Raw genomic sequence first — 57,671 nt, forward strand, 5'->3', positions numbered from 1 at the left:
CTGACTTACTAAAGTGATCACTAAATACAATAATGCAGAGATGCCATACCAAGTAAAAGGTTGGTGCGTAACAGTATTAATTAATTCAGCTTGGCGCATTAAATCTTCTACTCCAATTAAAGAAACAAGTGCAGTATCCTTTAATAAGACGAGCCATTGATTACTTAATCCAGGTAGTGCATGACGCCAAACTTGTGGCATCACAATATGAATAAAAGTATAACCACGACTTAATCCTAAAGCTGCCCCAGACTCCCACTGTCCCAGAGGAATTGCTTGAATTGCACCACGTAGCGATTGAGAAGCATAAGCGGCAAAAATAATAGAAAGTGCAAATACACCACAACTAAAAGCACTAAATTGGATAAATTCACCCGTTATAAATTCAACTACTTCAGTTGAGCCAAAATAAATTAGCAATACAACAAGAATCTCAGGTAAGCCACGTAATAATGTCACTACAATAGAAGTTGGCTTACGAATCAATGTCCATTTACTTGTTTCTAACACAACGAATAGCACAGACAAAATAAGACCAACAATTAATGAACAAAGCGCTAACCCTAAGGTCATTAGGGTTGCGCTATACATCAAAGAAAGATAATCAAAAAACATAATCGATTATTTTGTCATCCATTTATCATAAATTTTTTGGTATTCACCATTTGCTTTAATGACCGCTAATCCTTTATTAAGATCAGCCAATAATTCTTTACTTGCTTTATTTACAGCAATACCAAAACCATTACCAAAATATTTTTGGTTCGTCACTTTATCACCAATAAAGGCAAGATTTTCTTCTTTCTGTAACATATCAACCAATACTGCCGTATCACCAAAAATGACATCAATACGACCATTTTTCAAATCAAGTATTGCATTTTGTAAACTTGCATAAGGTACTGGTTGATATTGTTTTGCTTCAGCAACAATATATTGCTGATAAGTTGTGCCATTTTGCACACCTACTTTTTTTACTTGAGCTAAATCAGTAAACTTATCTTTTACTGTAATAAAGCTCGTTGAACTGTCGTAATAAGGCTCACTAAAACTTACTTGTTTTGCGCGAGCTTCTGTAATATCAATGGCAGAAATTGCAGCATCAAAATGTTTAGAACGTAACCCTGTAATTAAACTATCAAACGCTTGTCCTTTAAAATGACAGGTTGCTTGGATTTCTTTACAAATTGCATTAGCAATATCCACATCAAAACCAATAATTTCTCCCTTCTCATTAGTTAACTCAAATGGTGGATAACTTGGCTCCATTGCAAAAGTAATGTCTTTAGCTGTCGTAGCAAATGCGGTGCTTGCTAAAAGTGCGGTTAAAAGTAATTTTTTCATGTTGTGTCCTTATTTTAGTGTGATAAATATTGTTTAAATTGCTCTGTTTTAGGGTGCTCAAAACAGCTTACATCGCCCATTTCAATAATATGTCCTTGTTCCATATAGACAACTTTCGTTGCTACTTTCTTAGCGACCGACACCTCATGAGTAACAATAACTTGAGTAATGCCCGTCTGCTGTAATTCTTTAATAATATCCACAACTTGTGCTGTAATCTCTGGATCAAGTGCAGCAGTCGGTTCATCAAATAACAACACTTGTGGTTTCATCATCAAAGCTCTAGCAATTGCCACACGTTGTTGTTGTCCTCCAGATAAATGTAATGGAAAACGATCTGCAAATTGTTCCAAACGTAAACGTTTCAATAATTCTAATGCTTGTTTTCTCGCAGATTGATCATCTAACTTCAATACTTTTTTAGGTGCTTCAATTAAATTCTCAATTACGGTCAAATGTGGCCATAAATTATATTGTTGAAACACCATTCCAACATCTTGGCGTAAACGACAAATTTGATTTGGATTAGTCATAGCTACTGATAAATCAAATTTATTCTTTGCAATGACTAATTCTCCTGAAGTAGGCACTTCTAATAAATTCAATGTGCGGATTAATGTACTTTTTCCTGCACCACTTGGACCTAATAATACCACAGTATCCCCTTCCTCTGCTGTAAGGCTAATATCAAACAATGCTTGGGAAGATCCATAAAAAAAGTTTAAATTTTTAACGCTAATTGCCATTACTTAAAAATCTCTATATTTTCAATACTGAAATAATATTAATATTTATTGCATAATTATGCAAATAAAATTTGTATAAAAATTTATCATGAATAAAAAAATCCTCAACCATACTTATGGTTGAGGAACGTTTTATATAAAAAGTAAAAAATTGACCACACTTTTATGTTGTCGAAGCAAAAACTATTTCTCTTTTGCCATCTCAAATTCAATTAACATCATTAAAATATGGATAACTTTAATATGAATTTCTTGGATTCTATCTGCATAACCAAAATGAGGAACTCTAATTTCAACATCAGCCAAGCCCGCCATTTTTCCGCCATCTTTACCTGTTAATGCAATCACTTTCATGCCTTTCTCTTTTGCCGCTTGAATAGCATTTAAAATATTTTTTGAGTTGCCAGATGTAGATAGCCCAAATAATACATCACCTTTTTGACCCACTGCTTCAACATAACGTGAAAAAACATAGTCATAACCAAAATCGTTACTCACACAGCTTAAATGACTCACATCTGAAATAGCAATAGCAGGATAACCGGGGCGGTTTTCTCGATAACGTCCTGTTAGCTCTTCAGCAAAATGCATCGCATCACAATGTGACCCACCATTACCACAAGATAACACTTTTCCACCTTGCTTAAAGCTATCCGAAATTAACAACGCCGCTTGCTGAATTAATTTCATGTTAGTTTCATCATTTATAAACTTATCCAAAACTGCTGCCGCTTCATTTAACTCTGCTTTAATTTGCTCAAAATACATAAGTTCTCCTTTTTAAATTTAATTTTCAAAAATCATTTTATTCTTCTAAAACAACATGACCAATGTAACCTAAATTACGATAACGTTGTGCATAATCAATACCATAACCTACCACAAACTCATCGGGAATAGTAAAGCCAACCCACTCCACAGGAACCTCAACTTCACGACGAGATGGTTTATCAAGTAGAGTACAAATGGTAAGAGAAGCTGGATCGCGTAATTTCAAGATCTCACGTACTTTTTGTAAGGTATAGCCTGTATCAATAATATCTTCAACAATCAAAACATGTTCATCTCGAATATCACCATCTAAATCTTTACTGATTTTTACATCATGGTTAGTTGTCATTCCACTGCCATAGCTTGAAGTTGTCATAAATTCAATTTCAACTGGTAAATTAATTTCACGGACTAAATCCGCCATAAACATAAATGAACCACGTAAAAGTCCAACAACGATCAATTTATCTACTGCTTTTTGTTGGTAATACTGCGTAATTTCACGACCAAGTTCTTGAATACGTGCACGAACTTTCTCTTCTGAGATTAAAATACCAACATGATGTTTTTTCATTTTGTTTTACCTTATATAGGAATTGTAAAAATGCATTCTACAAAAAAAAGGCTGAAGTTTAAACCTTCAGCCCACAAATACCCTAACGAATTTACTTTCTACTCTACCTGTTTGGAGTATGACCCTAACTGAAAACGACCTACTCTATCATTTCCAACCGAATCTCTAACAGATGTGTGTATCTTAGCAAATAATTCACTATTGTCAATAGGAATCATTCTCATTTTTAAAAAATTAATCCCCTGATATTTTCAAACTTTCTACCAAAATTGATCCCGTTTGAATATTAGATCGATGCTCAATATCATCAGAGACAGCAATCAGATTACCTAACATTTCTTTCAATTGCCCTGCAATTGTAATTTCAGCCACAGGATATTGAATCTCACCATTTTCAATCCAAAAACCTGCGGCACCACGTGAATAGTCACCTGTCACTAAATTTACTCCCTGTCCCATTAGTTCAGTGACAAGTAACCCCGTTCCCATTTGACGTAATAAAGCTTGCAGTCCGCCCATTACATTGGGTTTCACTAGCCAATTATGGATACCACCAGCATGTCCTGTGCTTTGCATACCTAGTTTTTTACCACTATAACTGGTTAAAAGATAAGTTTGTAGAATCCCTTTTTCAATAATTTCACGACTCTGAGTACGTACCCCTTCACTATCAAAAGGAGATGAGGCTAATTGCCCAATTAAATGTGGACGCTCACTGATCTGAAACCAATCGGGTAAGACTTGTTTGCCTAAATGATCTAATAAAAAACTGGCTTTACGATATAAACTTCCCCCACTAATTGCAGCAGCTAAATGACTAATTAAACCTGTTGCTACATCATTTATAAAGATAACGGGTACTTGTTGTGTAGCTAACTTCTGAGGTTGTAGGCGTGCTAACACTTTCTGTGCACAATTTTGTCCGACCCAATTAGCACTTTCTAAGTGGTTTATATTACGTGAAATAGTATATTCATAATCACGTTCTAATTGTTCTTCAGCACTAGCAATAACAGAACAAGAGAGGGAATAACGGCTTGATAAATAACTTTGCAACATACCATGGCTGTTACCATATACACGTACGCCACTATGTGAGTTAAATGCCGCACCTTCACTATTAACAATACGCTTATCATATTCTAAAGCGGCTTGTTCTGTTGTTAAAGCTAACTCTACCGCACGATCAACATCCATGTCTGCAGCATGGTATAAGTCTAGATTTGGTGCATCAAATGCCATTAATTCATGCGCAGCTAAACCTGCGCATTCATCAGGTGAAGTATGTTTAGCAATTGCTAATGCAGCCTCTACAGCATTTTTAATTGCATCATGGCTTAAATCAGAAGTAGAAGCATTACCTTTTTGATGCCCTAAATAGACAGAAATACCTAATGCCCCATCATTATTAAATTCAACATTTTCAATCTCTTGTAAGCGTGTTGACACAGATAAACCACTGACTTTAGTCACTGCCACTTCGGCCGTTGCGCCAGCTTTTTGTGCAATTTCGACTGCATAGCTCACAGCCTCCCTCAATTCTTGCTCTTGTTGCTGTAAAAGTGCGGTTGCTTTCTCAGTATTTTTCATATTGATTCCTTCAAACAAATTTATGGCATTTTATCCTATTTTAGATTTTCATGCTAAAATGTTAGCTTATTTTTGTAAGAGAAAGGAAATAAAATGGCAAAGCGCGGTAAAAAGAACATTGATTGGGATAACACGGATTGGGACTCTGAAGAACAAGAAGAAATTATTTGGGTGAGCAAAAGTGAAATTAAGCGTGATGCCGAAGCATTAAAAAAACTAGGCGAAAAGCTAGTCAATTTAAACAAAGCAAAATTAGATAAAATTCCGCTCGAAGAGAAGCTATTAGAAGCAATTGAATTAGCGCAGCGTTTACAAAAAGAAGCAAAGCGTCGCCAACTACAATATATTGGTAAATTGTTGCGTAACATCGACGTTGAGCCTATCCAAGAAGCATTAGACAAACTCGAAAACAAACACAATCAACAGCAAGCAATGTTGCATAAGCTCGAGACATTACGTGATACATTAATTGAAAATGATAATGAGTTTACACAATTTTTAGACCAACACCCTGAAGCAGATCGCCAACATTTACATCATTTAATCCGTTCTGCACAAAAAGAAAGAGCACAAAATAAACCACCCAAAGCATATCGTGAAATTTTTCAATATTTGAAAGAATTAATGTTAGAAGAATAAAAAAATATTCCCAAAAACAAAAAGGCGTTAGTTTTAAAACTAACGCCTTTTTTATTGACACAATAATTATTTAGTTGGCGCCTGCATGAAACGGAAAAATTCACTATCAGGCTTTAAAATCATCATATTTTCTGAATTTGCAAAGCTACTTTCATAAGCTTTCAAACTTCTCAAGAAACTATAAAATTGTGGATCTTGTGAAAAGGCATCAGAAAATACTTTAGCTGCGGTTGCATCACCTGCACCGCGTAACTCCTGTGCAGTTCTATTAGCATTCGCCAAAATGAGCGTCACTTTACGATCAACATCTGCTTGAATAAAAGCAGCTTTCTCACGACCTTGTGAACGATGTTCACGCGCTACTGCATCACGCTCTGCACGCATACGCTGATAAATAGATGATGATACTTCATCTGGCAAGTTAATTTGTTTCACACGCACATCAACCACTTCGATACCTAACTCAGCCGTACTATCCGCTCCTGTATTCAGTGCTTTACGAGCACCTTCCATTAATTCACCACGCGTACCAGAGACAATATCTTTAATGGTACGTGAACCAATTTCAGAACGTAGACGGTCATTGACTTTACGGCGTAATAAATTGGAGGCTTGTGCATAATCACCACCACCCGTTGCGGTATAAAAACGACCAAAATCGCTAATACGCCATTTAACGTAAGAATCAACTAATAAGTCTTTTTTCTCTACCGTTACAAAGCGATCTGCTTGACCGTCAAGAGTACGAATACGTGCATCTAGAATTTTTATGGAATCAATAAATGGAATTTTAAAATGTAAACCAGGGTTATACACAACAACTTTATTATCTGCATCACGGTGTACTTTACTAAAACGAAGCATAATGCCACGAGTTCCTTCTGATACAATGACAATACTAGAATACAAAATTGCCGCAATAATCAGGATAACTGGAGTTAAAAATTTACGCATTAGTTAAATCTCCCTTGGCGAGTATTCTCTTGTCTTGTTGACGGAACTGAATGTGAAGGCATAGCAGGTTGTGTTTCAATACGCATCACAGGACGGTTTTGTTCTAGATTCTCTTGACCTGCTTTTGCTTTCATTGAAGTTTGCCCTTTTAAAATTTGTTCCAGAGGCAACACTGTCAAATTATTACCACTGTTTGCATCAAGCATCACTTTAGGCGTATTTGCCATCACTTTTTCCATCGTTTGAATATACAAGCGCTCACGCAGTAATTCTGGCGCAGCTTTAAACTCAGGTAATAAGCGCTCAAAACGTTCTACTTCCCCCTTTGCATCGAGCACCACACGATCTTTGTAAGCGGTTGCCTCTTCTAAAATACGTTGTGCATCACCACGAGCAATTGGCTCACGCTCACGTGCATAGGCTTCTGCTTCACGAATATAACGTTGCTCATCTTCTTGTGCTTTGATAGCATCATCAAATGCATCTTTTACTTCTTCTGGCGGACGAGCAGATTGGAAGTTAACATCAACAACCTCAAGCCCCATATCATAAGACTCAATAATAGTATTCAAAGTTTTCCAAGTGTTTTCACGTACTACTGAACGACCTGTGGTTAAAATATCATCCATGGACATATGACCAATCACATAGCGTAAAGCACTATCTGTTGCTTGGTTCAAACTATCGTCAGCGTTAGTCACGCTAAATAAATATTTCGCAGGATCATGTACACGGTATTGTACGGTCATTTCGACTTTCACCATGTTTTCATCTTGTGTAAGCATCGCCCCTTGGGTTCTTAATTCTTTCACTTGCTCCACATTAACAGGGATCACACGATCAATAAAGGTTGGTTTCCAGTTTAAACCAGGTTGTACAATGGAATGTAATTCGCCAAAACGCATTACAACACCACGTTCCGCTTCTTTTACTGTATAAAAACCACTTCCACCCCAAACCAGTGCAGCAACAACTGCAGCGACAGGTAATAACTTCCCTAGATTAAGTGAAGGAGACTGACTTGAATTATTACGTTTCCCACCATTACCAGTACCACCCAGTTTTTTCAGAAGATTATTAAACATCTCCTCAATATCTGGTGGCGACTGTTCTTGATTATTTTGTTTGCCACGTGAATTATCGTTCCAATTGGATTGCCCATTCTCATTATCAGGACGATGATTTTCTGGCTTTTTCTGTCCTGGCTTACCCCAAGGATCTTGATCTGAACCGTTCAATGACATTACGTTCTCCATTTGTCAAAAAATTGTTACTTGCTTAAACAAATTTTCACAGTCTAAACAAAATATGTGATTAAGTCTAACGAAACTCGCTAGTATATGGGGATATTTTTTACAATTTAAAGTACAACTAAAAAGTGAATCGTAAAACGGCCTATTCATTTATATATTTGAAAATAGATTCCTGTACGGAAAAGCTTAACAACTCAACCTTAAATCTCATCTTCATGACTTTTATTAACCAAATAATGGTGTGTTTTAGGTAATAATCTTCTCACTAATTGCTGCCCATCCCACATAAAATAACAAAAATCGGTTTGTTGAGTATGATTAACGAAAAAAGCTAAATAAAAAGGCAATTCTTGACTAAAAATTAGCTGACCCGATGGACAATAATCACAACTAATATGGTGTAATATAGGGTCATGATTTACCTCGGATAGTTTCACAATGCCCACTCCTTGTGATTTCAATACCGCCTCACGTAAACACCAACTTAAGTAAAAAGCGGCTTCTTTATCTTGCTGTTGCTGAAACCATACTTGCTCTCGCGGAGGGGAAAAATGTGCTAATAACGCTGCAAAATCCCTTTGTTTGTTTGGATATTCAATATCAATTCCTACCGCACTTTTCCCTTGAGATGTGATCTGTAAAATAACTGCCACCCAATCACCAGAATGACTAATATTGAAATCAATGTCATCAACAGGTAACTGTGGGCGGCCGCTTTCAGTATAGTCAATATACTTTAAAAGTGCGGTTGGTTTTTGCGAAATTTTAAGTAATTTCCATAGTAAAAAATGTGCGACCCAACGACAGCGATGACGTGTTTTTACGCGTTGATTATGGTTTTTTAATGGTTGGCGAAGCTTCTCACTTAACAATTCAGAAGGAATAGTCTCTAGAGGATAGGATTGGTTGATGTTAGCGTAAGCAATAAACGTGCTCATTTAAAATCTCTTTTCCGTCTTCTTTCATTCAGCATCATTTGAACTAGCTTACGAGGTAATAAGTATCCATCACTGAAGACAACATTTCCCCTCTTTGATAAAAAGAGGGGAAATCACTTTTATTTCAATAAATACGCTCTCAATGCAGCAAAATCATTTTCCATTACATCGGATAATAATGGCAATTTTGCATGTTTTGCTAACGCTTCAGGTAAATCTAATTCAAGTTGTAAAATACGTTCTACACTTTCTTTAAATTTTGCAGGATGTGCAGTACAAAGGAACAGTCCTGTTTCTCCAGACTGGAGATCCTGTTTCAATACTCGATATGCTACTGCACCATGTGGCTCACACAAATAACCTTTCTCGTGCATTTGTTGTAAAGTCTGCTCTGTCTCATTATCGTTTACGGCATCAGAATGCAAGTCAGATAATGCCCAACCATTACGTTTAAATAATTCTTCTACGCGAGGCCAATTATTTGGACGACTTACATCCATTGCATTAGACAAAGTTGCTACAGTATCATTTGGTTGCCAATCACCACTACGTAAATAACGCGGTACAGTATCATTCACATTCGTTGAAGCCACAAAACGTTTGATTGGGAGCCCTAATGATTTTGCAATTAATCCTGCTGTTAAATTACCAAAGTTACCACTTGGTACTGAAACCACAACATTATCACGCACTTCTTTTGGCAATTGTGCTAATGCTTCAAAATAGTAACAGACTTGTGCTAACAAACGACTAATATTAATTGAATTAGCTGAATTTAAACCTATCGCCTGACGCAATTCAACATCATCAAAGGCTTGTTTTACTAAAGCTTGGCAATCATCAAAATCACCTTGAATGGCTACAGTACGAATATTGCCACCTAATGTGCAAAATAATTTCTCTTGTAGCGGGCTGATTTTGCCTTGTGGATATAAAATCACTACATCAATATTTTTTAGCCCATAAAATGCATGAGCAACAGCAGCCCCCGTATCCCCCGAAGTGGCCGTTAAAATTGTAATTTTTCCATCACCACGTACTGTTGCTAAGGCTTGTGCCATAAAACGGCCGCCAAAATCTTTAAACGCTAATGTTGGTCCATGAAATAATTCTAAGGCATACACCCCCTCTTCAACTTTCACTACAGGAGCAGGAAAAGTAAACGCATTTTGTACCATGTGTGCCAATTGTTGTTCAGTGATTTCTGTGCCAATTAATGCACCAAGAATTTTTTGACTACGTTCCACTAATGGCAATGCTAATAATGCTTCAATATCATCAAAGTGCGGTATATTCTCGGGAAAAAATAACCCCTGATTTTTGCCAAGACCTTGACGTACAGCTTGTGCAAAGTTTACTTGTTCTTCTGGGTGTTTGATGTTGTATAAATTCATATAACTTTCCGTTTTCTCAATTAACCTAATGCTTAACCTAGTGCTCTTGCACCCTCGTTATCGACTTTACAAATATGCACAAAGCCTTCGTTGTTTTGTAAATAATGATGTTCTAAATAGGTCGATAATTTCATAGCTGTCGTTAAATCAGGCGCAATAGCAAATATTGTTGGTCCAGATCCTGAAATACCTGTTGATAATGCACCTAGATCTCGGGTAGCTTGTTTTACCTCAGCAAAATGCGGTAATAACGCTTCACGATAAGGTTCCGCGATGACATCTTTCATCATTAATGCTGCAAGCTGTGCTTGTTTAGTATGGCAAGCATGCACAAAACTTCCTAAATGGCGCGCTTGTGCGATCACATCTTGACGTGTATAACTCTTTGGTAAGATAGCACGTGCTTCTGCAGTCGACACCTCAATTCCAGGATACGCTAACACCCAATACCAATCATCAAAAAATGGTAGTCTCTGACAAATATTTCCTAAAGACTGCACCATTAACTGCACACCACCTAAATAGCAAGGGGCGACATTATCATAATGAATTGATCCCGAAATACGTCCTTCTAGCTCACCCATCATTTCTAACAGTTCCATCTTAGAGAAAGGCTCATGATGAAATTGGTTTAACGCAACTAATGCTGCCACAATTGAACAAGCACTCGAACCAAGACCAGACCCAATTGGCATATTTTTTTCGAGCGTTAACCGCAATGGGCGAACTGAAGAACCACGCAATTTTAAACGTTCACTGAATAAAACATAAGCTTGGTAGACAATATTTTTTTGTGGTTCTTTGGGCAATTTACGTACAAAATAACCCGCACTTTCTAGCTCAAATCCAGCAGTGATTGCTTCAACTTGCACCACGTCACCTAGTAATGAACCATCAATAGGAGACACCGCCGCACCCAAGGTATCAAATCCCACACTTAAATTTGCACTTGATGCAGGTGCATAAATTCTAAGCATATTTTTTCCCATGTATTTATCCAATTAAGATTGTAGTGTTCTTAAAATATCAGCAAAAATACCCGCCGCTGTGACTGCATTACCCGCACCATAGCCGCGTAAGAGTAATGGCGCTGGTTGATAATAACGTGTATAGAAAGCCAAGGCATTTTCCCCATTTTTTACTTTAAATAATGGGTCATCTGCATCCACTTCTACAATAGAAACTTTACATTTGCCGTTTTCAATTTGCCCAACATAACGTAAGACTTTACCTACTGATTTAGCTTTTTCAACTCGTGCAGCAAATTCACTATCTAATTCAGGTAACATCGCCATAAACTCAGCCGTAGTTTTTCCTTCTGCAAAACCAGCTGGTAAAACACTTTCTACTTCGACATCCGTTAACTCTAGCTGTAACCCCGTTTCACGAGCCAAAATAAGGAGCTTACGTGCCACATCTTGCCCCGATAAATCTTCTCTTGGATCTGGCTCAGTGAAACCTTTCTCCCTGGCAAGTGCCGTCGCTGCGGATAACGAAAGCCCATTTTCTAACTCACCAAAAATAAACGACAATGATCCCGATAAAATACCGTTAAACTTTATTACCTCATCACCTGCCGCTAATAAGTTCTGCAAATTTTCAATCACAGGTAAACCCGCACCGACGTTAGTATCATATAAGAACTTTCGTTGATTACTCCGCGCATTCTCACGTAATGCATTATAATAGGCTAATTCACGAGTATTGGCCTTTTTATTTGGTGTCACAACATGAAATCCCTCGCTTAAAGCTCTGGCATATAACCCCGATACAGATTCTGCCGAAGTACAGTCAACGAAGACAGGATTAACAACATGATGTAACTTAATAAATGAAAGCAATACATCAAAATCAGAGGGCTGAGTTGCATTCTCCAATTCAGCCTGCCAGTTTTCTAAACATAATCCATCCGCTTTCAGCAACATTTTATTTGAATTAGCAATCGCACAAACTCGAACTTCTATATCTTTTTTTGCTAAATACTCTTTTTGATTTTTAATTTGTTCGATTAATTCACTACCAACGCCACCAACACCAACTAAAAAGACATCCACTACTTTCTTATTATTAAATAAGGCTTGATGTGTCACTTTCACTGCTTCAATCGCTTTGTTTAACGAAACAACTGCAGAGATTGAACGCTCAGATGAGCCTTGTGCAATAGCCACAATACTGATATTAGCTTGGGCAAGTGCAGAGAAGAAACGTGCAGCAATCCCTTTCGCTTGTTTCATTCCATCACCTACAACTGAAATAATAGAGAGATCTTTAATCACATCAACTGGCTCAAGCGCATTTGCTTTCAACTCTTGCTCAAATTCTTTTTCCAACGCCAGTTTTGCAACTTCTACTGATTTAGCAGGTACGCAAAAACTGATACTGTATTCAGAAGAAGACTGAGTAATTAAAATAACTGACACACCAGCATTTGACATTGCAGAGAAAACACGTGCAGCCATGCCCACCATCCCTTGCATACCTGGACCAGAAACATTAAACATAGCTACATTATCTAAATTGGTAATCCCTTTGACTTGTAGCTGCTCAGATTTCACATTGCCATCAATGATTGAGCCAGGCGCAGTTGGGTTACCTGTATTTTTAATTAAACAAGGGATATTACTTTGTACTAAAGGACCAATCGTACGCGGATGAATCACTTTTGCACCAAAATAAGACAACTCCATCGCTTCGCGATAAGATAAACTTGGTAATAAACGCGCATCAGGGACTAAACGAGGATCACAAGTAAATACCCCATCTACATCAGTCCAAATCTCACAAGCACTCGCGCCTAAACATGCGGCTAAACAAGCTGCCGAATAATCAGAACCATTACGACCTAATAAAACTAATTCGCCCTTTTCATTACCCGCGGTAAACCCTGCCATTAAAACCACATTTTTGGTTGGAATAGATTTTGCATCTACACGTTTAGTCGATTCTTCAATATCAACGGAAGACTCTAAATAACTGCCATGCGCTAATAATTTCTCCACAGGATTGATGAGAGTAACTTCATAACCGCGTGCTTCAAACCATGCCTTCATCATCGCAATGGATAATTTTTCACCACGACAATCAATCGTAGCTTTCACCGCATCTGAAACAAAGCCTTGTTGACGAATGTCGTCCAAAGCGGCTTTAATCTGTGCAAACTCTTCATCAATGAGGGCTTTCATCCCTACAAGATCAAATTTATTATTTTCTGCGTGTAATCCATGAATAATGCGATAAAAAATCTCTAAGGCTTCATCAAAATGCGTATCGGTAGGTTGGTTTAAACTGGCTTTTTCAGAAAGGGCAACAAGATGGTTGGTAATTTTAGCAGGTGCGGATAAAACTCCTGCGGCTTGTTCTTCAAAATGTGCTTTTTCAATAAGTTGTGCTGCCTGAGAAAAACGTTCTGGATTGGCTAAGGAAGTGCCTCCGAATTTTAATACACGCATAATCAAATCTCCTAGATGTTGTGAATTTTAAAATATTATAAAAATTTGATAAAAAAACCCGCACTTTTTACTGAGTACGGGTTTTGTCGAATTCGATCTTTTTGCTACGCACTAACCCGCACTATTCATCATAATAATAGTGGTGGTCATCATAATCATCGTTACTGAAGTGCGTTTATTCATCATCTTAGTTAAAAATAAAAAAGAATGTGTAAGAAATACCTAAATTTACTGGGGTTGTCAAACGGAAAATGCAAAAATATTATAAATTTTTAAAATCCAACAAGTTCTTGTAATATAGCTAATATTTTTTCATTCAATGACAATCGCAAACGATTTCCGCATAGGATACTCTCTGTATGACAATCCAACAAAATATTACGCAAATTCAAACTCAAATAAATCACTATTTAACCCAAGCTAATCGCCCACAAAGTGCGGTCAAATTATTAGCTGTTTCGAAAACAAAAACTGTCGAAGATATCTATCAAGCCTATCAAGCGGGTCAAACCGCATTTGGCGAGAATTACGTACAAGAAGGTATTGATAAAATCGCTTATTTTCAACAGCAAAATATCGAGTTGGAATGGCATTTTATTGGTCCATTACAATCGAATAAAACACGTTTAGTCGCAGAACACTTTGACTGGATGCAAACACTCGATCGTATAAAAATCGCTGATCGGCTAAACGAACAACGTCCTTATTACAAAGCACCATTAAATGTTTTAATTCAAATTAATATTAGCGATGAAAACAGCAAATCAGGTATTACACCAAACGACATGCTGGTGTTAGCAAAGCACATCCAAAACTTACCGCACTTACGCTTACGAGGTTTAATGGCAATTCCAGCACCAACAGATGATCCTCAACAACAAGAACACGCCTTTAATGCAATGAAAAGCTTATTTATAGCGTTACAACAAGCACTACCAGAGGCTCAAATTGACACTCTTTCGATGGGCATGACCGATGATATGGCTAGTGCAATTAAATGTGGTTCGACAATGGTGCGAATTGGTACCGCTATTTTTGGCGCACGAGAGTACCACAAATAACCTTATTTTGGTTTCATCTCATTCTGATATAAAACAAAAGATAAAATTTGACAGCGTTATAGTGGCTTTTTATTATTCATTTCATTGATAAAACTCTCAAAAATGGACACTATACTTTTGAAAAATCAAACACAACAACTTAAAGATCTGCTCGCACAACGAATCCTCATTCTAGACGGCGCGATGGGGACGATGATCCAAAAATATAAACTCACTGAAGCAGATTTTCGTGGTGAGCGTTTTAAAAATAGCCTAATTGATTTGCGTGGCAATAACGATTTATTAACTCTAACCCAACCGTTGTTGATTAAAGCCATTCACGAGAAATATTTGGCGGCTGGAGCTGATATTATTGAAACCAATACCTTCAGCTCAACCACTATTGCCCAAGCCGATTATGAATTACAATCCATTGCTTATGAACTCAATTTTGCAGGGGCGAAATTGGCTCGTTTGGCAGCAGATAAATACAGTACCCCAGAAAAGCCTCGTTTTGTGGCAGGGATTTTAGGCCCAACCAACCGCACAGCGTCTATTTCACCGAATGTAAACGATCCTGGTTTTCGTAACGTCACCTTTATGGAATTGGTAGATGCCTATGCGGAAGCCACTCGAGGTTTAATTGAAGGCGGTTCGGATCTCATTATGATCGAAACCATTTTCGATACCTTAAACGCTAAAGCGGCTGCCTTTGCTATTGACCAAGTGTTTGAAGAATTGGGCGTAATCTTACCAATTATGATTTCAGGTACCATTACCGATGCCTCTGGGCGAACCCTTTCGGGACAAACCACCGAAGCTTTCTACAATTCTCTCCGCCACGTTAAACCGCTTACCTTTGGCTTGAACTGTGCCTTAGGCCCGAAAGAGCTTCGTCAATATGTAGAAGCTATGTCGAAAATCAGCGAAACCTATGTGTCTGTTCACCCTAACGCAGGCTTGCCAAATGCCTTTGGTGGCTATGATTTAGGGGCGGAAGAAATGGCGACACATTTAAAAGAATGGGCGGAACAAGGTTTTGTGAATATTGTCGGCGGTTGCTGTGGGACAACACCTGAACACATTAAAGCCTTTAGTGAAGCGATGGAAGGCATCAAACCACGTCAGCTCCCAGAAATTAAAACCGCTATGCGTTTATCTGGGCTTGAGCCATTAACCGTTGATGAAGATAGCCTGTTCGTCAATGTGGGAGAACGTAATAACGTAACGGGTTCGGCTAAATTTAAGAAATTAATCAAAGAAGAAAAATTTGCCGAAGCCATTGAAATTGCCATTCAGCAGGTGGAAAACGGCGCACAGGTGATCGATGTCAATATGGACGAAGCCTTACTCGATTCGGAAAAATGTATGGTGCGTTTCCTAAACATTATGGCGACGGAACCTGATGCAGCAAAAGTACCAGTAATGATTGACTCGTCCAAATGGGAAGTGATTGAAGCAGGCTTGCAAGTGGTGCAAGGCAAGGCAATCGTGAACTCGATTTCCTTAAAAGAAGGGGAAGAAAAATTTATTCAACAAGCCAAGCTCGTTCGCCGTTATGGTGCGGCTGTGGTGGTGATGGCGTTTGATGAAGTGGGGCAAGCAGATACAGAAGATCGCAAAGTAGAAATCTGTACCAGAGCCTACCGCATTTTAGTGGATGAAGTGGGCTTTCCGCCTGAAGATATTATTTTTGACCCAAACATTTTCGCTATCGGTACAGGAATTGAAGAACACAACAACTACGGTGTGGATTTCATCAATGCCGTAGGGCGAATTAAACAGAGCCTACCGCACGCCAAAATTTCGGGCGGTGTGTCTAACGTCTCTTTCTCATTCCGAGGCAATAATGTGATGCGTGAAGCAATTCACGCCGTTTTCCTTTATCACGCCATTAAGCAAGGCATGGATATGGGGATCGTCAATGCTGGGCAGTTGGCGATTTATGATGATCTCGATCCTGAAATGCGTAACATCATTGAAGATGCGGTGCTAAACCGTCACCCAGATGCTACCGAGCAGCTTATCGAACTTGCAGAAAAATACCGAAATTCGACCGCTCGTCAGGAAGATAACAGTGTGGCCGAGTGGCGAACTTGGAACGTAGAAGAACGCTTGAAACATGCTTTAGTCAAAGGGATCACCAATCATATTATTGAAGACACCGAAGAAGCTCGCTTGAAATTTAGCTCGCCATTGGAAGTGATCGAAGGGCCGTTAATGGACGGTATGGATGTGGTCGGCGAGCTGTTTGGTGATGGTAAAATGTTCCTACCGCAAGTGGTAAAATCTGCTCGAGTGATGAAGCAATCAGTGGCTTACTTAGAGCCATTTATCAACGCCACCAAACAGAAAGGCTCGTCGGCAGGCAAAGTGGTAATTGCAACGGTGAAAGGCGATGTGCATGACATCGGTAAAAATATTGTCAGCGTGGTGATGCAATGTAACAACTTTGAAGTGATTGACTTAGGCGTGATGGTGCCTGCGGATAAAATTATCGACACCGCCATTCGAGAAAAAGCCGATGTGATTGCTTTAAGTGGTTTGATTACCCCGTCTTTAGATGAAATGGAATATTTCTTAGGCGAAATGACCCGTTTAGGCTTAAATCTGCCGGTGATGATTGGCGGAGCGACCACGTCAAAAGAACATACAGCGATTAAACTCTATCCAAAATATAAGCACGAAGTGGTTTACACCACCAACGCTTCTCGTGCGGTAACCGTTTGTGCTGCCTTGATGAACCCAGACACCAAAGCGGAATTGTGGGAGCGAATGAAAAAGGAATATGAACAAATTCAGCATGCCTTTGCCAACAAAAAAGCCCCACGCAAACAGTTACCGATTGAAGAGGCAAGAGCCAATCGCTTTGATGCCTTTGCGGGCGAATGGGCGAATTATAAAGTGCCGCAACCAAAACAAACGGGTATTATCGAATATAAAAACGTGCCTATTGCCACCTTACGCAAATTTATCGACTGGTCGCCATTCTTTATGTTATGGGGCTTAATGGGTGGTTACCCTGATGCCTTTGATTATCCTGAAGGGGGAGAAGAAGCTCGCCGAGTATGGAATGATGCCCAAAAAGTGTTAGACGAATTAGAGCAAAATGGCAAACTCAACCCAAGTGGTGTAATGGGGATTTTCCCAGCTTGTCGAGCTGGCGATGATATTGAAATTTTTGCAAATTCCGACCGCACTTCGCCAGTGGGCAAAGTCTATAACCTACGCCAACAAACCGAACGGGGCAAAAACAGCAAAAGTCCATATAACCTTTGCTTGAGCGACTTTATCGCCGATAAAGAGAGCGGACAGCAAGACTGGTTCGGTATGTTCGCCGTTTGTGCAGGGATTGAAGAACACAACTTAGTGGAAGGCTACAAAGCCGCAGGGGACGACTACAACGCCATCTTACTGCAAGCGGTCGGCGACCGTTTAGCCGAAGCCATGGCGGAATACCTTCACTTTGAACTTCGCACCAAAGTCTGGGGCTATTCAAACGAAACCATGGATAACGAGCGTTTAATTCGTGAAGAATACATCGGCATCCGCCCCGCCCCCGGCTACCCAAGCTGCCCAGAACACACCGAAAAACAGATCATTTGGGATTTATTGGAAGTAGAACAACGCATCGGTATGAAACTCACCGAAAGCTACGCTATGTGGCCCGCTGCCTCCGTCTGCGGCTGGTACTTCTCCCACCCAGCGAGTAACTATTTTACCTTAGGACGCATTGATGAAGATCAAGCGGTGGATTATGCCAAGCGGAAAGGTTGGGATGAGAAGACGATGTTGAAATGGCTGAGTGTGGCGATGAAGTGATATCATAAATATATTAAATTTTTTTATAAAAATGGAGCTATAATGAACTTTCAAATTATTAAAAATAAAAAGATCCCGATTAATATAAATAACGTAATATTTTTAACCCAAAGTGATTGGGATGATTATGGCTATAAGACTACATTTTTTTTATCTTTTATAGATAAATCAGGGAAAAATCATTCTATTGGAAATATTAAAATTGCTTATAAAGGACAAAACAGTGGTTATACATCTAGTAAATTAAGTAATAATTTTTTCAAAAAACTACCAGACAATTTCTTTTCTTTAGGGCAGGATATTGATTTCTATAGAAATTTGTGGTCTCTAGATAGAAATGTTGGATTATTTGTTCTAGAGGGATTAAACGATATTGCTTATAATATAAGTTTATTTGAAAAATTTAGTTCTGAAAATGTTTTAAATACTTCTCTAATGAGAACAATTAGAGATATTACTTTAAAAGAACAATTTTCAAGAGTTTTTGCAAATAAATCTCCATTAACTGAATATAATTTCTATTTTGTTAGAAAGTCTCAACAAAATGTAGGCAAAATTATATTATCATTTTTAGTCGATCCTGAGAAAAAACCAGCAACAAATATTCATGCTATTATTGGTAGAAATGGCGTTGGCAAAACGACTATATTAAATGGAATGATTAACTCATTCATCACTAAAGATAAAAGTGATAATGGAGATTTCTGTTGTTCGAGCCCTTATCAAATATCTGATAAAGATGAAAAATATCAAAAAATTTCGAATGACTACTTTAGTTATTTGATAGCCGTATCATTTAGCATTTTTGATCCATTCTTATCTGAGAGTAAACCAGATGAAAACTATTACTATATAGGGTTAAAGGATGGAGCTAATAAATTAAAGGATATAGATAAATATTTTCAAAATGATTTTATTGATTCATTTGAAGTGTGTTATTCCTTTGAAGAAAAGAAAGAACGTTGGATTACGGCTATTAAAAATTTAGAGTCGGATGATAACTTTGCTGCCATGAATTTATGTGCTCTAATTGATGAACCATGGAATGAAGATAAAATTATTAGCACTATAAAAAATATGAGTTCTGGACATGCATCTATATTATTAATAATTACTCAATTAGTAGCAAAAGTTGAAGAGAAAACCCTCGTTTTACTTGATGAGCCAGAAAGTCATTTACATCCTCCTTTATTATCAGCTTTTATTAGAGCATTATCTAATTTACTTGATAATAGAAATGGTGTTGCAATTATCGCAACTCATTCTCCTATTGTTTTACAGGAAGTACCTAGCTCTTGTGTATGGAAAATAGAACGTACAGGAAAAGCAACTAATGCTTTTAGACCAGCTATCGAAACGTTTGGAGAAAATGTTGGAATACTAACAAGAGAAGTATTTGGATTAGAGGTTACTAACTCTGGCTTTCATAGATTAATAGCTAGCTCAGTAAATAAAGGAGAAAGCTATGATAGTATTATGCAAAGTTACAACAATCAATTGGGTTCAGAAGGGAAAATATTATTAAAAACATTAATTAGACTTAGAGAATCAAAAGGATAAATAAAATGATAAAATTAAATTTATCTCAAGATTTTCATTATTCTAAAATAATTGATTCTTGTTATGATTCTATGAAATCTACCTCTCCTTTGAAATTGAAAGTTTTAGCAAATAAAGACGCTTTGTTAAGAGTTGCTGATTTTTATGAAAAGTATGCTAAAACAAATAATCTATTTAAGCATAACTTATTTTTTCTAAATAATAACGACTTTATAAAAATAGCAGGCAATACAGCAAAAGACTTATTAACCAACTATGATATGAGAGAGCTTTATGATTATTTTAGAGATAGAAGATGTGGTGGTTTTTATGATGAACTTATAAATAATGCTAAAAACCCTAAAATAAAATGCCCTTACTGTGGGGGGATAGGTATGCCAATGGAATTAGATCATTTTTTACCTAAATCAAAATTAGGGTATTATTCTATACTACCCTACAACCTAATCCCTTCATGCAAGGATTGTAATCAAAGCTATAAATCTACATTCATTCCAGAAAATAAAAATGAACAACTAATCCATCCTTATTTAGATGATAATTGTTTTTTTGAAGAACAATGGTTATTTGCTCAATGCCATTTAGATAATGATAATGTGATACACATAAATTACTATGTTTCACCTCCTAATAATTGGCGGGAAGATAAAAAATCTAAAGTTAAATTCCATTTTGATAAATTTAAGTTAGATAAAAGATTTTCAATTGAAGCTTCTAATAATTTAAGCGAAATAACCAATGAGCTTAAACATCATAAAAAAAAGAATAAGCCTATATCAGAGTTTATTAGCGATAATTTAGATATTAAGTTAGAAACTTATTCTCATAGAAAAAATCATTGGGCATTAGCATTATATCAAGCAATAAAAAACGATATTAATATTCTTTTTAATAACCTTAAAATATAACCTTCATTTATCAATTAAGGATATCATAGTTTTTTCCTGTTAATCCCCGATAGCGTTCGTCTATGGCGAACGCTATCTGTTCTTATTTATACAACCAAAATTCCCACATTTCCCACAGCACTTTTATCCCCAAATTTGCAAATTTTTCTCCAAAATTGACCGCTTACCTTTTATTCCGTCTTTTCTTCTCATCTAAAAGATTAAGCATTTTGCGATCTCTGTCGAAAATCTCATATTTCCATTCGACAAAATCACAACAAGCGGTTAAATTTACTTAAAATTTTGCAACGGTATTTAATGATGACCAAACTTATCCGTAACAGCACCGCTGAATTTTTGATTTTCACTCATCAAACTGGCGATCAAAGTATTGAAGTTCGTTATGAAAATGGCGAAATTTGGCTGACACAAAAACGTATAGCTGAGCTTTTTGAAGTATCATTGCCTACAATTAATGAACATCTAAAACATATTTTTGCTAGTGAAGAACTTAACGAACTTTCAGTTATTCGGAATTTCCGAATAACTGCCTCAGACGGCAAAAATTACAACACTAAACACTATAATTTAGATGCCGTAATTTCTGTTGGCTATCGGGTTAATTCCTTGCGGGCAACACAGTTTCGTCAATGGGCAACGCAGATTTTGCGTGAGTTTTCGATGAAAGGTTATGTGTTAGATCGAGAGCGAATGGAAAATGGAACTTTCTTGGGGGAAGATTACTTTGAACGTTTATTGGAAGAAATACGTGAAATTCGCTTATCGGAACGCCGTTTTTATCAGAAGATTACGGATATTTATGCCACAGCGGTGGATTACAACAAAGATGCTCCCACAACCAAGCAGTTTTTTGCTACTGTGCAAAACAAACTGCATTACACTATTCATCAACATACTGCAGCGGAATTGATTCGGGAACGAGCAGACAGCAATAAGCCGAATATGGGATTGAGCACTTGGGCGAAATCGCCCGATGGAAAAATCTTAAAAAGCGATGTGTCGGTAGCAAAGAACTACTTGAATAATGAAGAGTTAAAAGACTTGGGGGCTATCGTCAATGCGTTTTTAGACCTTGCCGAACGTCGTGCTAGACGACAAATTCCAATGACAATGGAAGATTGGGCAAAACGGTTGGATATTTTCTTAAATGCGGATGATTTACCGATTTTAGACAACAAAGGTAAAATCAGTTTTGATGAAGCAAAACTTTATGCCGAAACGGAGTTTGAAAAATACCGTGTTATTCAAGATCGCAAATTTGAAAGTGATTTTGACCGCTTGTTGAAAAGTCAAAAAGGCGCTTTAGAATCCAATGAATAGTAAAATACAAACACCCCACATCTACCTCGGCACAGGCGGTTATAGCGATACGGATTTAATCGGTACACTTTATCCATTTCGTACAGATAAATCGGATTTTTTGACGATTTATAGCCAGCACTATGATGCCATTGAAATCAATAGCACGTTTCACGCACCAATTGGGGCGAAGGCATTGCAGGGTATGGTGGAAAAGGCAAAAGAGCGGTTGAAATTTTCGGTGAAATTGCATCAGGATTTTAGCCATAAACGCACCGCACTTAAACAACAGGCGGAAGCCTTTTTAAATGCGTTACAGCCGTTGGTAGAACAAGAGTGTTTAGCGAATTTGTTTATCCAGTTTCCCTCGAGTTTTGAACGCACTCAAGCCAATCGTTATTATCTTGCAGAATTGGTGTCTTGGTTTGAGGGCTATCCCTTAGCCATTGAATTTCGCCATGCCAGTTGGCATATCCAATCTGTACTGGATTATTTTCAAGGTAAACAAAATTTGATTTGGTGTAATGTGGATTATCCCCAGAATATCGGCTTGCCCGCTTTTCAATTTTACGCTAATCAACGCACTGCTTATTTACGCCTACATGGTCGTAATCCAAATTGGTGGAAAGCGCAATCAGCGGCAGAACGCCACGACTACCGTTATAGTGAAAGCGAATTACAATATTTAGCCAAGTTACTTCATCAACGCAGAGATGCATTCGACCAACTCTATCTCTATTTCCAAAACACCACCAAAAGCCATTCTTTCTACAATATTGAGAGCTTAAAAGGCTATTTATCCGAATACGGGTTTTCAATCAAAGCTAAACCTGAGTTTTTAATTGGGCAACAGAGTTTGTTTTAGCACTCAATTTTTAATTTATCTATGCCTAAAATTTCTTTTCTTTCCCTATCCACTTCTGCCCTAATCCCAAACCCTTTTGCGAGATTTTGTGGATTTAACACCGCTTGCGTTTCGCCTGCCGCAATGATTTCGCCGTTTTTAAGTAAGATCACTTCATCACAAAAACGATAAGCTAGAGATAAATGATGGATAACCACTACGCATGTTTGTTCAGGAGTGAGAGCTTTGAGCTGTTGCATAATGTCGATTTGATAATAAGGATCGAGCGAAGCAATGGGTTCATCGGCCAGTAAAATGAGGCTGTTTTTAATGCAACAACGAGCCAGTTGAACTCTGGTTTTTTCACCACCTGAAAGCTGTTGGAAAGGTTTGTCGAGCAGATGTTCAACAGAAAACTTTTGTGAAATTGACCGCACTTTTTGCTGCTCATCACTTTTTTTCAGTGGGGACGATAAGCCGAGAGCAATGACATCATAGACAGATAAATCCCAATAAATGGCGGTATTTTGAGCGAGATAGGCGATCTGCTGGCTTTTTTGTGAGGCGGACATTGAGCTTAATTTGCAAGAATTTAGCCAAATTTGACCGCTTGTTTGCTTCGCGGATAAGGGCAAAATCCCCGCGATGGCTTTTAATAGTGTAGATTTTCCCGCGCCATTTGCTCCCATAATGCCAACAAGTTTGCCTTGTGGAATGTGGCAAGTTACATTCTTTAAACCATAGGGTAAGCTCAGATTTTCAACGTTAATCATAAAGCCTCTGCTGTTGCGTGAGCAAAATCCAAATCAACACTGGTGCTCCAATAATGGCGGTAAGCGTGCCGATGTAGATATGCGAGAAAAATGGCAGATATAAAATGCCGAGATCGGCGATTAACAGTAATAACGCACCAATAAGGCTACTGGTGAGATAAAGCTGTGAAGGGCGTTTTTTAAGCAAGATACGAGCAAAGTGCGGTGCAATTAAGCCGATAAATCCGATAGTACCCGTTTGGGGAATGGTTGCCCCCACTAACAACGCTACACCGAAAGTGGTAATAAAAAAGCTACGCTTTAGGTTTATGCCCATTGTGCTAGCCGTTTCTTCGCCGAAGGTGAGTAAATCAACATAACGGCGTTGGCTGTAAATGCAAGCGATGCCGAGCGCCACAATGGGTAAGGAAATCAACAAGGTATCTAATTTTGCCCAGATTAACGAGCCTTGTAACCAACGGTAAAGTTCCGCTAATGCCCAAGGGCTTTGGGCGTTGGAAAGTAGTAAGGCAATCGTCGAACCCAGTAACATATTGACCGCTACCCCACTTAAAATCATCATGGTTGAACCGTAATTTCGGGCGATGAAATAGACGATGAGAAAGCTCAATAATGCACCTAAAATGCCGCCAAATAGCAGTATCGTAAAAGGAGCTGAGAAGTAATAGAGGATAAAAACGCTAGCAGTGGTTGCACCATTGGCACTGCCTAATAATCCGGGGCTTGCCAGCGGATTTTGGAAAATCCCTTGCATCACATTACCAGCCAGAGCAAGGCTTGCTCCTGTGAGTACCGCTAATAAAATACGTGGTAGGCGAATATCCGACAACACTAGCGAACGCATATCAGTCAAAATACCTTCTGCGTTAGCCAGTGCGGTAAATTGACTAAGCTGATAGCCACAGGCAAACGAAATTAAGGCGAGCAATGTTAGCAATAAAATGAGGTTTAGGGTTTTAGGTTGTATCATTTTTTGTCGTTTATTTTATTCAGTTGCTGATAAATTTGTTCCACTCCTAGCCATAGTCCATGATCAAAACAGTAGCTATATTTAAGTGGAATTGTGGCAAGCGGTCGATTTTGGAAGATTTTTTGCAAAATGGGATGATTAACCAGTTCTGCTTGTTCATTGTAACCTTGTTTATCTGTAAGACGGATAAGTACATTGGGCTGACTGAGTAATAATTTTTCCAAGGAAAAATTTTGTTGGGTTAAGCCTGTCTCAAGTGGTAATAGCCCGAGTAAATCAAGTAAAGTGCGGTAGGGTTGAAACTGACTTTCTACAATGCCTGTATCCGATAGCATCAGAGTTTGTGTAAATGGTAGTTTTAACTGAAAATGTTGCAATTTAAGCTGTTTAACTAACTGTTCTGCTTTGCGTTGGTTATCAGTGAGTTTGCCTAGGCGTAAAATTAGCGCAAACAGCTGTTCTGGCGTTTGTGGATCTACGATATTTTCTACTTTTACGCCTAAAGATCGTAATTTTTCCACTAATTGCGGATAAAACTGTTCGTTAATCAACAAGGTTTTATCTAAATAAGGTAATAAATCGATTAATTTTGTTTCAATTTGCGGTTTATCAACATTGACTTTATCTAGCATCATCAGCGAGTTAGCTGAATAATTCGACATTGCAGCAATTTGTTCAGTACGAGCAAGTTCGATCAATAAGCGATCTGCACAAAGATTAAGCGATACAAACTGTGCTGCTTGTGCTGTGCTGATAGTCAATAAAAGTGCGGTAACTATTTTCAGAATTTTGAACATAACAAAAGGGCGTGTTCCCACGCCCGTTCAGGTTAGAATGATCCTTTTAAGCCAACATAAACATTGCGACCATCTTGCCCATAGCCAAGAATATTTTCATATTTTTTATCAAAAACGTTATTTACGTTTACATAAACCGTCACGTTTTTAGCAAACTGATAATTCGCACCTAAATTCACTAAAGTATAAGAAGGTAATTTAGTTGCTTGAGGATAAGTATCCAAACGTTTACCTACATAGGAAATATTAAAATCGCTACTGAGTGCTGGTGTCATTTGATAAGTGAAGCCAGCATTCGCTAAATGTTTCGGACGACGAGGCAATTCAACATTTTGACTGTCTTTTGTTTGGGTGAATGTGTAATTTGCATAAGCTGTCAAAAGCTCCATTAACTTGCCGCTATACACGACCTCTACCCCTTTTACTTTAGTTGTACCATCAAGATTAATTGATGAAGTATAAGTACGGTTATTAGCGATAAAATCTTTCACATTACGCGCAAAATAAGTGATATCTAAACTCTGGCGTTTATCATGACTTTCCATTAATAAGCCAACATCTCCACCCAAACTTTTAGCAGGCTTTAAATTAGGATTACCGCGATAATTACCAAAATAACCATAATAATCAATTAGAGTGGGATTTTGAATAGCACTTCCGAAACTAGCATGGGCACGGAAATTTGGCGATAGGCGGTACGCACCTGCAATGCGCCCAGTAGAGGCATTTTGATAAGGTGTATTATCTGTAAAACGTCCACTTAAGGCTAAGCTATGATCAGTTTCCGTTAACAAACGATATTCCGCGGCAATACTTTTCTCGATTAATGTTTTCTTACCATTCGCGTAATGACTCGAATCATAACTTGAATGTTGATACTCAGCTAAAACGCTGACCGCTTGCGTTACCGCACCTTCACGATCAAAATTGACATCTAATTGATAACTCGCTGCCATTTTTTTCGCATCGTAAGCACTTTTACTTGGCACCGTACCTATTTTGGCATAGGTAGTAGGATCATAAAGATTTTCTGTTGTAAAGGTATCGCTATCCGTTTTCAAGTTACTCAAGATGACTTTTTGCTTAAATAATTCTTGCTCATTTCCAACATAACCACTCAACTTAAATAAAGTTTCACGTGTGCGAGTCTGATCATCGTAAAATGTTTCTGAACGATCATAAGTTTCATCAAAATGCACCGTTTGTGAAGAATGGGATGCGAAAAACTCAATGCCTTTATGATTATCATCATAACCAATACGAAAGGCACCATTATCACGTTGGAATTTATCTTTTTCTACTGCACCACCTGTTGAAAACGCATTACCCGTTTTTGAAGTATAAGAGAATTTGTTCGTACTTAATGCAGAAATCCCTTTAGTATAATGGCTAGCACCATGTAGTGCGTAATACAATCCTTGTTTGTAACCAGAAAGTGTCGCTGAAGCATCAAATGTCCCATGGGACCCCATACCGAGATCAACATCAAGATGGAAAGGTTTTTCTTGATAAAGCCCGCTCTTTGTTGTGATATAAATGACACCCCCCATAGCATCACTGCCCCAAAGAGCCGATTGTTCACCGCGTAAAATTTCAATACGTTCAATATTACTCAAGCTTAAGCCACCGAAATCAAAGCCCAAATTAGAAGCAGGCTTCATTTTTACGCCATCAATAATTACCGCTGTTTGATTTGAATTTGCTCCACGTAGAAACAGGCTGGTCAATGTACCACGTCCACCACTCATCCCTAATGCAACGCTAGGGACCGTTTTTAATACATCACTCACATAAGTTGCATTACGTGCTGAAAATTCTTTCTCTGTTAAAACTGTCACAGACGAAGCTGTTTTATCTTGGCTGACTGGTACAGCATAAGCAGAATAAACATTGATCGGTTGAAGCTCAGTTTGAGCAAAAACGAAACTCGGTAAAGCAAATAAAAGAGAGGCTGTGATAAGATTTTTTTTCATTTTTTCCCTGCATTTTTTAACATCATTGAAAAGTACGTATTTTATACGATAAAAAATTTATGTATATCAATTCTACTCATATACATGAATTTAGGCACAACACTAATTACTTACATTTATTAATGCATAAAAAATTTAGATATGTTTAAGCTCATAGCGACAAACTATCTCGCTTAAATAACAAAAGTACGGTCAATTTCTATAACGTTTTACTCTGGCTGATAACCTGTATCTGCTAAAGTCGGATTTTCCGCACCAGCTTTGGCTAACTGATCGCAAATTTCATTTTCAATATGCCCAGAGTGCCCTTTAACCCATTGCCAATTGATCGTATGAGGCTGGATAGCTTGATCTAATTTTATCCACAAATCTTGGTTTTTTACTGGTTTACCCGTACTTGCCCGCCAATTATTTTTCTTCCAGTTAAAAATCCATTTTGTGATCCCATTTTTCATATACTGACTATCACTGTGTAAAGTCACTATACAAGGTTCTTTTAAGCTGTTTAACGCCTCAATCACAGCCAATAATTCCATCCGATTATTTGTTGTTAAAAAATAGCCTTTTGAAATCTGTTTTTCATGTTGTTTATAACGCAATAATATCCCAATCCCACCTGCGCCAGGATTGCCTAAACAAGAACCATCTGTAAAAATTTCAATTTGTTTTTGCATAATCTTTGTTACAATTCGGAATTAAACCAGAATCATAACTGAAATTAAGCCAAATATATAGATAAGAAAAATGAGTGTATCAATCAATCCAACTCGCCAAATTGTACTGGATACCGAAACTACAGGTATGAACCAGTTTGGCGCACATTACGAAGGTCATTGCATCATCGAAATAGGGGCCGTCGAAATGATTAACCGACGTCTCACAGGTAATAACTTTCACTTATATATCAAGCCAGATCGCCCTGTGGATCCAGAAGCCGTCAAAGTCCATGGGATTACAGATGAAATGTTAGCAGACAAGCCAAGTTTCAATGAAATTGCGCAACAATTCATTGATTACATTCAAGGAGCAGAATTACTGATACATAATGCTCCCTTCGATGTGGGCTTCATGGATTATGAATTTAAAAAGCTCAATTTAAATATCAACACTGACAATATTTGTTTAGTCACAGATACCTTACAAATGGCACGCCAAATGTACCCAGGTAAACGCAATAGCTTAGATGCTCTTTGTGATCGACTCGGTATTGATAACAGTAAACGAACGTTACACGGCGCATTACTGGATGCAGAGATTCTAGCCGATGTTTACTTAACAATGACGGGTGGACAAACCAGTTTATTTGATGAAAACGAGCCTGAAGTGATTATCGCAGCCAAGCAAGAACAGATACAAAGTGCGGTCAATTTTGCACAAAATTTAACATGCTTACAGCCAAATGAAGACGAATTACAAGCACACCTTGATTACATTCAATTATTACATAAAAAAAGTAAAGGAAATTGCTTATGGCAAAAGCGACTCGAAGAACAAAATAACCATTAACAAGATCGTTCATTGATTAATCAGGTGACGATAAATATGCAAAAAAAAGTTGACGAAGCACTTGTTCGTCATTAATATACCCCTCACCTGTGCGGAGTGGTAGTTCAGCTGGTTAGAATACCTGCCTGTCACGCAGGGGGTCGCGGGTTCGAGTCCCGTCCATTCCGCCAATTTTATTCTACTACGGAGCGGTAGTTCAGCTGGTTAGAATACCTGCCTGTCACGCAGGGGGTCGCGGGTTCGAGTCCCGTCCGTTCCGCCAATGAATTCTTAAAGAGAGCCACTTTTTAAAGTGGCTTTTTGTTTTTCAAAATCAATATTTTCCCTTTATCTGACCATTCTTTGTTCGTGTGAAAAATAATTACAAATTCACTTTGCATATTGTGTCCGCATTTCATACAATCTATTCGTTTTTAATTAATTAAAAACATTCACAATTTAATTCAACTTCAGATATCACAAAGGTCTAATTATGAAAATTATTTCTTGGCCTGTGGTTGCAGGTGCTGCACTTGGTATCGTTGCTCCACTTCTAACCTATAATGGCAATCCTGGTAATATGGGCTTTTGCGCAGCTTGTTTCTTACGTGACACTGCTGGTGCTGTTGGCCTACATCAAGCTACTCCACTACAATATATTCGCCCAGAAATCATTGGGTTGATTTTAGGTGCTTTAATCAGCGCATTATTTAGCAAAGAGTTTCGTCCTCGTGGTGGCTCAAGCCCTTTCATTCGCATGATTCTAGGCTTTTTTTCTATGCTTGGTGCATTAACCTTTTTAGGTTGCCCCTGGCGTGCATATCTCCGCTTAGGTGGTGGTGATTTAACAAGCATTGCTGGTATTGCTGGTTTATTCGTTGGTGTATTAGGTGGAATCTTTTTTGCAAAGCGTGATTTTTCTTTAGGAAAAGCAATTGAACAAAATAAATACACGAGCTTTATAGCAATCGCAGTGAGCATAATTTTGCTCGTTTTCTTGATTACTCGATTTAGTTTCGGGGAAGGTTTACCCATTTTCTTCTCAGAAAAAGGCCCTGGTTCACAACATGCAAATATTTGGTTATCACTTGCTTCGGGGGGGCTTATTGGTGTATTAATGCAACGTTCTCGCTTCTGCTCTATCGGCGCGTTCCGTAACTTTATTTTGTTCCGAGATAACTCATTATTAAATGGCGTCATTGCAATTGTTCTGTTTTCGATGATCACCAATGCATTATTAGGTCAATTCAATTTAGGTTTTGAAAAACAACCTATCGCACATAACCAATACTTATGGAATTTCTTGGGAATGTCATTATGTGGATTATGCTTCTCTTTAGGTGGTGGCTGCCCAGGTAAACAATTAGTTCACGTTGGGGAAGGGAATAATGACGCGACATTCTTTATCATCGGAATGTTGCTTGGTGCAGCTACAGCACACAATCTCACTCTAGCAGCATCTGGCGCGGGCATTTCAAATTACACGCCTTATGCACTGCTTGCTGGATTTATTTTCTGTATTTATATTGGTTTTACACGTAAATCAACCATTTAAATACATTCCTTTCAAGATAAAAGTGCGGTTAAAAAATCGCACTTTTTATTATTTGATCGCTTTATTCTCAAGTATTCTAAAATTATTTCCCTATAATCCCATCTGCCCCTACTTGTCCATTTCTCATCTTTCACAGAATCCGCTATAATAGTTTGATTTTTAACTGCGCTATGAATCCATAGGCAGAAATTCTGAATAAGAGGTTTTTATGACAACGCCTGTAGTTGCTCTTGTTGGTCGCCCTAATGTCGGGAAATCAACATTATTTAATCGTTTAACACGTACCCGTGATGCGTTGGTAGCGGATTTCCCAGGCTTAACTCGTGATCGTAAATATGGTCAGGCAAATATTGCTGGTTATGATTTTATTGTTATTGATACTGGCGGTATTGATGGTACAGAAGAAGGTGTGGAAGAAAAAATGGCGGAGCAATCGTTGCTTGCCATTGAAGAAGCCGATGTCGTCTTATTTTTAGTGGATGCACGAGCAGGCTTAACTTCAGCCGATATTGGTATCGCCAACTACTTACGCCAACGCCAACATAAAATCACGGTTGTCGTCGCGAATAAAACCGATGGTATTGATGCGGATTCCCATTGTGCTGAATTTTATCAATTAGGTTTAGGCGAAGTAGAACAAATTGCAGCTTCGCAAGGACGCGGTGTTTCTGCTTTGATGGAACAAGTGCTTGCCCCCATTGCAGAAAGAATGAATACAGAATTGGACGAGCAAAGTGCGGTAGAAAATTCAGAAGTTTCTCAAGATGATGAACAAGACGAATGGGATCAAGATTTTGACTTTTCTAACGAAGAAGATACCGCACTTTTAGATGATGCCCTTGCGGAAGAAGTCGAAGCACAAGATAAAAATATTAAGATTGCTATCGTTGGACGCCCAAATGTAGGTAAATCTACTCTAACCAATCGTATTTTAGGCGAAGATCGTGTTGTTGTTTATGATTTGCCTGGCACAACTAGAGATAGTATTTATATTCCGATGGAACGTGATGGGCAACAATATACGATTATTGATACGGCAGGCGTACGTAAGCGTGGTAAAGTGCATTTAGCAGTAGAGAAATTTTCGGTCATCAAAACCTTACAAGCTATCCAAGATGCCAATGTTGTATTATTAACAATTGATGCCCGTGAAGGCGTTTCAGATCAAGATCTTTCGTTACTGGGCTTTATTCTAAATGCGGGTCGCTCGTTAGTTATTGTGGTCAATAAATGGGATGGCTTAAATCAAGATATTAAAGATCAAGTGAAATCTGAACTTGATCGTCGTTTAGACTTTATTGATTTTGCGCGTGTTCATTTCATCTCAGCACTACATGGTAGTGGCGTTGGTAACTTATTTGATTCAATTAAAGAGGCTTACGCTTGTGCAACACAAAAAATGACTACTTCAATGTTGACCCGTATTTTGCAAATGGCAACGGACGAACATCAACCACCAATGATGAGCGGCCGTCGTATTAAATTAAAATATGCGCATCCAGGTGGTTATAATCCACCAATTATTGTCGTTCATGGTAACCAAATGGATAAATTACCTGATTCTTATAAACGTTATTTATCAAACTATTATCGTCGCAGCTTAAAAATTATTGGTTCGCCAATTCGTTTATTATTCCAAGAAGGTAATAACCCATTTGCAGGTAAACGTAATAAGCTCACGCCAAATCAATTACGTAAACGTAAGCGTTTAATGAAATTTATTAAGAAATCAAAACGCTAATAAAGGACCTCGTAGTGCGTGTTGACATTGTTAGTGCGCACTACTTCCGTTACACAAGGGACAAAACTTATGGCAAATAAAAAAACACTTCTCATTTTTCCTCTTTTAACGCAGTGTCTTTTTTCATTATTTTTGCCATTCTTTAATGCATTTGATGCAACCAATTTAGGTTATGTCTTCCTTCTCACAACAATACCTGCTTTTTTATTTTCTCTTGTTTGTATCCGTTATCAATACCACCAACGTAACCTTGTTCAAATTGCCTTTTTTTCTGGTGTCATTAGTTTCTTTTATACTTTAATAACACTTTCTTTTTTGATTGCCTATGATCCGTTACAAGAAACGCAAGTCTTTTCGTTATGGGAACAAAGTTTAGCAATATTGTTCTACGCAGCAATGTTTGCTTTACCAAGTATGATGTATGCCATGATTGTGATACGTTTATTTTTAAAGAAAGCCCCTTAAGCACATGACAAAATCTATTTTTGTTTAACATGATCTTTTATGTCTTTAACTCAATTAGGAGAACGTTATGAAAAAATCACTTAAGCTTTTCTTGGTTACAACACTCTCTGCTGTAATCGCCAATTCTGCGATCAGTGCAACTGAAGTACAAACGTTACAACCTCAGTTAGACTATCAGCAACTTCTTACTCAACGCCAAGTTGTCGATGAGCTTTTAGAACAAGCGGTAAAAATCCAAAACTCTCCTGCTCGAGTGTCTAACGCAGGTTTTACCGCAAAATTACCAAGTAATATGGAGCGTATTGCGGATTTATTATTGCAAGCTTATGAATTAGAGCCTTATCGAGTAGATTTCTTATTTGGTGCGGCTAATTCAAATATTTACAATGGTAATGTTGACAAGGCCATTGAATTATATGAGAAAGTTTTAACAGTTGCGCCAGAAGATGTTAAAGCACATATTTATTTAACTGCTTGGAATCGCTTTAAAGGCAAGCAAGAGAAATACACCAGTTATGCAAATAAACTTAAACAACTAGCACCTGAAAAATATGCGTTATTAGAAAAAGTATTTAAAACCATTGATAAAGTTGCTTCTGCACCAATCACCGATCATTTAAAAGAGAAACTACCTGACAACTCTGCGATTATTACTTTAGGTTATGCACTCGAATTAGATGGTAGTATGAATAAAATTCTAGTTGAGCGCCTTGAAAAAACACTAGAAATTGCCAATCAAAATCCTCATGCGTTAATTATTGTGACTGGTGGAGTGCCAAAAAATAACCAAACAGAAGGCAAATTAATGAAGCAATGGCTGATTGAGAAAGGAGTTAATGCAAACCGAATTTATGCTGATGACTATGCGAGATCAACGGTCGAAAACGCCTTATTCTCTCGCTATGCTTTGGCCAAACACAACATTAAACAAGCGGTGTTAATCAGTTCAGGTAGCCATGTGCGTCGTGGGCAAGCACTATTTGAAATTGCCTTGTGGGAATCTGGCCCTCAACAGCTCACAATGACAACTGTTGCTTCATTAGATAAACCATTGGAAGAACTACAAAAAATCTCAACTAAAGATTTGCTTGGGATTTATCGCGATAGTTTAAAAGTGATGGGACTGCCTATGTTTAACAGTGGGCCTTTACAAGACTAAGCTGAACTAACTTAAACTTAGTTAAAATGAAAAAACCGTTTTAAACTTACTTAAAACGGTTTTCTTTTTTATCAAATCTATTGTACGACTAATAAGCGTATACAACCTTTATCTGCTAACATTAAGTTGGAAGAGCCAAAAATAAATGGATGATTATTTGAAGACACATTATCGAATTTAACTAAGAGTTGTACTTTACCTGCAATCCAAATACTGTCTTTCCATGCGATTTCATTTAATTCCAATGGCTTATCATCAAGTTTTTCTAATACAAACTTAGCCCCTTGAATACGAAACCCCATTGGTTGAGTTGCGGTTAAAATCCAACGTTCTGTGCTGCCTAATTTAGCAGTAGTGACACGCCTTGGATCAAAGTATTTATCATTTATTGTGCCAGTAGTCACATCGAAGTGAAAATGACGTTCTTGAACAATTTGAGCAGATAAATGTGTCACAGCATCAGTATTAAACTGAGTGACAGTTTGCTGAGAAAATACAGAAGCCAGTCCTTCAGGGCGTAATTCTAATACCGTATTTTCAATCAATTCATCATCACTGGCAAAAAGTGCGGTAAATTTATGCATAAAATGCCGTTTTTCACCCGCAATGAGACTCACATTATCGCCCTCATTTAAATCAATTAAAATCTCAATACGTTCACTTGGTGCCAACAAAATGGATTTGAGTTGTTTAGCTTGTGGTAAGAAACCTTGGTCTTGTGCAATTAAATGCAGATCACGCTCATCATCACAGCGTAATTCGTAGCTTCGTGAAAGCGAAGCATTCACTAAACGCAAACGAACCCAACCTCGAGGCACAGTTAAATAAGGTGCTTCTTGTCCATTTACAAATAAGCGATTACCTAAAAAGCTATGATCATTTTGTTGAAATAACTGTAATCCATTACTATTCAATCGCATATCTTGCAAAATCAGAGGGATATCATTTACGCCGTATTTTTGCGGTAACGGAGACTGACGACTTTTGTTATCTTCAATGATCCACATCCCAACTAACCCACGATAAGTTTGGTAAGCTGAATTCGCTAAAGTGACTGAATGATACCAACAGGTTGCCGCAGATTGAGTGACAGGAATTATCGGTGACCATGTTTCTTTAGGCTGTAAAACACGCCCAACTCCACCAAGTAACTCACCTGACGCTTGTATACCTTGAATATTGAGTGCAACTGCTTGTGACAAATTGTTACGGTAATTGACTTTCGCAAAATCACCTTGACGAATTTTAACTGTCGGTCCTAAGTATTGACCATTAAATCCCCAAACCTCAACATTTTTACCAGACTCTAAGGCATGGTCAACAGCTTGCATTGTCAAAAAAATCGGTCGTCCACGCCGAGTTTCCATTAAAGGGGGGATAAATAAAGGTTGGCGAGTCGCTGCCCAAAGCGAGAGCGGCAAAGTAGAAAGTGCGGTCGCAATAAAACTTTTTTTGAAAAACTGACGGCGAGAAAGTGCTGGCATAATAAATTAGCTCTGTTGGGCAATTTCTGCATCAAGCTCAGTAATGCGTTTTGCCATTAACTCATGACAGTATGCGGCTAACTCACGCACATTATCTTTATCATAACCAGAAATATCAATGGGTGCTAACATTTCACAAATCACTTTACCATTGTCCCAACGGTTTAAGTCGATTTTATTATGTGTCGTTGAACAGACAACTGGCACAATAGGTACCCCCGCAGCGATAGCCGCATGAAATGCACCAGTTTTAAACGGTAACAAGCCACGCCCACGACTACGTGTTCCTTCAGGAAACATCCACACAGATAAATTATCATCATTAATGCGGCGAGCCACTTCATTCATGGTACCATGTGCTTTCGTTCGATTTTCACGTTCAATTAAAATATTGCCCGTTACCCAGTACAATAAACCAAAAAAAGGAACCCAGATTAAACTTTTTTTACCTACGCTGACTGTACGTGGCATCACCATATACGAAATTGTCACCATATCATAATTATTTTGGTGGTTACCAATATAAATACAACGTCCGATTTTTTCTGCATTGTCTGGAAAGCGATGTTCAACTTTTAATCCGAATAATGGGTGAAGACGCCCAAACCAGCGAGCCATAATACCGACATTACTTGGATTTTTAAAACGGATGAAAGAATAAATTGAACCGAAGATACAAATTAAAATACAACAAAAAATGACAACAGTGGCACGAAGTAGTTTTAACATAAGTCTATTCCTTTAAAAATTTGGCTAAGTATAGCGAAATTGCTGGAATATGTGTACAAATCAACATAAAAAATGTGCTACTCTACACAAAAAATCAGGTAGAAAACCAATGAGAAAAACCTATTTTATTGCAGATTTACATCTGAGCGAAAACAGACCGCACTTAACTAAGCTTTTTTGTGATTTTATGCAGAATCAGGCACCATACGCAGAATCCCTTTATATTTTAGGCGATTTATTTGATTTTTGGATTGGTGATGATGAGAGTTCGCCGCTGATCAACAAGGTCAAAGCGCAGATTAAATGCTTAACTCAACAAGGTGTGAAATGTTATTTTCAACATGGCAATCGTGATTTTTTAATTGGTCAACGGTTTGCCCAAGATTGTGGTCTAACGCTTTTACCCACTTACCAACTTATTGATTTATATGGTCAAAAAATCTTACTTTGCCATGGTGATACGCTTTGTATTGATGATATAGCCTATCAACGTTACCGTAAAAAAGTACATCAAAAATGGCTGCAAACGTTATTTTTATGCTTACCATTAACCCTACGCTTAAAAATTGCGGAAAAAATCCGTGCGAAAAGTCAGATGGATAAACGGTATAAAGCAACTGAAATTATGGATGTGAATGCTGATTTTGTCTTAAAGACATTTCAACAATTCAATGTGAATACGATCATTCATGGGCATACACATCGACAAAATATTCACCAAATCCCACCGCACTTTACGCGTATTGTCTTAGGTGACTGGGGAGAAACAGCGTCCATTTTATCTGTAAATGAACAAGGACAAATTCAATTTTTAACAGGAAAGGAATAAAACATGGCAGATCCACACATTCAATCCCCTATGGATATTTGGGATTACATAACAGTTATTTTATATCGCTCAGGCTTCGTTTTAGCAGGTATCATGACACTTATATACCCTTACCACCCACAAGTCGCACATATTGGGCTTTTAATAGCAGCAGTTTGTTGTGCCTCAAGTTTGCATATTTATCTGAAATCTTTTAGGCTAATTTTGCAGATGGCAACTTGGGTCGCGCTGTTATGTCAGCTAATCGGATTTGAACATATCGCCTTAGGTGGTGCCCTGCTTACATTAGGCGGATTATGTTACAAAGAATACTTTTGCTTTCGTATTCTGTTTCTGAATATTCAGCCATTTTTTGTTGCATTATTTTGGTGTATTATCCCACTTAATAATAACTTCGCCATACAAGTGATGTCGGTGATTATTGCTATCCTATTTTTGATTTTAGCCATCAGAAAATGGCAAATGCCTTTATACTTTGATATCGGTGATAAAACAAAATATCAGATTTAGCTGAGCTCTCTTCAGTTAAAAAAGTACCAATTAAAAAGCAGACAATATTGTCTGCTTTTTAGTGATGATATTTCTTATTGAAGCTCTGGAAATAACATTTTAATCACTTGTTGGGTTAAACGACGAGATTTACCTGCATAAGGGAAAATGTGCATCATCATCATTGGATTAAAGTTTGCTTCAATCACCCCCCAAGAAGATAAGTTCTGTTGTGCTGGTTGATTTAAATCAGGAATAATTAAATCTACACCACATACTGCCGCGCCCATTGCTTGTGTAATCCCAACTGCAATCTGTTTATAACTGTCATGCATCTGATCAGTCATATCAATAGAATCGCCTCCTGTACTGATATTTGAATTAGCACGTAGTTGTACTCGTTGCCCCTTCATAGGGATTGCGTCGATTGTTAAACCTTGCTCTTTTAGCTGCAATTGCTCAATTTCGCCTAGTGCAATTTTCTTCAATGGTGTTCGACTGCCATCTCCACGTAATGGATGCTCATTTTTCATTGCGACTAATTCAGCTACGGTATGTTCGCCATCACCAATCACATTCGCAGGCACACGCAATAATACGGCTAATGTTTCATTACCTAACACAAAGAAACGATATTCTGTGCCAACCAAATAGTCTTCGACCATAATTTCTTTATCTTCACGGAAGGCAATTTCGACTGCTTTGGTAAAATCCTCTCGGTTTTGTACCCCTTGCTGGAAAATGGTAATGCCTAGCCCATAATTTGTCGACTTAGGTTTAATCACGACTGCTCGATGCTCAAATAATGCATAGTTCGCAACTGCCTGTTCAACAGATGTAAACTCTCGACTTTGTGGCACATTAAAACCTGCTTTCTGTAGCACTTTTTTTGTCACCACTTTGTTTTCCATAATCAAAGGTGAAATATAACTGTCATGTGAAGTCATGTTGCCATTTTTCACATATTCAATATGTTCACCATGTTTTAAACATAAAAACTGATCATGTTCGTCTAAAATTTCAGTTTGAATACCTTTTTGAATTAAATCAAATAGTAAGGCTTGAGTTGACAATTCCATATTATCAAAAGCAGATAACGCATAAAAACGTTCAAAGGCTTGTGCTTTATATTGTTGTGCGAGTTGTGCACCTAATTGCTGATATCCCCCTGCTTGTTCAATCGCATAGAACAAACGTCCACCAATCGTTTGTGTAGGATCTGCAAACTGACTCAGTTTTTCTTTCACAATGGAATTCAACTCGCTTGGTGCACCAATTTGCTCAAGCATAGCAAGCATTTCTAATAAAAGTAACTCACCTTCCTCAGCATAAGCTGTTTTATCTAATGGATGTTCAAAGGCAACTTCTGCCAAACGTGCTTTCCCTAGTTCGACCGCCTCTTGATCTGCAGTATCCTCCAACCAAATCATTAATAAAGCAAATAAGTGAATAAATTTTGCATCAGCCAAACTAATACCATAAGCTTCAAATGGATTCAGATCAAACAAACGAAATTCAAGATATTGAATGCCATTTTGCAATAATTCTCTCGCTTTTTTGGCACCACGCAAACGGACATTTGAATAAAACTCTTTCTCTGCAATAAGTTTACCATTTGCGACCCAATGCTCTAATGTATCAACATATTGTTGGACACTATCAAAAGATACTTTAATCTCAGGATCATTCACATAACCATAACGACTTGAGCGTAAACTACGCACATATTCACCTGCTTTTAAGGGCGATACACCGCTAAAATAATTCCCCTCGACAGTGGGTGTCGCAGCGAATAGATATAATAAAACCCATTGATAACGTAAAAAGTTTTTCGCCATTTTCAGATACAAATCATTCTGAAAATCAACCGCACTTTGATAAGTATTCTGTAAAGAAAATAACGTTGAAATTAACTCAGGGGAAAGCTGGAAATTGTAATGAATACCGCTGACCATTTGTTTATTTTTGCCATATACTTTGACTAAATATTCGCGATAGGCAACATCTTCAGGGTTATCCAATTGTGCAACTTGAATGTACTGTTCTGCTGGTAGCCCAGCAGGCATACTGAGTGGGAAAATATATTCATCATCAGATAACGAACGTTGCACGACCTCATGGATAGCAGACAACCAACGATACGTATCTTCCAATTTTTTATTTGGTGGGGTAATTAGCTCTAGCTGGCTTTCAGCAAAATCTGTCTGGATATACGGATGATAAGAGCGATTACCAAACAAACTTGGATGTGCAGTTGTTACGATGGAACCATCTGCATACACACGCTGACTCTCTTTTTCTAAACCAAATGAGCCTTGTTGGAATAACAACCCCAATTGATTTTGTTTAATCATTTGCTGAATTTTCATTTGCTTTCTCTATATTAAAAGAACGACGTGTTCTAGATGAATAAAATTAAACAATAAAATGCAAACTACGAAGGCAATTTATTGTATTTTAAAAGCGATTAAACAACAGGTTACACTATTTTAAGTCGTATTCTAAAAAACAGCCTAATTGAATTTACCTCTTAGACAACAAACACAACCTAAAATGACTAATAATGCGCCTCCACCTTGATATAAACTGATTACCTCATCTAGGGTAATATAACCAACGACTGCGGTAGAAAGTGGCACAAGTAGTTGAATAATATTAAAAGTGACTATACCTTGTGTTTTCATAATAAAAAATGACATAAGCATCCCTGTCATCATACCATAGACACCCGCTAAGCTCAGTCCAATTAAGGCACCAAAACTTACATCAGTTAAATTAAAAATCACTTCACTTTGCCATGCCCAAATTAAATAAATAACGCCTGACAAAAACGCAGTAAATGCACTGATGATAATAACATTTAAACCGCCTGCAATATTTTTGACCACTAAATTTTGAATTGATTGAATAAAAATAGCTGTCGTGAGAAATAACGCCCCTAAAATAAAGTCATTCTCAACCGCACTTTGCTTACCATAAAAGACAAAAAGTAAGGAGCCAATAATTAAAATAGCGCTGCCAAATAAGAACTTTACATTAGTCACTTTCTGCCGTTCATCAGGATAAAAAATAGCTACCATTAATACTGATAACGGCATGGCTAATACACCAAAAACACTTCCTGATAAAGCAGAAGTCTGTTTCATTCCATGAATAAAGAAATACATATTCCCTGTCATAAAACAGGCTAATATCAATAATTTCAATAAATATCGATAGTCTTGTAAAACAAGTTTGAGCTCTGCTCTAAATTTTAACATGCAGATTAAAATAAAAACGCTGCCCCCTGACAAAAAGCGGACAGCGTTGTTATTTAGTGTATCGAAGTGAATGCTCATATAGCGCATAATGGGAAAACCAATTCCCATTAATACAATATAACTTAAGCGAACAAACCATTCATTGCTTAAATTGAGCATTCTCATTTTGGCTGTTATCTCGCTAGGACATTCTGTAAAGCTTGATATACTGCTTGTGCTTGAGCACCTGAAAGGGCTTTACCATCTTCGTCCGTCATCACAACTGCACTTTGTTTTCCTAGTGCACTTAACTGCATAAAATAAGTCCCTTTATCTAAACCAGTGCTTGTTTCTGAACTACCAAATGGCCACCACCAACTTTTCGCCCCTACAGGACTGTATCTTAATTCTCGAGAACCACGACCAGCTACTTCATCTTTAATACTAAATTCAAGCTGTGGCAACACTTGACCTAGCTTTGCCCAAGCTTGATTAAAAGGTGCTGCTAACACTAAAGCCTCTCGGCCGTTACTGTCAGTCGCAAAGCTCGATTGAATAGGTGCTAAATTAGTATTACTCAACGATTGTTCTTGTTTTTGATAGGCTGAATTTAATTCGCCGACTAATTGATTTAAACGATCTGAACTATAACGCTGTTTATCTACCATATTAGGAGTAAAAATTACATCATCACGCTTCATTTGTAACACGGAAATAAAGAGTGCACTATAACCACCTGAGCTGACTTGCTCGATTTCATAACGAATTTGTGTTTTGCCAATATCATCACTCCGCCCAGTTGTTGTCCAATCCGTTATAATTTTATTACCATCTAACTTATACTCTACACCTTGCTCTTTTAATAAACGCTGAACTTGTACTAGACTATATACTTGTTGTTTGTCTTCAGGATAGGCAATAAGTGCTCGTTCACCATCAAATTGAGCAATTGAGTTTTGAATAATCGCTAATGGGTTTTCAGGTGGACGGATATCAATGTGTTGTGCTTTTTTTACTTTAATCTGAGGAAGTTGATAAGTGGTATCTTGTTTCGGTAAATTCACACCACCAGTAGCTAAAGGCATAAATGCAGGTAGTGCATCATCTGAATTTTGATAGGTATCATTAGCTTGTTGTTTACTTTCATTGCTTGCAGAACAAGCTGCAAGTGTAGTAATAAGTGCAAAAGGGAATAACCACTTTTTCATAAAATTTTTCCTTCATTTTAATTTTTAAATTACCGCACTTTGACAGTGAAATGATAAAAAAGTTTAGGGTCTTATAATACAGACCCTAAACTAATCGGTGAATTAAATTAATCCCGCTATTTTCAATGCATTTTCAACTTTAGGTTGCAAAGATTCACTTAATGTAGTTAAAGGCAAACGTAAGGTTGGTGTTTCAATCAAGCCTAAACGATATGCAGCCCATTTAACAGGAATAGGATTAGATTCAACAAAAAGATCTGTATGTAACGCCATGAGACGTTGATTAATCACTTCAGCCTCATCAAATTTACCAGCTAATGCTAAATGACACATTTTTGCCATATCAGCTGCAGCAACATTGTTTGTGACAGAGATCACACCTTGTCCACCTAATTTCATTGATTCAAGACCTGTTGCATCATCACCACTTAAGAAAATAAAGTCCTCTCCAGCAAGTTCTTTAATCTTTGCAACACGAGTTAAATCACCTGTTGCCTCTTTGATACCAACAATATTTTTAATTTGTGATAAGCGTCCTACAGTCTCAGGCAATAAATCGCTGCCAGTACGTCCAGGGACGTTATATAGGATTTGAGGTAAATCTGTACATTCTGCAATTGCTTTAAAATGTTGATACATTCCTTCTTGTGTTGGCTTATTGTAATAAGGTACGACAGAAAGGCAGCCCGCGACACCACTATCATTTAAGAGTTTTGTCATTACAATTGCTTCACTTGTCGCGTTCGCGCCTGCACCTGCAATAATCGGAATACGCCCATCGGCAAATTCAACTGTTTTTAAAATTGTTTTGACATTCTCATCAATACTTAATGTAGCCGCCTCACCTGTCGTCCCCACCGAAACAATCGCATCAGTACCCGCATTAATGTGATGCTCGACTAAATTTTTCAGTGCTACAAAGTCAATCTCACCAGAGTTGTCCATGGGTGTCACAATTGCAACAATGCTACCTGAGAATAAATAATTATTTGCTAACATAACGCCTCCTGAGCATATTTATAAATTTGAAACTAGTTTTCATTTTGAATGATATTCATTCTATTGTTTGTTTTGTTGAGTTTGCTTGTAAATTGTAGTTTAAGATCGCTAAAATAGTCTTAATTTGCAAGTCATTTTTGAAATTTTTTATCTAAACTTATTTTTCATAGGGAGATTTTGATGAAAATCTTACAAATTGGAGCTTCTGCACCACAATTCACGCTTTTAAATCAATATAATGAGCCAATTTCTCTAGCACAATTTGCTGGTAAAAAAGTGCTCATTTATTTCTATCCTAAGGCACTTACACCAGGTTGTAATACTCAAGCCTGCGGCTTACGTGATAGTAAGACAGAATTGGAAAAATTAGGTGTAGTCATTTTAGGGATTAGCCCTGACTCACCTGAAAAACTGGCTAAATTTACTGATAAGAAGGCACTTAATTTTCTTTTGCTTGCTGATCAAGATCATCAAGTGGCAGAGCAATTTGGCGTATGGGGAGAAAAGACATTTTTAGGCAAAACGTATCATGGTATTCACCGCATCAGCTTTTTGATCGATGAAAAAGGTAAAATAGAACAAGTTTTTACTCAATTTAAAACCTCAAATCACCACCAAGTTGTATTAGATTATTTGACCAAATAAACTTCTCAAAAACTCACCGCACTTTAACAAAATTGTTGTTTTCCAAAGTTTGAAATATCAATGGAAGTGCGGTCATTTCTCATAAAAGTTTTGTATAATATTTCTCCTCAATTAAAAATGAATTATATTTAGGTGAAACAACATGATGTACTATTGGAAAAAAGCGATTTCACTTTTCTTATTAGTGTGTGCTTTTACTGCACAGGGAACAAGTTGCACAAATTCGAATTTAGATGTTGTAATTTTAGGCTCAGGTGGACCTGAAATCGCACTTTTCAGATCAAGCCAACCACTACAGCCCCGAGCTTCAGCAAGTTATTTACTACGTGAAAATGGTCAAGCAAAGTTTATCATTGATCTGGGTTCAGGCGCATTACAACGTTTTGCGCAAACCAACGCAAAAATAGAGGATTTACAAGCTATTTTAGTCACTCATTTTCATGTTGATCATATTAACGATCTACCTACACTTATTAAATCGTCTTTTTTTTCTGAACGAAAACAAGATCTCCTCATTTACGGTCCAACAGGCAATGAATTTATTCCAGATACAGTGGATTTTCTCAGTCGCCTATTAGGTGAAAAAGGAGCCTATGCTTATCTTGCTGACTTTCTAACTGGTGAGGAAAGCTATCAAATCATACCTACTTCGGTCGATGCCAATAAGCAACAACCAACCATTTTTCATACGACTATTGATGGATTTGATATTAAAGCAGTGGGGACTGAACATGGGCTACTCCCTGCACTTGCATGGCGGATTGAAAAAGCAGGTTGTTCAGTTGTTTTTTCAGGTGATACAAGTAATCTAGGTCGTACTTTAGATCTGATTACAAAAGATGCCGATTTGTTTATTGCACACAATGCGATACCCGAAACAAGTCAAGACAATGTGGCACAAAAACTTCATATGCGTCCATCTGAAATTGCTCGAATCGCACATAATAGTAATATAAAAAATCTCGTACTTAGCCATTTAATGCGACGTACTGAACAGGTCAAAACACAGACAGAACAAGTAATTAAATCTCAATTTCAAGGTAATATCACTTTTGCAAATGATTGTGACATTTATTCAATTAAAACAGGCAATAAAATCGGCGAATGTACCAACTTAAATCTGTAATTAGTTCACTATAGCTTATAACTTTTTTATCTAATTTCTTTTTATTTTTTATATTGAAAATTTTTAGATTATAGTGTTAAATCTGTGCAAATTATAAGGTTATTTTAGATATTGTTTTTATGTGTCAATTATTAGGAATGAATTGTAATACACCCACGGATATTGTTTTTTCTTTTGAGGGGTTTCGTCGTAGAGCAGGCTTAACAGATTGTCATTCTGATGGATTTGGCATCGCATTTTTTGAAGGGAAAGGAGTACGTGTTTTTCGCGATAATAATGCGGCACACTCTTCTCCTATCGCAGATTGCGTTAAACAATATCATATTAAATCACTCAATGTTATTGCCCATATTCGTAAAGCTACACAAGGCGAAGTTAATATTGAAAATACACATCCTTTTATCCGTGAGTTATGGGGACAAAACTGGGTATTTGCACATAATGGTAACTTAACTACAAAATTTGATTTAAACAATTCATTATACCAACCTATTGGTAGTACAGATTCTGAGGCGGCTTTTTGTTACATGGTAAGTGAATTAAAAACTCGTTTTAAAATCAAGCCTACAGAAGATGAGTTATTTGATGCGTTACAACAAATCACACATACTATTTCGACAGGCGGTACGTTCAATTTTATCTTATCTAATGGTGAGTGGATGATTGCACATTGTTCAACAAATCTCCATTACCTGACTCGAAAAGCACCCTTTGGTAAAGCCCAACGTGTTGATGATGATGGGATTATTGATTTCAATGACTATGCTAAAGAAGGCGATCTTGTCACGATTATCACGACTTTCCCACTGACTAAAGACGAAACCTGGACAAAAATGGAATATGGTGGTTTTGTCTTCTTCAAACAAGGGGAAAAAATTGCTGAAATTATTGGTGTCAAAAGGGAAGCTATTGATGATGGCACTTTAGGTTTAGCAAAATGTGCTTAAAATTAAAGGCTGAATAAATGATAAATCACTATTCAACCTCATATTCCATAGAGAAATATACTGTTTAAATTAAATTTTACATTATTTATCTATTATTTTTTAAGCAAACAGCATATAAAAAAACGATCTAAATCATATTTTCTCCATTTAACGCATCTCTCCTTTTGAATTTATTATTCAATCTCTTTACTATATATCACTCTACTCACTAACAAGTCCTTACTGGTTATTTTCCTATTTTCTATGGAGTTGTATATGACAAAGAAGTCTGATGTAAAATGGAACAAATTTAATCTCCTTTGGGCACTCAATTTATTTGGTACAGCAGTTGGCGCGGGAGTCTTATTTCTCCCAATTAATGCTGGTCAAAGTGGCTTTTGGCCCCTTATTATCATAGCACTTATTGTTGGACCTATGACTTACTTTGCGCACTTGGGGCTGACACGTTTCATCCTTTGCTCCTCAAAAAAGGGAAGTAATATAACTGAGGTTGTAGAAGAATATTTTGGTAAATCAGCAGGAAAACTCATCACTTTTCTCTATTTTTTAGCAATTTTCCCAATATTATTAATCTATGGTAACGGTATTACAAATACAGTAGATACTTTTCTTGTTCACCAAATGGCTGTTATGCCGCCTAACCGAGCATTACTTTCTCTTATTCTGATTGCCTCATTAATTGGAGTCATGCTACTGAGCGAGAAAACTATGCTTAAAATTACAGAGTTTCTTGTTTATCCACTTGTATTTATTTTGTTTGCTTTATCAATATATCTTATACCGAAATGGAATATAGCGATGATAACTGAATTACCAACATTGAATCAGTGTCTCAGTACATTATGGATTACATTACCTGTATTAGTGTTTTCTTTTAATCATTCACCAGCAATTTCTTCTTTTACTCAATCTCAACAACGCCAATACAATCATCCTGACACGACAGAAAAACATGCCAGCCATACATTAAAGTTGGCCTCAACACTATTACTTATTTTTGTTATGTTTTTTGTATTTAGCTGTGTATTAAGTTTAACGCCTACTGAACTTAGTCAAGCTAAAAACCAAAATATTAGTATCCTATCTTTTCTCGCAAACAAATTTCATAACCCTTATATTTCCTACTTAGGTCCACTAGTCGCATTTCTTGCTATTACAAGTTCCTTCTTTGGGCATTATTTGGGTGCAAAAGAGGGCTTAATCGGCTTAATACAAAAGATCATGCCGCATAAACATCTAAGCCACAAAAAATTAAATTATCTAACCGCACTTTTCTTCTTTCTCACGCTATGGAGCGTTACCATTCTAAATCCTAGTATATTAGGGTTAATCGAATCTTTTGGTGGTCCTGTAATTGCAACAATCTTATTTATTATGCCGATGTATGCAATACGTAAAATCAATGCTATGCAACGTTATCGAGGTCATTTATCTAATGTATTTATTACAATTCTTGGATTGTTTACTATTTCAGCAATCATTTATAAACTATTTTAAAATTTGTAAATCCGTGTAGAATACACGCCCTCTTTTTTTAATTAATAAAAATATAGTATATTATGATTAGTGTTTTTGATATATTTAAAATTGGCATCGGCCCCTCAAGCTCACATACCGTAGGACCAATGAAAGCTGGTAAGCAATTTATTGATGACTTAATCAATAGAAATCAATTGGAGCAAATTGCTAAAATTCAAGTGGATGTCTATGGTGCATTATCCATGACTGGACATGGGCATAACACAGATATTGCAATCATTATGGGGCTTGCAGGTTATTTACCTCATAATATTGATACTAATTTAATTCCCACTTTTATTTCTACTCTCAAACAAACCGAACTTCTCTCCATCGCTGAAAATCAAAAAGTCGTACAATTTAATATGGATGAAGATTTAATCTTCCACCAAACTTTTCTCCCCTTGCATGAAAATGGCATGCGTATTACTGCATTTTCTCAATACAATACGATGCTATACCAGCAGACCTATTACTCTATTGGGGGAGGTTTTATTGTGAATGAAGAAAGCTTTAATAAACCTAAAAATCATGACTACTCAATTCCGTTCCCCTATCATAATGCCGCTGATATGCTAAAACATTGCGATGATAACGGATTCACTCTCTCTAGTGCGGTGATGAGAAATGAAATTGCTATACATGGTCAAGAAGCGTTATCTCACCATTTACAACAAATTTGGCAAAGCATGAAATCTTGTATTGAACGTGGATTAACAACCGAAGGATTACTACCAGGTCCATTAAAAGTACCACGTAGAGCAGCTGGTTTATATCGTATGCTAAAATCAAATAGTAGTTTATCTAACGATCCAATGGGTGTTATTGACTGGGTTAATATGTATGCTCTAGCAGTGAATGAAGAAAACGCGGCAGGCGGGCAAGTAGTTACTGCTCCAACTAATGGTGCTTGTGGCATTGTCCCTGCGGTCTTGGCTTATTATGAAAAATTTATTGCGGATATTACACCTGAAATTACAGAGCGCTATTTACTAACTTGTGGCTTCATAGGCTCTCTCTATAAAATGAATGCATCTATTTCTGGCGCAGAAGTTGGTTGTCAAGGCGAAGTAGGAGTGGCCTGCTCCATGGCAGCAGCTGGATTAACCGAAATTCTAGGAGGAAGTCCAGAACAGGTATGTATTGCAGCTGAAATCGCTATGGAACATAATCTTGGTTTAACTTGTGATCCAGTAGGTGGGCAAGTACAAGTACCTTGTATTGAACGCAATGCTATCGCGGCTGTAAAAGCAATTAATGCAAGCCGTATGGCGCTCCGTCGCACCACTAGTCCTAGAGTTACATTGGATAAAGTAATCGAAACTATGTATGAAACAGGTAAAGATATGAATGTAAAATATCGTGAAACATCACAAGGTGGATTAGCCATTAAAGTCATTTGTTAGTTTAAATCGAGACTTAATATGAGGTCCTATTAATTATTAATAACGATAATGCGCGATTATTTTATACTTAAATAAAATATCTTCTTCTTGGGTTCCTTGACCAATATTATGAATAATCAATGGAATACCCTCTTTGCTCTTTTTATCTGACACTATACCAATATGAGGTAGATTACGAGGTAAACGCCATGTGACAATATCACCTGCTTTAAAAGAGGATAAATCTGTCAAAGAAAGTGACCTAGCATGCCGCTTAAAAAAAGTCTCCAAATTAGGTACACGGCGGTGATCTATATTTGTGTCTGTTGCTTTAAGCCCCCAAATTTTGGGATAGTTTGCCCAAGCTTTCTTCATATCTTGATGAACTAATTTTTGTAAATCAACTTTTTGCTGACGGTAAGCACGAATAACAACATCCGTACATACACCAGTATGTATCGGCACATCACCCATTGGAAAATCGATCTTACGGTAAGCGGGATCATAACCAACTGTGATATTAATTTGCTTACGTGCATCATTGACTAACTGATGAAAATCAGTCGCAAAACTTACAATAGGAAACAATAAAATAGCATAACTAATTAAAGCTTTTTTCATCATTTAAATTCCAATTCCACTGCACTTTCACCTAGATTTTTTGCCAATTCAGCTAATAATTCATCCGTTGGATTGACTGACCATTGCACTCCCATTTTGAGACGGCATTGCCCCTGAGGGCTATCATAATAAATATTAATAGGTAATGTGCCACCACTATAAGGCGTTAACATTGTTTTAAATTCACGGATAAATATAGGGGTGATTTTTTCATGTGATAAATATATCGCAAGCCCTTTCGCATAACGGCTACGAGCTTCATCCAATGTCATCAACTCACGCACTGCCATTTTTAATCCACCAGAAAACTCATCAAAGCTCACTTGCCCAGATACAACCACAACCGTATCTTTTTGCAATTTATCCCCAAATTTTTCTAATGCATCAGCAAATAAAGTAATATCTAAACGTCCCGAACGATCATCTAAGGTAGCAATACCTAAACGGTTCCCTTTTTTAGTCACCGCAAATCGTGACGCAACCACTAAACCAGTTGCAGTGCTGATTTGACCACGATAATTAGGCACTAAATCTTTCAAACGTGTCGCACTATAATGAGAAAGTTCTTTCAAATATCGACTGACAGGATGACTACTGAGGTATAGACCTAAAGTTTCTCTCTCACCATCTAAGATAACTTTTTCAGGCCAAGGTGGTGTGCTCGCATAAGCTTTTTCTACATCCTCATAACTTTCTGTTAAAACTCCAAACATATCAGTTTGACCGATTGCAGCATCTTTAGCATGTTGATCAGAAGCTTTTAAAGCGTCTTCAAGATTCTTTGATAATGCAGCACGATGAGGACCTAATTTATCAAATGCACCTGACAAAATTAGGCTTTCAAAAGTCCGACGGTTAATTTTCTTCAAATCAACCCGTGCACATAAGTCAAATAGATCTTTAAAAATACCGCCTTGGTTACGAGCATGAATTAACGCCTCAATTGGACCTTCTCCCACACCTTTAATTGCTCCAATTCCATATACAATTTCACCTTGTTCATTCACACTAAAATGATGCTTACCAGTATTAATATCAGGTGGAGAAACTGTTAATCCCATACGTATACATTCATCATACAAACCAACAATTTTATCAGTATTATCCATTTCCGAAGTCATTACTGCTGCCATAAATTCAGCTGGATAATGAGTCTTCAGCCAAAGCGTTTGGTAAGAAACTAACGCATAAGCTGCCGAATGAGATTTGTTAAAGCCATAACCTGCAAACTTTTCTACTAAGTCAAAAATCTTCATCGCAAGGTCACCATCAATTCCTTTCTGAATAGCGCCTTGTTCAAAAATTTCTCGTTGTGCAGCCATTTCCTCTGGTTTTTTCTTACCCATAGCACGACGTAATAAATCCGCACCACCTAATGTATAGCCTGCTAGCTCCTGTGCAATTTGCATGACTTGTTCTTGGTATACGATAACCCCATAAGTTGGCTCTAAAATTGGTTTTAAACTTTCATGTTGATAATCCTTATCAGGATAAGCAACTACTTCATCACCATGTTTACGATCAATAAAGTTTTGTACCATCCCTGACTCTAAAGGACCAGGCCGGAATAGTGCAACTAGTGCAATAATATCTTCAAAACAGTCGGGTTGCAGACGCTTAATCAAGTCTTTCATCCCCCGTGACTCTAACTGGAATACTGCTGTAGTTTCTGCACGCTTTAATAACTCAAAGGAATCTGGATCATCTAGCGGAATTGTTGCAATATCAACAGCAGGTTTACCTTCTTTTGCTAAACGGGTATTGATCATATCTAATGCCCATTTAATGATCGTTAATGTACGTAACCCTAAGAAATCAAACTTTACTAAGCCCGCATATTCCACATCATTTTTATCAAAATGTGTTACTGGATGCTTACCTTCGGAATCACAATATAAAGGCGAAAAATCAGTAATTAAGCTTGGGGAAATAACAACACCACCAGCATGTTTACCTGCATTTCGAGTAACTCCTTCCAACTTACGCGCCATATCAATTAGAGCTTTCACTTCTTCATCAGAATCATAAATTGCTTGTAACTGAGGCTCCACTACAAATGCTTTAGCAAGCGTCATGCCAGGATCCGGTGGAATGAGTTTAGAAATACGGTCAACGAAGCCATAAGGATGTCCTAAGACACGACCAACATCTCGGATGACGGCTTTTGCAGCCATCGTACCAAAAGTAATAATTTGCGAGACCGCACCTCGTCCATACGTTTCCGCGACATGCTCAATCACACGGTCACGCCCATCCATACAAAAATCAACATCAAAGTCGGGCATAGATACACGTTCTGGATTTAAAAAGCGCTCAAAAAGCAAGTCAAATTCTAACGGATCAAGGTCAGTGATTTTCAATGCATAAGCAACGAGTGAACCTGCACCAGAACCACGTCCTGGTCCTACAGGAATGTCATTATCTTTCGACCATTGAATAAACTCCATCACGATCAGGAAATAGCCAGGGAAACCCATTTGATTAATCACGTCTAGTTCAACTTGTAAACGCTCATCATATTCTGACCGCCTTTCTAACCGCACTTTTTCATCAGGAAATAATACTTTTAAGCGCTCTTCTAGCCCTTCTTTCGATTTCTTGACTAAGAAATCCTCTGTAGAGAGATCACCTGTTGGAAATTGTGGTAAAAAATATTCTCCTAAGCGTATGGTGACATTACAACGTTGTGCAATTAGCAGTGTGTTCTCTAAAGCAGAAGGTATATCCGCAAATAAATCACACATTTCCTGCTCTGAACGAAAATATTGCTGTTCGGTATAAAGTTTTGGGCGTTTAGGATCATCAAGAGTATAGCTATCATGAATCGCAACACGAATCTCATGTGCTTCAAAATCATCTGAATGTAAAAAAACAACGTCATTTGTTGCGACAACAGGGATAGAATGGGATTGTGCTAAGTTTAACGCAAGCTTGACATAACGTTCTTCATCATGACGCCCAGTGCGGCTCAAGCTCAGATAAAAATGGTCTGTGAAATATTTTTGATAAAAAGCAACCGCACTTTCTAGATCTGCTTGATTATCTTTCAATAATTTTTTACCTACATCGCCCTGATGTCCACCAGACAAGACGATAATGCCCTCACGATGTTCAATTAACCAATCTTGATCAATATAAGGTAAATCTTGGTAACCACGCTCATAGGCTTTAGAGAGTAATAATGTAATGTTTTTATAACCTTCATTATTTTTTGCTAATAAAGTCAGTTCAAAGCGCTCATCCCCTAAAAGATCACTTTTAACTAACACATCAGCACCAATGATAGGTTTAACCCCCGAAGACAGCGCTTCGCCATAAAAACGCACTAGACCACAAAAATTGGTAAAGTCAGTCAACCCCATTGCCACCATATTATTTTCCACACAGGCTTTAATTAATGGTTTGACTTTAGCTATTCCATTAATCATTGAAAAATCACTGTGAACACGCAGATGAACAAAACGGGGTTGTGACATAAAAAAGCATCCTTGAAGTGCATAAACTCAGGCAAAAAGTGCGGTCTATTTTAGCGAGATTTTATCAACTGTACAAATTTGGCTAGAGTAAAAGAAGTCTTTATGCTAAGTTATAAACAGTCAAAAGTAGAGAAATATATGCAACGTTTAACCTTAATCCAACCCAATTTAACGCATAAAAATCAAATTCTAAATTATCAACAAGCCTATCAAGCTGCTGATCTTGTATTGCATGGCGCAAGTCAACTACAGCAGTTTTCAGCAAAAAATTTTGCTGATTGGTTGGACTATATCCAAGCACCTGCTGGCACTCATCTTTTCGGTTATGAAAAAAAAGTAAAGGATAGCTCCTATCTTGCATGGCATAATAACGAAAATCGCATGATTGGCATGATTAATATCCGACATGAATTACCCCCCCATCTTTTACAATATGGTGGTCACATTGGCTACTCTATCCATCCACAAGAATGGCGAAAAGGCTATGCGACAGAAATGCTCGCTCTCGCGTTAGAAAAAACAGATGAGCTTGGGATCAAAGAAGTGATGATTTCATGTGATAAAGACAATATTGCCTCAAGTAGAGTCATTATTAAAAATAATGGTGTGCTAGAAAACGAAATCAGACTTGATGGTAAAATAATTCAACGTTATTGGATTAAACGTTGATAGGTATATTTGGGTCAGGAAAAATTATGTTTATATAAGACTGTTTTTTCTCATAAAAAAGGCTTGAGTTTCCTCAAGCCAAAATCATAAAGTTCTTATCAAAATACTATTTTGCTAAATTCGCACGAATTGCATTTGCTAACTCAACACTGACTTTCTCAAAATGTGCTAATTGTTTTTCAACAATTTCACTATCAGTTACTGCAGATAAACCTGCTGCAAGGTTTGCTGCTATACGTGCTTTTTGATCTGCATCGAATAGGTTATAAAGTGCTGCTGGCTGTGTATAATAATCTTCATCATAACCACGGAAATCAAAATGCGCTGCTGAACGTTCTAATTCTAATGCTGGCTCTTGTTGGTGAGTCGGTATATAAGTATTAAAACGGTTTGGTGCATAGTTAGGATGTGTACCACCATTGTTATCTACACGCATTGCACCATCACGATGTGTTGTGTGATATGGGCATTTTGGTGCATTTACAGGAATTTGATGATGGTTAACACCTAAACGGTAACGTTGCGCATCTTGGTATGAGAATAAACGCCCCTGTAACATACGATCTGGAGAGAAACCAATTCCCGGAACGATGTTAGAAGGTGCAAACGCCGCCTGTTCAACTTCTGCGAAGTAGTTAATTGGGTTTTGATTTAATTCTAGTACACCAACATCAATCATAGGGTAATCTTTATGTGGCCACACTTTTGTTAAGTCAAACGCATAGTTATGTTTGTGCGCATCTGCTTCTGGCATAATTTGCACCTGCACATTCCAACGAGGGAACTCACCTCGCTCAATTGCTTCATAAAGATCTTTTTGGCTCGATTCACGATCTTCACCCACAACCTTAGCCGCTTCTTCATTAGTATAGAATTTGTGACCTTGTTGTGTTTTGAAATGGAATTTCACCCAAAAACGTTCATTTTGTGCATTGATAAAACTATAAGTATGGCTACCGTATCCATTCATGTGACGTAAATCACTTGGAATACCACGATCACTAAAAAGAATCATAACTTGGTGTAATGATTCTGGATGACGTGACCAGAAATCCCATGCTGCATTTGCATCACGCATATTAGTTTGCGGATTACGTTTTTGTGTATGAATAAAATCAGGGAATTTCAATGGATCACGGATAAAGAATACTGGAGTATTATTACCGACTAAATCCCAGTTACCTTGTTCTGTATAGAATTTTAATGCAAAACCACGTACATCACGCTCAGCATCAGCTGCACCACGTTCACCTGCCACAGTTGAAAAACGTAATAAAACTTGTGTTTCTTTACCAACATGACTAAATAAATCTGCTTTCGTATATTTAGTAATATCATGTGTTACTTTGAATGTACCATAAGCAGCAGAACCTTTTGCATGAACAACACGCTCAGGAATACGCTCACGTGCAAAGTGTGCTAATTTTTCTTGATACCAAACATCTTGTAAAAGTAATGGGCCTTTGGCACCTGCTGACATTGTATTATCGTTATCAACAACAGGAACACCAGCTGCGTTAGTTAAAGTCGCTGAACCATGATCAAATGGACATTTAGACATAATATAACTCCTTATAATTTTAGATTGTGAGTAGAAGTACAACGGATTACAAAATAATAAAGGGACTTCTCTTCATCCTTTAAATTTTGATGGCATTATATCGACTTACCTTTTGAACTCAATCTATCAATTCAATTGAAATCAGCTATTAAAAAACTAAAATTAATTAAAGATTTCTATTGAATTAAGCATCAGACAACGCTATTGCACAAGCGTAAGCTGAGCTCCAAGCCCATTGAAAGTTATAACCACCTAACCATCCTGTCACATCAAGCACTTCTCCAATAAAATAGAGCCCTTTGACTTGATGACACTCCATGGTTTTAGAGGAAATTTGCTGAGTATCGATCCCTCCCATTGTGACCTCCGCGGTTCGATAGCCTTCAGTGCCATTTGGGATGAATTGCCAATGATGAATGAAATCTTCAAGCTGTTGTAAGCTTATTTTATTCATATCAGCAATCACTTGATCCTGAATCAGTTGCTGCTCCAACCATAACTCAATCAACTTCTTTGGTAACACTTTTACTAAAGCATTTTTAAGCTGCAATTTTGGTGAAGTAACACGCAATTGTTGTAAAAACTCTCGAATATTCTGATAAGGCAACAAATCAATTTCTATTGCTTCATTGGGGTGCCAGTAATTGGAAATTTGTAGAATAGCGGGACCAGAAAGACCACGATGTGTAAATAACATATTGTTAGTAAAAGATTTACCACATTTTGCTGTGGCAGTAATAGGGAGAGCAATGCCTGAAAGAGCGGTATAAAATTTATCATTTTCACGCCAAGTAAAGGGCACAAGGCTGGCTCGTGGTGCAATAACTGACAGTCCAAATTGTTCCGCAATATGATAACCAAATGGCGAAGCGCCAAGTCCTGGCATTGATAATCCTCCTGAGGCAATCACTAATGAGTGACAATACCAGTTTTGCCCATTTGCTATGAGTTTAAAGCGAGCTTTATCAGGATCTGCGAGTTGTTCAACATGTGTAATCTGTTGACGTAATTGAATCTTAACTTGATTTTTGTTACATTCTGTCTCCAGCATTTCAACAATCTTTTCTGAACCTTCATCAGTAAATAATTGCCCTAACTCTTTCTCATGGTAAGCAATACCGTATTCCACAACCATTGCAATAAAATCCCATTGAGTATAACGGGCTAGTGCAGATTTAACGAAATGTGGGTTTTGAGAAAGATAATGTTGTGGTGTGACATCAAGATTAGTGAAGTTACAAAAACCACCGCCAGACATCAAAATTTTACGCCCGATTTTTTTCCCATTATCTAAAAGAGTGACCTGTTTACCGAGTTTAGCACTTTGAGCGGCACAGAATAAACCTGCCGCACCTGCACCAGTAATGATAATTTCTGAATAGTTGTCCATGTTGTTGAGTACAATTAAAATATTGCCTATAGTTGTTTAGAGAACTAAATACGCATAAGTGAAATATAGATGCGCTGATTTTTTAAGCTTAGCCTGATTATCTATAATAACCAGTGAATATATTGCGTTATTTTGACTGCTGTAACAGCTCAGCCATCTGAATACGTTGGATCAAGGTTTTACGATCTAAATTTGAACGCTCTGAGTCTAACATTTTTTGCCAGATTTTTGCGGCTTGTTGATAGTTTTTTTCTACAAATGCGTTTGTTGCGATCAAAGATAAGCTCGCGGTATCTAGTGGATCTTGATTTAATGCCTGTTGCAATAACTCTTGAATTGGTAAAGTAATCTGTTGATTTGACTGGTAATAAATCGCAGTAGCAATTGCACCTAAAATATACGGCTGAGAGCCGATTAGTTGTTCCGCATTTCGATAGGCAATTAACGCATGCCCAAACTCATTATTCTCCATATAAGCTTGCCCTAAAGCGAACCAATTCTCTGCATGATTTGGATCTTGACGTAATTTCTGTTGAATTTGTAGGATTTTATCTTCATTTTGTTGTGACATTGCTTGTTCCATCAAACGCATCTGTTGCTGTAAAAATGCTTGTTCCCCTTGTTGTACTGCTTGATAACGATCAAGAGAAAAATAATACAATGCAGGTAATAGCAATAAACATAGTACAATCAATAACATCGCCTTAGTGAAAAACATGTTTGACTTGTGTACAGATAATTGTTCAAAGCGCAGTCGATTTTGCAACAGTTTTTCATCATCTAATAGACGCTCTGCAAACTCTTGAGCTAATTCTTGGCTTGGATTCATTGACATTTGTTCGCGATACAAAGCGACATTTTTCTGCTGGCGATAATTACATTGCCAATCTTTCCATTTTGCGAAAGGCAAACTACTTACCACAATAATAATCACCGCAAAAATCAATAATCCCCACCACATCATTTTTCTTTTCCTGTTTGCTCGACTTGTTTCAACAATTGTTGTAATGCTTTCTGTTGTTCGATCGCCAATTCTATTGTTTCCTTTTCTCTTTCACTTATCGCACGACGATGTATAGACCTTAACATCAACAGGATAGCCAAAAGTAACAATGTAAATGGTAATCCCCATAAAATAAGCGTTGTCCATTGAAATGGTGGCTTATACAACACAAAATGACCAAACCTTGTGGTCATATTATCAATAATTTGCTGATTCGTTTGCCCTTCATCCACCATTTTATACACTTCAATACGTAAGTCATGAGCAATCGGTGAATTTGACTCAACTAAGTTTTGGTTTTGGCATTGCG

General features: G+C 37.4%; 49 protein-coding genes and 2 tRNA genes (2 of these 51 running past the window's edge). 22 read left to right on the forward strand and 29 right to left on the reverse strand.

Translation table 11 applies throughout. The features are described 5' to 3' along the window. From artQ to pmbA, 6 genes are all read right to left on the reverse strand, one after another. On the reverse strand, positions 1-615 hold the 5' portion of the coding sequence (gene artQ, locus DYE19_RS06305; protein WP_115322998.1) for an arginine ABC transporter permease ArtQ. 57 nt of this gene lie to the left of the window's left edge; 615 of the gene's 672 nt are visible here — the first part of the coding sequence; the start codon lies at positions 613-615; its stop codon lies off the left edge, out of view. A 6-nt stretch (positions 616-621) separates the two neighbouring features. Further along, the gene (locus DYE19_RS06310; RefSeq protein ID WP_049216197.1) at positions 622-1,344 is read right to left on the reverse strand and encodes a lysine/arginine/ornithine ABC transporter substrate-binding protein; all 723 of its coding nucleotides are present in this window, start codon (positions 1,342-1,344) and stop codon (positions 622-624) included. Positions 1,345-1,358: 14 nt separating this feature from the next. Then, complete coding sequence (gene artP / locus DYE19_RS06315) at positions 1,359-2,090, reverse strand: arginine ABC transporter ATP-binding protein ArtP (RefSeq protein WP_115322999.1); 732 nt, start codon at positions 2,088-2,090, stop codon at positions 1,359-1,361. Between the two features lie 183 nt (positions 2,091-2,273). Next, positions 2,274-2,858 carry a D-sedoheptulose 7-phosphate isomerase gene (gene lpcA, locus DYE19_RS06320; protein WP_115323000.1) on the reverse strand — a complete coding sequence of 195 codons (585 nt, stop codon included), beginning with the start codon at positions 2,856-2,858 and terminating at the stop codon, positions 2,274-2,276. A gap of 37 nt (positions 2,859-2,895) precedes the next feature. Continuing rightward, a complete protein-coding gene (hpt, locus tag DYE19_RS06325) occupies positions 2,896-3,435 on the reverse strand; it encodes a hypoxanthine phosphoribosyltransferase (protein WP_049216200.1) in 540 nt (179 codons plus the stop codon). A gap of 234 nt (positions 3,436-3,669) precedes the next feature. Beyond that, complete coding sequence (gene pmbA / locus DYE19_RS06330; protein WP_115323001.1) at positions 3,670-5,025, reverse strand: metalloprotease PmbA; 1,356 nt, start codon at positions 5,023-5,025, stop codon at positions 3,670-3,672. 93 nt (positions 5,026-5,118) lie between these two features. Here pmbA and yjgA point away from each other — a divergent pair, with 93 nt between their 5' ends. Next, positions 5,119-5,664, forward strand: a complete 546-nt coding sequence (gene yjgA / locus DYE19_RS06335) for a ribosome biogenesis factor YjgA (RefSeq protein ID WP_115323002.1) — start codon at positions 5,119-5,121, stop codon at positions 5,662-5,664. 66 nt (positions 5,665-5,730) lie between these two features. Here yjgA and hflC read toward each other — a convergent pair whose 3' ends face one another. From hflC to thrA, 6 genes are all read right to left on the reverse strand, one after another. After that, positions 5,731-6,618 carry a protease modulator HflC gene (hflC, locus tag DYE19_RS06340; protein ID WP_049216203.1) on the reverse strand — a complete coding sequence of 296 codons (888 nt, stop codon included), beginning with the start codon at positions 6,616-6,618 and terminating at the stop codon, positions 5,731-5,733. Beyond that, entirely contained in the window at positions 6,618-7,862 is a 1,245-nt protein-coding gene (gene hflK, locus DYE19_RS06345) for an FtsH protease activity modulator HflK (protein WP_160531330.1), read from the reverse strand. Before hflK ends, hflC begins: the two co-directional genes overlap by 1 nt. Positions 7,863-8,071: 209 nt before the next feature. Beyond that, positions 8,072-8,809, reverse strand: a complete 738-nt coding sequence (locus DYE19_RS06350; RefSeq protein WP_115323004.1) for a 4'-phosphopantetheinyl transferase family protein — start codon at positions 8,807-8,809, stop codon at positions 8,072-8,074. Between the two features lie 119 nt (positions 8,810-8,928). Continuing rightward, positions 8,929-10,203 (reverse strand): threonine synthase, encoded by a 1,275-nt coding sequence (thrC, locus tag DYE19_RS06355; RefSeq protein ID WP_115323005.1) that lies wholly within the window; start codon positions 10,201-10,203, stop codon positions 8,929-8,931. Between the two features lie 32 nt (positions 10,204-10,235). Then, positions 10,236-11,180 carry a homoserine kinase gene (gene thrB / locus DYE19_RS06360; RefSeq protein WP_115323584.1) on the reverse strand — a complete coding sequence of 315 codons (945 nt, stop codon included), beginning with the start codon at positions 11,178-11,180 and terminating at the stop codon, positions 10,236-10,238. A 24-nt stretch (positions 11,181-11,204) separates the two neighbouring features. Then, positions 11,205-13,652 carry a bifunctional aspartate kinase/homoserine dehydrogenase I gene (gene thrA, locus DYE19_RS06365; RefSeq protein ID WP_115323006.1) on the reverse strand — a complete coding sequence of 816 codons (2,448 nt, stop codon included), beginning with the start codon at positions 13,650-13,652 and terminating at the stop codon, positions 11,205-11,207. Positions 13,653-14,011: 359 nt separating this feature from the next. Here thrA and DYE19_RS06370 point away from each other — a divergent pair, with 359 nt between their 5' ends. From DYE19_RS06370 to DYE19_RS06395, 6 genes are all read left to right on the forward strand, one after another. After that, positions 14,012-14,713, forward strand: a complete 702-nt coding sequence (locus DYE19_RS06370; RefSeq protein ID WP_115323007.1) for a YggS family pyridoxal phosphate-dependent enzyme — start codon at positions 14,012-14,014, stop codon at positions 14,711-14,713. 102 nt (positions 14,714-14,815) lie between these two features. Further along, a complete protein-coding gene (gene metH / locus DYE19_RS06375; RefSeq protein ID WP_115323008.1) occupies positions 14,816-18,514 on the forward strand; it encodes a methionine synthase in 3,699 nt (1,232 codons plus the stop codon). A gap of 42 nt (positions 18,515-18,556) precedes the next feature. Then, positions 18,557-20,074, forward strand: a complete 1,518-nt coding sequence (locus DYE19_RS06380) for an AAA family ATPase (RefSeq protein WP_115323009.1) — start codon at positions 18,557-18,559, stop codon at positions 20,072-20,074. A 5-nt stretch (positions 20,075-20,079) separates the two neighbouring features. Beyond that, entirely contained in the window at positions 20,080-20,982 is a 903-nt protein-coding gene (locus DYE19_RS06385) for an HNH endonuclease (RefSeq protein WP_115323010.1), read from the forward strand. 300 nt (positions 20,983-21,282) lie between these two features. Continuing rightward, positions 21,283-22,302 (forward strand): virulence RhuM family protein, encoded by a 1,020-nt coding sequence (locus DYE19_RS06390; protein ID WP_218017981.1) that lies wholly within the window; start codon positions 21,283-21,285, stop codon positions 22,300-22,302. A gap of 4 nt (positions 22,303-22,306) precedes the next feature. After that, a complete protein-coding gene (locus DYE19_RS06395) occupies positions 22,307-23,146 on the forward strand; it encodes a DUF72 domain-containing protein (RefSeq protein ID WP_115323585.1) in 840 nt (279 codons plus the stop codon). On the opposite strand, the gene DYE19_RS06400 is transcribed toward DYE19_RS06395, so the two are convergent. The 5 genes from DYE19_RS06400 to rnhA form a co-directional block, all read right to left on the reverse strand. Then, positions 23,143-23,898: an ABC transporter ATP-binding protein gene (locus tag DYE19_RS06400; protein WP_115323012.1), complete on the reverse strand. Its 756-nt coding sequence runs from the start codon at positions 23,896-23,898 to the stop codon at positions 23,143-23,145. The genes DYE19_RS06395 and DYE19_RS06400 overlap by 4 nt on opposite strands. Further along, positions 23,891-24,868: a FecCD family ABC transporter permease gene (locus DYE19_RS06405; RefSeq protein ID WP_115323013.1), complete on the reverse strand. Its 978-nt coding sequence runs from the start codon at positions 24,866-24,868 to the stop codon at positions 23,891-23,893. Before DYE19_RS06405 ends, DYE19_RS06400 begins: the two co-directional genes overlap by 8 nt. Beyond that, a complete protein-coding gene (locus DYE19_RS06410; RefSeq protein WP_115323586.1) occupies positions 24,865-25,665 on the reverse strand; it encodes a substrate-binding domain-containing protein in 801 nt (266 codons plus the stop codon). Before DYE19_RS06410 ends, DYE19_RS06405 begins: the two co-directional genes overlap by 4 nt. A 32-nt stretch (positions 25,666-25,697) precedes the next feature. Continuing rightward, on the reverse strand, positions 25,698-27,638 hold the full coding sequence (locus DYE19_RS06415) for a TonB-dependent receptor plug domain-containing protein (RefSeq protein ID WP_115323014.1): 1,941 nt from the start codon (positions 27,636-27,638) through the stop codon (positions 25,698-25,700). 209 nt (positions 27,639-27,847) lie between these two features. Further along, complete coding sequence (rnhA, locus tag DYE19_RS06420; protein WP_115323015.1) at positions 27,848-28,312, reverse strand: ribonuclease HI; 465 nt, start codon at positions 28,310-28,312, stop codon at positions 27,848-27,850. Positions 28,313-28,382: 70 nt separating this feature from the next. On the opposite strand from rnhA, the gene dnaQ reads away from it, so the two are divergent. The 7 genes from dnaQ to DYE19_RS06455 all read left to right on the forward strand — a co-directional run bounded on the left by dnaQ (position 28,383) and on the right by DYE19_RS06455 (position 34,043). Then, entirely contained in the window at positions 28,383-29,144 is a 762-nt protein-coding gene (dnaQ, locus tag DYE19_RS06425) for a DNA polymerase III subunit epsilon (protein ID WP_115323016.1), read from the forward strand. 93 nt (positions 29,145-29,237) lie between these two features. Continuing rightward, positions 29,238-29,314 (forward strand) — tRNA-Asp (locus DYE19_RS06430). A 15-nt stretch (positions 29,315-29,329) separates the two neighbouring features. Next, positions 29,330-29,406, forward strand: a tRNA-Asp gene (locus tag DYE19_RS06435). Positions 29,407-29,616: 210 nt separating this feature from the next. Then, positions 29,617-30,678 (forward strand): YedE family putative selenium transporter, encoded by a 1,062-nt coding sequence (gene yedE / locus DYE19_RS06440; protein WP_115323017.1) that lies wholly within the window; start codon positions 29,617-29,619, stop codon positions 30,676-30,678. A 208-nt stretch (positions 30,679-30,886) separates the two neighbouring features. Continuing rightward, positions 30,887-32,419 (forward strand): ribosome biogenesis GTPase Der, encoded by a 1,533-nt coding sequence (gene der, locus DYE19_RS06445; RefSeq protein ID WP_115323018.1) that lies wholly within the window; start codon positions 30,887-30,889, stop codon positions 32,417-32,419. 69 nt (positions 32,420-32,488) lie between these two features. Then, positions 32,489-32,884 carry an HI_0559 family membrane protein gene (locus tag DYE19_RS06450; RefSeq protein WP_115323019.1) on the forward strand — a complete coding sequence of 132 codons (396 nt, stop codon included), beginning with the start codon at positions 32,489-32,491 and terminating at the stop codon, positions 32,882-32,884. Positions 32,885-32,951: 67 nt separating this feature from the next. Continuing rightward, positions 32,952-34,043: a YdcF family protein gene (locus tag DYE19_RS06455; RefSeq protein WP_115323020.1), complete on the forward strand. Its 1,092-nt coding sequence runs from the start codon at positions 32,952-32,954 to the stop codon at positions 34,041-34,043. Between the two features lie 77 nt (positions 34,044-34,120). Here the strand turns inward: DYE19_RS06455 and DYE19_RS06460 are convergent, their stop codons facing one another. Next, the gene (locus DYE19_RS06460; RefSeq protein WP_115323021.1) at positions 34,121-35,527 is read right to left on the reverse strand and encodes a multicopper oxidase domain-containing protein; all 1,407 of its coding nucleotides are present in this window, start codon (positions 35,525-35,527) and stop codon (positions 34,121-34,123) included. A gap of 6 nt (positions 35,528-35,533) precedes the next feature. Next, on the reverse strand, positions 35,534-36,256 hold the full coding sequence (locus DYE19_RS06465; RefSeq protein ID WP_115323022.1) for a 1-acylglycerol-3-phosphate O-acyltransferase: 723 nt from the start codon (positions 36,254-36,256) through the stop codon (positions 35,534-35,536). A 109-nt stretch (positions 36,257-36,365) separates the two neighbouring features. On the opposite strand from DYE19_RS06465, the gene lpxH reads away from it, so the two are divergent. Beyond that, a complete protein-coding gene (gene lpxH, locus DYE19_RS06470) occupies positions 36,366-37,085 on the forward strand; it encodes a UDP-2,3-diacylglucosamine diphosphatase (protein ID WP_115323023.1) in 720 nt (239 codons plus the stop codon). A gap of 3 nt (positions 37,086-37,088) precedes the next feature. Next, positions 37,089-37,595, forward strand: a complete 507-nt coding sequence (locus DYE19_RS06475; RefSeq protein ID WP_115323024.1) for a DUF2301 domain-containing membrane protein — start codon at positions 37,089-37,091, stop codon at positions 37,593-37,595. Positions 37,596-37,669: 74 nt separating this feature from the next. Here the strand turns inward: DYE19_RS06475 and gshAB are convergent, their stop codons facing one another. The 4 genes from gshAB to dapA form a co-directional block, all read right to left on the reverse strand. Continuing rightward, complete coding sequence (gene gshAB, locus DYE19_RS06480; protein WP_115323025.1) at positions 37,670-39,943, reverse strand: bifunctional glutamate--cysteine ligase GshA/glutathione synthetase GshB; 2,274 nt, start codon at positions 39,941-39,943, stop codon at positions 37,670-37,672. A gap of 144 nt (positions 39,944-40,087) precedes the next feature. Then, entirely contained in the window at positions 40,088-40,999 is a 912-nt protein-coding gene (locus tag DYE19_RS06485; RefSeq protein WP_115323026.1) for a DMT family transporter, read from the reverse strand. Between the two features lie 8 nt (positions 41,000-41,007). Further along, a complete protein-coding gene (gene bamC, locus DYE19_RS06490) occupies positions 41,008-42,021 on the reverse strand; it encodes an NlpB/DapX family lipoprotein (RefSeq protein ID WP_115323027.1) in 1,014 nt (337 codons plus the stop codon). Between the two features lie 102 nt (positions 42,022-42,123). After that, a complete protein-coding gene (dapA, locus tag DYE19_RS06495; RefSeq protein WP_115323028.1) occupies positions 42,124-43,020 on the reverse strand; it encodes a 4-hydroxy-tetrahydrodipicolinate synthase in 897 nt (298 codons plus the stop codon). Positions 43,021-43,200: 180 nt separating this feature from the next. On the opposite strand from dapA, the gene bcp reads away from it, so the two are divergent. The 5 genes from bcp to DYE19_RS06520 all read left to right on the forward strand — a co-directional run bounded on the left by bcp (position 43,201) and on the right by DYE19_RS06520 (position 48,662). Then, entirely contained in the window at positions 43,201-43,665 is a 465-nt protein-coding gene (gene bcp / locus DYE19_RS06500) for a thioredoxin-dependent thiol peroxidase (RefSeq protein ID WP_049216231.1), read from the forward strand. A gap of 142 nt (positions 43,666-43,807) precedes the next feature. Continuing rightward, on the forward strand, positions 43,808-44,791 hold the full coding sequence (locus DYE19_RS06505) for an MBL fold metallo-hydrolase (RefSeq protein ID WP_115323029.1): 984 nt from the start codon (positions 43,808-43,810) through the stop codon (positions 44,789-44,791). Between the two features lie 119 nt (positions 44,792-44,910). Further along, positions 44,911-45,738 carry a class II glutamine amidotransferase gene (locus tag DYE19_RS06510; protein WP_049216233.1) on the forward strand — a complete coding sequence of 276 codons (828 nt, stop codon included), beginning with the start codon at positions 44,911-44,913 and terminating at the stop codon, positions 45,736-45,738. Between the two features lie 255 nt (positions 45,739-45,993). Further along, positions 45,994-47,235, forward strand: a complete 1,242-nt coding sequence (locus tag DYE19_RS06515) for a serine/threonine transporter (protein WP_115323030.1) — start codon at positions 45,994-45,996, stop codon at positions 47,233-47,235. A gap of 62 nt (positions 47,236-47,297) precedes the next feature. Beyond that, on the forward strand, positions 47,298-48,662 hold the full coding sequence (locus tag DYE19_RS06520) for an L-serine ammonia-lyase (protein ID WP_115323031.1): 1,365 nt from the start codon (positions 47,298-47,300) through the stop codon (positions 48,660-48,662). Between the two features lie 36 nt (positions 48,663-48,698). Here DYE19_RS06520 and DYE19_RS06525 read toward each other — a convergent pair whose 3' ends face one another. Continuing rightward, positions 48,699-49,262 (reverse strand): DUF1287 domain-containing protein, encoded by a 564-nt coding sequence (locus DYE19_RS06525; protein ID WP_049216297.1) that lies wholly within the window; start codon positions 49,260-49,262, stop codon positions 48,699-48,701. Continuing rightward, the gene (gene dnaE / locus DYE19_RS06530; RefSeq protein ID WP_115323032.1) at positions 49,262-52,738 is read right to left on the reverse strand and encodes a DNA polymerase III subunit alpha; all 3,477 of its coding nucleotides are present in this window, start codon (positions 52,736-52,738) and stop codon (positions 49,262-49,264) included. The genes DYE19_RS06525 and dnaE overlap by 1 nt, the downstream gene beginning before the upstream one ends. A gap of 102 nt (positions 52,739-52,840) precedes the next feature. Here dnaE and DYE19_RS06535 point away from each other — a divergent pair, with 102 nt between their 5' ends. Continuing rightward, complete coding sequence (locus DYE19_RS06535) at positions 52,841-53,407, forward strand: GNAT family N-acetyltransferase (protein WP_255313119.1); 567 nt, start codon at positions 52,841-52,843, stop codon at positions 53,405-53,407. Positions 53,408-53,513: 106 nt separating this feature from the next. Here DYE19_RS06535 and DYE19_RS06540 read toward each other — a convergent pair whose 3' ends face one another. The 4 genes from DYE19_RS06540 to nrfF all read right to left on the reverse strand — a co-directional run. After that, entirely contained in the window at positions 53,514-54,968 is a 1,455-nt protein-coding gene (locus DYE19_RS06540) for a catalase (RefSeq protein ID WP_049216238.1), read from the reverse strand. A 184-nt stretch (positions 54,969-55,152) separates the two neighbouring features. Next, positions 55,153-56,358 (reverse strand): BaiN/RdsA family NAD(P)/FAD-dependent oxidoreductase, encoded by a 1,206-nt coding sequence (locus DYE19_RS06545; protein WP_115323033.1) that lies wholly within the window; start codon positions 56,356-56,358, stop codon positions 55,153-55,155. A gap of 127 nt (positions 56,359-56,485) precedes the next feature. Continuing rightward, positions 56,486-57,322 (reverse strand): tetratricopeptide repeat protein, encoded by an 837-nt coding sequence (locus tag DYE19_RS06550; RefSeq protein ID WP_115323034.1) that lies wholly within the window; start codon positions 57,320-57,322, stop codon positions 56,486-56,488. Then, a protein-coding gene (gene nrfF / locus DYE19_RS06555; protein ID WP_115323035.1) for a heme lyase NrfEFG subunit NrfF crosses the window boundary here: on the reverse strand, positions 57,319-57,671 show its 3' portion. 142 nt of this gene lie beyond the right edge of the window; 353 of the gene's 495 nt are visible here — the last part of the coding sequence; its start codon lies beyond the right edge, outside the window; it ends in the stop codon at positions 57,319-57,321. The genes DYE19_RS06550 and nrfF overlap by 4 nt, the downstream gene beginning before the upstream one ends.

The sequence above is a fragment of the Pasteurella canis genome (genome assembly GCF_900454865.1).
Classification (GTDB): Bacteria; Pseudomonadota; Gammaproteobacteria; order Enterobacterales; family Pasteurellaceae; genus Pasteurella; species Pasteurella canis.

Coding starts and splice junctions, on each gene's coding strand:
- der (WP_115323018.1), top strand. CDS start 30,887: ATGACAACGCCTGTAGTTGCTCTTGTTGGTCGCCCTAATGTCGGGAAA.
- DYE19_RS06485 (WP_115323026.1), bottom strand. CDS start 40,999: ATGAGAATGCTCAATTTAAGCAATGAATGGTTTGTTCGCTTAAGTTAT.
- DYE19_RS06380 (WP_115323009.1), top strand. CDS start 18,557: ATGAACTTTCAAATTATTAAAAATAAAAAGATCCCGATTAATATAAAT.
- DYE19_RS06510 (WP_049216233.1), top strand. CDS start 44,911: ATGTGTCAATTATTAGGAATGAATTGTAATACACCCACGGATATTGTT.
- hflC (WP_049216203.1), bottom strand. CDS start 6,618: ATGCGTAAATTTTTAACTCCAGTTATCCTGATTATTGCGGCAATTTTG.
- DYE19_RS06465 (WP_115323022.1), bottom strand. CDS start 36,256: ATGTTAAAACTACTTCGTGCCACTGTTGTCATTTTTTGTTGTATTTTA.
- DYE19_RS06475 (WP_115323024.1), top strand. CDS start 37,089: ATGGCAGATCCACACATTCAATCCCCTATGGATATTTGGGATTACATA.
- DYE19_RS06310 (WP_049216197.1), bottom strand. CDS start 1,344: ATGAAAAAATTACTTTTAACCGCACTTTTAGCAAGCACCGCATTTGCT.
- hpt (WP_049216200.1), bottom strand. CDS start 3,435: ATGAAAAAACATCATGTTGGTATTTTAATCTCAGAAGAGAAAGTTCGT.
- bamC (WP_115323027.1), bottom strand. CDS start 42,021: ATGAAAAAGTGGTTATTCCCTTTTGCACTTATTACTACACTTGCAGCT.
- DYE19_RS06540 (WP_049216238.1), bottom strand. CDS start 54,968: ATGTCTAAATGTCCATTTGATCATGGTTCAGCGACTTTAACTAACGCA.
- DYE19_RS06385 (WP_115323010.1), top strand. CDS start 20,080: ATGATAAAATTAAATTTATCTCAAGATTTTCATTATTCTAAAATAATT.
- DYE19_RS06415 (WP_115323014.1), bottom strand. CDS start 27,638: ATGAAAAAAAATCTTATCACAGCCTCTCTTTTATTTGCTTTACCGAGT.
- artP (WP_115322999.1), bottom strand. CDS start 2,090: ATGGCAATTAGCGTTAAAAATTTAAACTTTTTTTATGGATCTTCCCAA.
- hflK (WP_160531330.1), bottom strand. CDS start 7,862: ATGTCATTGAACGGTTCAGATCAAGATCCTTGGGGTAAGCCAGGACAG.
- dnaQ (WP_115323016.1), top strand. CDS start 28,383: ATGAGTGTATCAATCAATCCAACTCGCCAAATTGTACTGGATACCGAA.
- DYE19_RS06390 (WP_218017981.1), top strand. CDS start 21,283: ATGACCAAACTTATCCGTAACAGCACCGCTGAATTTTTGATTTTCACT.
- DYE19_RS06515 (WP_115323030.1), top strand. CDS start 45,994: ATGACAAAGAAGTCTGATGTAAAATGGAACAAATTTAATCTCCTTTGG.
- thrA (WP_115323006.1), bottom strand. CDS start 13,652: ATGCGTGTATTAAAATTCGGAGGCACTTCCTTAGCCAATCCAGAACGT.
- lpcA (WP_115323000.1), bottom strand. CDS start 2,858: ATGTATTTTGAGCAAATTAAAGCAGAGTTAAATGAAGCGGCAGCAGTT.
- DYE19_RS06410 (WP_115323586.1), bottom strand. CDS start 25,665: ATGTTCAAAATTCTGAAAATAGTTACCGCACTTTTATTGACTATCAGC.
- yjgA (WP_115323002.1), top strand. CDS start 5,119: ATGGCAAAGCGCGGTAAAAAGAACATTGATTGGGATAACACGGATTGG.
- DYE19_RS06350 (WP_115323004.1), bottom strand. CDS start 8,809: ATGAGCACGTTTATTGCTTACGCTAACATCAACCAATCCTATCCTCTA.
- metH (WP_115323008.1), top strand. CDS start 14,816: ATGGACACTATACTTTTGAAAAATCAAACACAACAACTTAAAGATCTG.
- lpxH (WP_115323023.1), top strand. CDS start 36,366: ATGAGAAAAACCTATTTTATTGCAGATTTACATCTGAGCGAAAACAGA.
- DYE19_RS06525 (WP_049216297.1), bottom strand. CDS start 49,262: ATGAAAAAAGCTTTAATTAGTTATGCTATTTTATTGTTTCCTATTGTA.
- DYE19_RS06520 (WP_115323031.1), top strand. CDS start 47,298: ATGATTAGTGTTTTTGATATATTTAAAATTGGCATCGGCCCCTCAAGC.
- DYE19_RS06460 (WP_115323021.1), bottom strand. CDS start 35,527: ATGCCAGCACTTTCTCGCCGTCAGTTTTTCAAAAAAAGTTTTATTGCG.
- DYE19_RS06450 (WP_115323019.1), top strand. CDS start 32,489: ATGGCAAATAAAAAAACACTTCTCATTTTTCCTCTTTTAACGCAGTGT.
- dapA (WP_115323028.1), bottom strand. CDS start 43,020: ATGTTAGCAAATAATTATTTATTCTCAGGTAGCATTGTTGCAATTGTG.
- bcp (WP_049216231.1), top strand. CDS start 43,201: ATGAAAATCTTACAAATTGGAGCTTCTGCACCACAATTCACGCTTTTA.
- DYE19_RS06505 (WP_115323029.1), top strand. CDS start 43,808: ATGATGTACTATTGGAAAAAAGCGATTTCACTTTTCTTATTAGTGTGT.
- DYE19_RS06535 (WP_255313119.1), top strand. CDS start 52,841: ATGCTAAGTTATAAACAGTCAAAAGTAGAGAAATATATGCAACGTTTA.
- gshAB (WP_115323025.1), bottom strand. CDS start 39,943: ATGAAAATTCAGCAAATGATTAAACAAAATCAATTGGGGTTGTTATTC.
- thrB (WP_115323584.1), bottom strand. CDS start 11,180: ATGCTTAGAATTTATGCACCTGCATCAAGTGCAAATTTAAGTGTGGGA.
- rnhA (WP_115323015.1), bottom strand. CDS start 28,312: ATGCAAAAACAAATTGAAATTTTTACAGATGGTTCTTGTTTAGGCAAT.
- DYE19_RS06400 (WP_115323012.1), bottom strand. CDS start 23,898: ATGATTAACGTTGAAAATCTGAGCTTACCCTATGGTTTAAAGAATGTA.
- DYE19_RS06550 (WP_115323034.1), bottom strand. CDS start 57,322: ATGATGTGGTGGGGATTATTGATTTTTGCGGTGATTATTATTGTGGTA.
- thrC (WP_115323005.1), bottom strand. CDS start 10,203: ATGAATTTATACAACATCAAACACCCAGAAGAACAAGTAAACTTTGCA.
- pmbA (WP_115323001.1), bottom strand. CDS start 5,025: ATGAAAAATACTGAGAAAGCAACCGCACTTTTACAGCAACAAGAGCAA.
- dnaE (WP_115323032.1), bottom strand. CDS start 52,738: ATGTCACAACCCCGTTTTGTTCATCTGCGTGTTCACAGTGATTTTTCA.
- DYE19_RS06405 (WP_115323013.1), bottom strand. CDS start 24,868: ATGATACAACCTAAAACCCTAAACCTCATTTTATTGCTAACATTGCTC.
- DYE19_RS06455 (WP_115323020.1), top strand. CDS start 32,952: ATGAAAAAATCACTTAAGCTTTTCTTGGTTACAACACTCTCTGCTGTA.
- DYE19_RS06545 (WP_115323033.1), bottom strand. CDS start 56,358: ATGGACAACTATTCAGAAATTATCATTACTGGTGCAGGTGCGGCAGGT.
- yedE (WP_115323017.1), top strand. CDS start 29,617: ATGAAAATTATTTCTTGGCCTGTGGTTGCAGGTGCTGCACTTGGTATC.
- DYE19_RS06370 (WP_115323007.1), top strand. CDS start 14,012: ATGACAATCCAACAAAATATTACGCAAATTCAAACTCAAATAAATCAC.